The organism is Streptomyces marianii (genome assembly GCF_005795905.1).
Taxonomy (GTDB): Bacteria; Actinomycetota; Actinomycetes; order Streptomycetales; family Streptomycetaceae; genus Streptomyces; species Streptomyces marianii.
The window spans coordinates 2,826,790-2,884,460 of record NZ_VAWE01000001.1; the positions used below are offsets into that span (position 1 = coordinate 2,826,790).

A 57,671-nucleotide genomic window follows, 5' to 3' on the forward strand; every position below is an offset into this window, starting at 1 on the left:
GCCTCCTTGACGTCGGAGTCCGGCAGGTGGTCGAGTGCCTGGGACTCGGCCGAGCGCAGCCCGGTCGACATGTGCGACTCGGCGCGGGCGAGCTGCCAGTCCTCGATCTCCTCCGCGGCGCTGCGCTGCGGTTCGCGCTGCTTCTTGCGGTACGAGTTGATGAAGGTGTTCGTGAGGATGCGGTACATCCACGCCTTGAGGTTCGTGCCCTCACGGAACTGGTGGAACGAACCGTAGGCCTTCGCGTACGTCTCCTGTACGAGATCCTCGGCGTCGGCCGGATTGCGCGTCATGCGCAGGGCGGCCGAGTACATCTGGTCGAGATAGCCGAGAGCGTCCCGCTCGAATCGCGCGTTGCGCTCGGCGGCCGTCTCTTCCGTGTGGCCGTCGTCGGTCCCAGTGACCGGACCCACCTCCTCCAACGCTGTGACGGGACCGAGACCGGACCCGCTCGAATCGGAGGATAGACGACCAACCGCTCCGCCCGCCGCCCGAATCGTTGCCGCCTTCGGCGCAGGCAGCACGGTCCAGTCCAGGTCGGCGGCCCCTGACCGGTTCGGGCAGATGGTCGAACCCATGCGACGGACTCCCTCTCCACGCTTCTGTGCTGACGTGCTGCACAACAGGGAGCGCGCCCTCCGCTATTCCCGGCCGACGCACCGGCCCCGGCCGCGGTCCCGCACCCGGTCTCACATCCGGGCGGCGATCCACTTCCGGACGTCGTCCACGACGGTTCCCAGCGCCTCCTCCTGGGTCAGCGCGGCCCGCTTGGGCACCGAGAGCCCGTGGTCGGCGTCAGCCACCTCGACCAGCTCGTACGCACCGGCCGGGAACTCCTCCGGCCTGCCGAACGGATCGTTGCCGCCCTGGACGACCAGAACCGGCACCCCGGCCCCGAGGAGCTCGTCCGCGCGGGACTTCTCCGGCTTCCCCGGCGGATGCAGCGGGAAGCTCAGCGCGAGGACGGCGCGGGCTCCCAGCTCACGCGCGGTCCGGCAGGCCACGCGCGCACCGGCGCTGCGCCCGCCCGCGACGATCGGCAGGCCCCGCTTCTCCAGGGCCGGCCACAGCCCTCGCCAGCCGGCGTCCAGGGTCTTCGGCGCCGGCGCGACCTTCTTTCCAGCCACCCGCCACGGCTGCTCCACCAGGGCCACCGTGATCCCGTCGGGGGGCAGCCCGGCCGCCAGGGCCCGCAGGTCCTGTGCGCCGATGCCGCCGCCCGCGCCGTGGCTCACCGCCAGCACGACGCGGGCCCGGCCGGGAGCCGGATGCCAGGTGATACGGGCGTCCCCGGCGGGTGTCCCGACGATCTCGCTCTCTGTCACAGGAGCAGTGTCACACCGCGGGACCCGGAATGACTCTGCTGCTCAATTCGGCTGAGCAGCAGAGTCATGCCGGGAAGGCCGCAACGGTCACCGCGTTGTCGCAGGTCATGGTCCGCGTGTCGGAGTTGCCCCGGAATTGGGCAGCAGAGTCCGGAATCGCCGCAAAGCTCAGAAGAGCGTGCCGACCTCGGGGGCCTCCAGCTCCTCCAGCAGCTCCGGCCCGTTGTTGCGGACGTTGGAGACGGCCGTACCCACGGGGTAGGCGCGCATCAGCCCTGTGGGCGGCGGCGCCAGCAGCTCACGCAGCTCGTCCGGGTCGGAGCGGGCCGGGTCCAGCCAGGCGTCCCAGCGGTCCTCGGGGAGCATCAACGGCATCCGCGGGTGGATGTCGGACAGCGAGCGCGGGCCTTCGGCCGGCGCGACCCCCAGCGGTCCGGTCTCCGCCTCCGTGGTGATCACGGAGCAGGTCACCCACCAGGACTGGGGGTGGTCGTCCGGCAGGGTCCGGTCGCGCCAGAACTCGTACAGCCCGGCCATCGCGAAGACGGAGCCGTCGGCAGGAGTGACGAAGTAGGGCTGCTTGCGGGGCCGCTTCTTCTTCCCCTTCACCTCCAGCTCCCGCTCCTCGGTGCCGGTGACCCACTCGTAGTAGCCGTCCGCGGGCAGGATGCAGCGCCGGGCGACGAAGGGCCGGCGGAACGAGGGCTTCTCGTGGACGGTCTCGGCCCGGGCGTTGATCATCCGGGCCGCGCCCTCGGGGGTCTTGGCGAAGGACGGGACGAGTCCCCACCTGAGATTCCGCAGCTGACGAACCGGACGGCGGTCGTCCGCGTCCTTCAGAGGACGTTCGAGAACCGCGTAGACCTCTTTCGTGGGGGCCACGTTCCAGTCGGGGGCCAGGGTCTCCGTCGGCTCCCACTTCTCGATCTGGAAGAGTCCGGTGAGGTCCTCGGGCCTGCGACTCGCTGCATACCGTCCGCACATGAGTGCCACACTGCCACGACACCGAGCCTCCCGAGGAGCCACCCCGGAAATGGTCACACCCGAAATCTTCGGCACCCAGCCGTCCCCCGACCGCTGGCTGGTCATAGGCACGGCCGCGCTCGCCCTCCTCGCGGTCGTCCCGCACACGGCCTGGCGGCTGTCCCGCAACGCGATCACCATCGCCCACGAGGGCGGGCACGGCCTGATCGCCCTCGTCACCGGGCGGCGGCTGGAGGGCATCCGGCTGCACTCGGACACCAGCGGACTGACGGTCAGCCGCGGCAGACCGACCGGCCTCGGCATGATCCTCACGGCGGCCGCGGGCTACACCGCGCCGCCGCTGCTCGGCCTCGGCGGCGCCTGGCTGCTCGCGGCGCACCGCATCACGCTGCTGCTGTGGGTCGCCACGGCGCTGCTGATCGCGATGCTGGTGATGATCCGCAACGCGTACGGGGCGCTCACGGTGGTCCTCACCGGCGCGGCGTTCCTCCTGGTGTCCTGGCTGACCGAACCGGAGGTGCAGGCGGCGTTCGCCTACGCGGCCGTGTGGTTCCTGCTGCTCGGCGGGGTCCGCCCGGCCTTCGAACTCCAGGTGAAGCGCCGTCACGGGGGCGCGCCGGACTCGGACGCCGACCAGCTCGGGAGGCTGACGCACGTCCCGCCCGCCATGTGGCTGTTTCTCTTCCATGCCGTATCGCTATGCTCCCTGATCGGCGGCGGTCGCTGGCTGCTCGGTCTGTGACCGGTCGGGATGCCCGGTGACCGGTCGGCGAACGCCCGGCGCTCCGCGGGCCCACTAAAGTGAGGGCCATGACCGAGAGCCCCGTGCAGACCGTCCTCTGGCCCGCCCCCCACGCGAGTGGGCCCGTCGATGCGGCGGTCACCGTTCCCGGATCGAAATCGGTCACGAACCGTGCGCTGGTTCTCGCCTCCCTGGCCGCGGAGCCGGGCTGGCTGCGACGCCCCCTGCGGTCGCGCGACACCCTGCTGATGGCTGAGGCGCTGCGCGCCATGGGCGTCGGCATCGAGGAGCAGGTCTCCTCCAGCTCCACCGCGACCGGCGGCGCCGACAGCGGCGAGGCCTGGCGGATCATCCCGGCCGGGCTGCACGGCCCAGCGACGGTCGACGTCGGCAACGCCGGGACGGTGATGCGCTTCCTGCCGCCGGTCGCCGCGCTCGCCGACGGCCCCATCCGCTTCGACGGCGACCCCCGCTCGTACGAGCGTCCGCTCGGCGGGGTGATCGACGCCCTGCGCGTCCTGGGCGCCCGGATCGACGACGACGGCCGCGGGGCGCTCCCGATGACCGTGCACGGCGGCGGGGCGCTGGACGGCGGCGCGGTGGAGATCGACGCCTCCTCGTCATCCCAGTTCGTCTCGGCCCTGCTGCTCTCCGCGCCCCGCTTCAACCAGGGCGTGGAGGTACGGCACGTCGGCTCGCGGCTGCCGTCCATGCCGCACATCCGGATGACCGTCGACATGCTCCGCACGGTCGGCGCGCAGGTCGACGAGCCGGAGACCGGCGGCGAGCCGGACGTCTGGCGGGTCCGCAGCGGTGCGTTGCTGGGCCGGGACCTGACCGTGGAGCCGGACCTGTCCAACGCCCAGCCGTTCCTTGCGGCGGCACTGGTCACGGGCGGCCGGGTGACCGTCCCCGACTGGCCCGAGCGCACCACTCAGCCCGGTGACGCCCTGCGGCAGATCTTCACCGAAATGGGCGGTTCCTGCGAGCTCACCGGCGCCGGGCTGACCTTCACCGGCTCCGGCCGGATCCACGGCATCGACGTCGACCTCGGCGAGGTCGGCGAGCTGACCCCGGGCATCGCCGCGGTGGCCGCGCTGGCCGACTCCCCCTCGACCCTGCGCGGTGTCGCGCATCTGCGGCTCCACGAGACGGACCGCCTCGCGGCCCTGACCAAGGAGATCAACGAGCTCGGCGGCGACGTCACGGAGACGGAGGACGGGCTGCACATCCGGCCGCGCCCGCTGCACGGCGGGGTGTTCCACACGTACGACGACCACCGGATGGCCACCGCCGGTTCGGTCATCGGTCTGGCCGTCGAGGGCGTGGAGATCGAGAACGTGGCGACGACCGCCAAGACCCTCCCCGACTTTCCGAGGATGTGGACCGACATGCTTGCCGGGAACTGAGCGCGGGACGGCACGACATGCGCCGCTACGGCAAGCACACAGACGAGGACGACGTCCGGGTCCGCCCGAACCGCAAGGGCAACCGGCCCCGTACGAGCATCCGCCCGAAGCACGAGGACGCAGCCGAGGGCATGGTCCTGACCGTGGACCGGGGACGTCTCACCTGCCTCGTGGACAGCCGCACCGTCATGGCGATGAAGGCCCGCGAACTGGGCCGCAAGGCCGCCGTCGTCGGCGACCGGGTGGGTCTGGTCGGCGATCTGTCCGGCCGGAAGGACACGCTCGCCCGCATCGTGCGGATCGAGGAGCGCGCCTCCGTGCTGCGACGCACCGCCGACGACGACGATCCGTACGAGCGGGTGGTCGTCGCCAACGCCGACCAGCTGGCGATCGTGACGGCGCTCGCCGATCCCGAGCCCCGCCCCCGGCTGATCGACCGCTGCCTGGTCGCCGCGTACGACGGCGGCCTGGAGCCGCTGCTGGTGCTGACGAAGTCGGACCTGGCCCCGGCTTCGACGCTGCTGGACCTGTACGGCGCGTTGGACATCCCGTACGTCGTGACCTCGCGCGACGAGTTGTACGCCGGCGAGGCGGCGAACGTGGTGCGCGAACACCTCGACGGCCGGATCACCGCGTTCGTGGGTCACTCCGGCGTCGGGAAGACCACACTGGTCAACGCGCTGGTCCCGGAGGAGAAGCGCCGCACGACCGGGCATGTCAACGCGGTCACCGGCCGCGGCCGGCACACCACCACGTCCGCCCTGGCCCTGCCGCTGGCGGGCGCCGGCGGCTGGGTGATCGACACTCCGGGCGTACGGTCCTTCGGGCTGCACCACGTCGACCCGTCCCGGGTCATCCACGCCTTCCCCGACCTGGAGCCCGGCACGGAGAGCTGTCCGCGCGCGTGTTCGCACGACGAGCCGGACTGCGCCCTGGACGCGTGGGTGGGTGAGGGCCACGCCGATCCCGCACGCCTGTACTCCCTGAGGCGGCTGCTGGCGACCCGGGAGCGACGCGAGGGCGACTGACCCGGGCACGTTTGCGGGCGGCCGCTACCGGCAAGTGCATAATCGCACCAAGTGAGACGAAGCAGTCACTGGGCGCGGAACTGGGGACGCGGGAGGCACTGACCATGGCGTGGCTGCTCGTGATCGTCGCCGGATTCCTGGAGACGGGGTTCGCGATCTGCCTGAAGCTGTCCCACGGCTTCACCCGGCTCTGGCCGACGATCGCGTTCGCGGTCTTCGCGATGAGCAGCTTCGGACTGCTGACGCTCTCCCTGCGCAAACTCGACGTCGGCCCCGCCTACGCGGTGTGGACGGGGATCGGGGCCTCGGGCACGGCGATCTACGGGATGATCTTCCTCGGCGAGGTCGCCTCGACGCTGAAGATCGTCTCGATCGTGCTGGTGATCGCGGGCGTCATCGGCCTGCAGCTGTCCAGCCCGGCCCACTGAGAGCCGCACGGACCAGCCGCCCCGCCCCTTCGGCCGGGCCCGCGACCACGCAGGAGAGCGCCAGCCGCACCGCCAACTCGCAGCGCTCGGCGGCCTCCCCCTCGTCCGTCCGGTGGCCGAGGCCCGGCTCCAGCGCGGCGAGCGTGCGATCCCGTACCGCGGCGACCAGTTCGCCGGGGGCGGGGTGACCGGCGTCCGCGCGCCGCTGGGCGGGGACGCCCGAACCTCCGGCGGACCGGGCGACGGGCCTCGGCGCGGGGAGCCGCTCGTGCCAGAAGCCGGTGAGCAGGGCGCGCAGCAGGGGGCGGGCGCACGCCTCCGCCACCGTCCACTCGGCCAGGCGGACCAGCCGCTCCGCGTCCCCGGCCCGCTCCGCGAGCACCCGGTCCACACCCTTGAGGTAGGCGTCGGCCTCGCGCCGCACCAGCGCCCGCGCGAGGCCGTCCTTGCTGCCGAACTCGTTGTAGAGCGTCTGCCGGGAGACGCTCGCGGCCGAGGCGACGTCGACCATCCGGACGGCGGACCAGGGCCGGCCCGCGAGAGCGGTGAGAGCGGCGTTCAGCAGCGCCTCGCGCGCTGTGGGCATCGTGGGCCTCCCGGGCAGGGCGCCCCGGGGCCCCGCGGTTCTTCGCTCAGAGTTGACGCCCGGGTACCCGCTGTCAAGGGCACTTGCGGCGACCCCGGCGCCCTCCGGCCAGGACGGCCGGGACCGGACGGGCCGAACGGGCGGCGACGGCCCGGGGATAGAGTGCGGACATGGCCGACTACCACGATGATCTGCGTCTCGCCCATGTCCTCGCGGACGCCGCCGACGCGGCGACCATGGACCGGTTCAGGGCACTCGACCTCAAGGTCGAGACCAAGCCGGACATGACTCCGGTGAGCGAGGCCGACAAGGCGGCCGAGGAGCTGATCCGCTACCAGCTCCAGCGCGCCAGGCCGCGCGACGCGATCCTCGGCGAGGAGTTCGGCATCGAGGGCACCGGCCCCCGGCGCTGGGTCATCGACCCGATCGACGGCACGAAGAACTACGTCCGCGGAGTTCCCGTGTGGGCGACGCTGATCTCCCTGATGGAGGCCGGCGAAGGCGGCTACCAGCCGGTCGTGGGCGTGGTCTCGGCCCCCGCGCTGGGGCGCCGCTGGTGGGCGGCGAAGGGCGCGGGCGCTTACACCGGGCGGAGCCTGTCCTCCGCGTCACGGCTGCACGTCTCGAAGGTCGCACAGCTGTCCGACGCCTCGTTCGCCTACTCGTCGCTCGGCGGCTGGGAGGAGCGAGGGCGGCTCGACGGCTTCCTGGACCTGACCCGGGCGGTCTGGCGGACCCGCGGGTACGGCGATTTCTGGCCTTACATGATGGTCGCCGAGGGTTCGGTGGACATCTGCGCGGAGCCGGAGCTCTCCCTCTGGGACATGGCGGCGACGGCGGTCGTCGTACAGGAGGCGGGCGGCACGTTCACCGGCCTCGACGGGGTCCACGGGCCTCACAGCGGAAACGCGGCCGCCTCCAACGGCCTGCTGCACGGGGAGCTCCTGGAGTACCTCAACCGGGGCTGAACCGAGACCGTCCACAGCGGTTACCGGCCAGTACAACCCACGCACTCCCCCCCTCGGGCGCCGCGCCCCCTCTTGTTGCCCCGCCGAATCACTGCGACTCTGAGAGTCCCCCTATTTGTGAACTTGTGAATCCCTTCTCGTTGAAGGATTCATCAAGGAGGTGGATCCGTCCATGCTCGTCCGTGACGCCATGAGCACAGTGGTCCTCACCATCGGCCCCGCACACACCCTCAGGCAGGCCGCTCGACTGATGGCCGCACGACGCGTCGGGGCGGCCGTCGTCCTCGACCCCGACACCAGCGGCCTCGGCATCCTCACCGAACGCGACATCCTCATCTCGCTCGGCGCGGGCCAGGACCCCGACCACGAATCCGCCGCCGCCCACACCACCACCGACGTCGTCTTCGCCGCCCCCTCGTGGACCCTCGACGAGGCCGCGGACGCCATGACCCACGGCGGCTTCCGCCATCTCATCGTGCTCGACGCCGCAGGACCCGTCGGCATCGTCTCCGTACGCGACATCATCCGCTGCTGGGCACCGGCCCGGCACCGGGCCCAGGCTACGACCCTCGCCGGCTGAACGCGGACACGCGAGCCGGCCGGACCTTCCCCGGGGAAGGTCCGGCCGGCTCTCCCGCGACAAGCGGTCCAGTACTGGTCTCGTCAGCCGCGCAGGGCCTGGACCGCGGCCTCCAGCCGCTTGCCGAAGTCTCCGTCGGCCTGACGGAAGTTGCCGATCGCCCGCTCGGCGATGTCGTCCCGGGAGACCTTGGCGATGAAGCCCGCCAGGTTCTCGACCAGACGGCCCTTCTCGTCCTCGGACATCAGCCGGTAGAGGTTGCCGGCCTGGACGAAGTCGTCGTCCTCGGAGTGGGACGGGGCCTCGTGGTTGCCGGTGCGGCCCGAGACCGGGACCGGCTCCCAGAGCGGCCGGTCCGTCTGGAAGGGACCGCCGAAGCTGTTCGGCTCGTAGTTCTTGGCGCCCTTGTGGCGGCCGTCGTAGAGGAAGCCGTCACGGGAGTTCGTGCGCGCCTCGGTGGCGCGCGGGCGGTTCACCGGCAGGTGGTCGGCGTTGATGCCGACGCGGTAGCGGTGGGCGTCGCCGTACGCGAAGAGCCGGCCCTGCAGCATCCGGTCCGGGGACGGGCCGATACCCGGCACGAAGTGCGCCGGCGAGAAGACGGACTGCTCGACCTCGGCGAAGACGTTCTCCGGGTTGCGGTTGAGTTCCAGCCTGCCGATCTCGAGCGGCGGGTAGTCGTCGTGCGGCCACACCTTGGTGAGGTCGAACGGGTTGAACCGGTAGGCCGCCGCGTCGGCCGCGGGCATGATCTGGACCTGCACCGTCCACGACGGGAAGTCACCGCGCTCGATGGCCTCGCGCAGGTCGCGCTGGTGGTTGTCAGGGTCCTCGCCCGCGAGCCTGTTGGCCTCGGCCTGGGTGAGGTTCCTGATGCCCTGGTCCGTCTTGAAGTGGTACTTGACCCAGAAGACCTCGCCGGCCTCGTTGCTCCACTGGTAGGTGTGCGAGCCGTAGCCGTTCATGTGCCGGTACGAGGCAGGGATCCCGCGGTCACCGAACAGCCAGGTCACCTGGTGGGTCGACTCGGGCGACAGGCCCCAGAAGTCCCAGACGTTGTCCGCCTCCTGACTACCCGTGTACGGATCGCGCTTCTGCGTGTGGATGAAGTCCGGGAACTTGACGGCGTCCTTGATGAAGAACACCGGGGTGTTGTTGCCGACGAGGTCGTAGTTGCCCTCCTCGGTGTAGAACTTCAACGCGAAACCGCGGGGGTCCCGCACGGCGTCGGCGGCGCCGAGGTTGCCCGCCACGGTGGAGAAGCGCAGGAACGTCCCGGTCTGCCTGCCGACCTCGGAGAGGAACTTCGCCCGGGTGTAGCGGGTGACGTCCGCGGTCACCGTGAACGTGCCGTAGGCACCGGCGCCGCGGGCGTGGACCACCCGCTCGGGGATGCGCTCACGGTTGAAGTGCGCGAGCTTCTCGAGCAGCAGCTGGTCCTGCACCAGGACCGGTCCGCCGGGGCCCGCGGTCTCGCTGTTCTGGTTGTCGGCGACCGGCGCGCCGGCCTCCGTGGTGAGCGGTCCCTGCGTCACGTGCGCCTCCTGCGAAAACTGCGTCATTCCCGGCCAGTCCTGTCCTTGGCCAATGATGTTCCCGATCCTACAATGGACATTGTCTAAGTCAAGCAACCATCCAAACTCACATCCGTTCGGGACCAGCTCCCCCGACTGTTAGGCTGATACACATGAGCGACCTCTTGGAACGACTGCGCGGACGCGGCTGGCGTATGACCGCGCAGCGGCGCGTCGTGGCCGAGGTCCTCGACGGCGAGCACGTCCATCTGACCGCCGACGAGGTGCACGCACGTGCCGTCGAGCGGCTGCCGGAGATCTCCCGGGCCACGGTGTACAACACACTGGGTGAGCTCGTCTCACTGGGCGAGGTCCTGGAAGTGGCCACGGACCACCGCGCCAAGCGGTACGACCCGAACGCCCACCGTCCGCACCAGCACCTGGTCTGCGCGCGTTGCGGTGCGATCCGCGACGTTCACCCCGGCGGCAATCCGCTCTCGGACCTGCCCGACTCGCAGCGGTTCGGCTTCACGATCTCGGACGTCGAGGTCACGTACCGGGGCATCTGCCCGAACTGCGCGAGCGCCTAGCGCCGGCCCGCGGAGCTGATCACGCGGGGTTGATCACGAGGGCGGGTGCCCGAGACCCCCAGGGGCGGGCCGTCCCACGGTCCGCCCTTTGCTCTTCCCTCGACCCTCCGGGCGGTCCCGCTGTCCGGCCACCCCGCGCCGGGGCCCTTCAACTCCACCGCTTCCGCCCGTTGGCCGCGACCCTGCCGAGAAACCGCCCGGAAAACACCGATGGCCCGGATCCACTGGATCCGGGCCATCGGCCTTCAGTAGCGGGGACAGGATTTGAACCTGCGACCTCTGGGTTATGAGCCCAGCGAGCTACCGAGCTGCTCCACCCCGCGTCGGTGAACCCAACAGTACGTCACCCCGCGGACCAGAGCAAATCCATATCCGTCAGCCGTTCGGGCTGGTGAGCGGGGTGACGCGTCCTCCCTCAGGCCGTGAGCTCCTGGTGCAGTGCCTCACGCAGCGCAGCCGCCCGGTCGGCGACCTCGGCGGGCCCCAGCTCCACCGCGCGGGCACACCAGCGCTGCCCCTCGGCGAGCTCGCCCCGGCGCGCGGCCAGCAGGGCGAGACGGAGCGCGGCGCGTCCGTGCCCGGCGCGGGCGGCGCGGGCCCACCACAGGGCGGCCTCGCGCTCGTTGCCCTCGCGGGCGAGAAGCAGCCCCAGGTTGAACGCGCCGTTGCGGCTTCCGGCCTCCGCCGCCTCCCGGTACCAGCGGACGGCCTCGGCCACATCGCCACGGGCCGCGGCGAGCATGCCGATGCGCACCTGGGCCCGGCGGTGCCCCTGCTCGGCGGCGCGCTCGTACCACTCCTCGCACTCGGTCTTCTCGCTCATGGGCTCACCGAGCGCGGGCGCGCCCGGCGGCGGCTGGCGCGCGTCGAGCAGAGTCGCGAGCCGGAACGCCGCCTCGGCGCTTCCGCTGCCCGCGGCACAGCGCAGATGACGCTCGGCCGCCTGCTCGTCGCCGTCGCGCAGACAGGCGATCCCGACCTGCAGGGCTGCCTCGGTGTGCCCGGCCGCGGCAGCCCGCTCGTACCAGCGCAGCGCCGTACGGTCCTCGTCCCGGCCGGCGTACAGGATGCCGAGGTTGAACGCGGCGTCGACACTGCCCGCCTCCGCGGCCTTCGAGAACCAGGGCTCGGCACCCACCGGGTCCCCGGCCTGCAGCAGCAGGACGGCGAGCGCGTTGGCGGCCTCGCGGTGCCCGGCGTAGGCCGCGCGGCGGTACCACTGCTCGGCCTGGCCGGTGCGGCTCTGGGCCGCGCACAGCAGACCGAGGTTGTACGCCCCGTTCACATCGCCCGCGTCCATCGCTGCGCGGTACCAGCGCTCGGCGGACTGCTGCTCACCGCGTGCAGCGTGCAGCGCACCCAGCGCGTTGGCAGCGTTGCCGTCGCCTTCCTGGGCGGCCCGCAGCCACCACACGGCGGCGCTCTCCTCGTCGCCGGCGTCCTTCAGCAGGAATCCCAGCGCGCAGGCGGCACGCGCCTCCCCGTCCTTGGCTGACGTGAGGTACCAGCGCGCGGCCTCCTTCAGCTCGCCCCGACGCTCCAGGATGCCGCCGAGGTGCAGCGCGGCCCGGCGGTGCCCGCGGGCGGCCGCCTGCCGGTACCACTGCTCCGCCTCGTCCGGATGCCCGGACGCACCGGGTACCGCGTCCTCGGCGGTGCCGGACGGCACCACCGGCGCGGTCGCCGCGAAAGGCTCGGCGGCGCGGGCGGCGGGAACACGGACCGCCTCGGCGGCGCGGCCGCCCGCTTCCACGTGCTTGGACCTGTTCGCGTGCTTGGGCCGGTCAGCGCCCTTCGCCTTCTGCGCGTCCTGGGCCGCACCCGTGCGGCCGGCCGTGCCGGATTCCACGGCCTCCTCGACGGGGCCGCCCCTGTCCTTGACCGTCACGTCGCCGCGTTGGCAGGTCGGCGGGCCCGGGGAGGGGCCCCGTCCGGGGACCGCCGCTCCAGCACGCGCGCCAGCCGGTAGGCGGCGGGCCCCGTCCGGGGACCGCCGCTCCAGCACGCGCGCCAGCCGGTAGGCGGCCTCACGGTGCCCCTGCTCGGCGGCCGCGCGCAGCCAGCGCTCGGCGCCCTGCTCGCTGCGGTGTTCCAGCAGGTCGGCCAGGGCGTAGGCGCCGAGGGCGTGCCCCTGCTCGGCGGACTGACGCAGCCAGTACTCGGCGGCCGGCTCGTCGCCCCGCTCCCGGAAGTGCCGGCCGAGCGCATGTGCCGCCGCCGCGGAACCGGCGACCGCCGCGATCCGCCACCAGCCCGCCGCCTCGTCGGCGTAGCCGCGCTGGTGCAGCAGCACACCCAGGTTGTTCGCGGCGGCGCGGTCGCCCTCGGCGGTGGCAGCGCGCAGATGCGGCTCCGCCCCGTCCAGGTCACCCCGGCGCAGGAGCATCGCCCCGAGGACGCTCATGGACGCCGCGTCCCCCGCCTCGGCGGCACGGCGGTGCCGGGCCTCGGCCTCCGCCTCGATGTCCGTCACGGGCAGGGGTTCCACCGCGGTCAGGGACTCGAGCGGGTCGACGGCGTCGATCGCCATCGCATCGGCCGCGGCCACCGCGGCCACCGCGGTGGCGGCGTGCTCGTGCACAAACCGCCCCGTTTCCAACAGCGTTGTCCCGTCCCCCATAAATTCCATCGTCGCACCACCCGCAACCCGCGTACACCTGGTATACCGCAGCCAGTGAGGTCACTTCAGCGTTTTGTCGACATGCCCACAGAGAGACAAGTCAAACACCCGCCACCTCAGGACGCCGGACTCAACTCGCCCCAAACGGGACACACTTCGGGAACAACCGCCGTTGACACACGTCGAGGGCCCGGATCCTGATGGATCCGGGCCCTCGATCTCAGTAGCGGGGACAGGATTTGAACCTGCGACCTCTGGGTTATGAGCCCAGCGAGCTACCGAGCTGCTCCACCCCGCGTCGTTGTGTACCTACAGTACCACGGTGCGGGGTGGAGCCTGTCCGGCAAACCACCCGTTCGGTCAGCCTCCGGGTTTACCCGACGGTGCGCCGGGGGCCTGCGACTGTGCCGCCGCCGCCCGTTCGAGCGCCGCCTGGAGATCCGCCTGGGCCTTGCCGTACGCCGTCCAGTCGTTCTTCTTGAGCGCCTCCTGGCCCGCCTCGTACGCCTTCTGGGCGTCCGCGATGGCCTGCTTCAGCGCCGCGCTGCCCGTCGCCGGCGGCTGGGGTGTGGTGTCACCGGGCTCCGTCGGCGGCTGCGTCGTGGGCGGCGGCTCGGCGCCCTCCACTCCGAACACCGCGTTCAGCGCCTCCGCCAGGCTGTCCTTGAAGACCGGCTTGCCGCCGTAGGACACCGCCACCTTCTTCAGCAGCGGGTAGTTGGCGGCACCGCCTCGGGCGTACACCGGCTCGACGTACAGGAAGCCTCCGTCCAGCGGGACCGTGAGCAGGTTGCCGTAGTCGATCTCGGAGTCGGTGCCCCGCAGGTCACGGACGAACGTCGCGACCTCCGGAACACTGTTGAGCTCGCTCTGCACCTGCGAGGGGCCCTGCACGGTCGAGGTCACCCTCAACAGTCTGATCGAGCCGTACCCCTTGCTGTTCGCGTCGGCGTCGACGGCCATGAACGCGCCCAGGTTGGGGCGTCCGCTGGGCGTGAACGTCGTCGTCAGCGAGAACTTCTGCTCCTGCTCGCCCGGCATCTTCAGGCTCAGGTAGTACGGCGGGACCGCGCTGCCGTCCTTCTGCGTCGGGTCGTTCGGCACCTGCCAGGCGTCACTGCCCGTGTAGAACTGCTCGGGGTCGGTCACGTGGTACCGCGTGAGCAGCTCGCGCTGGACCTTGAACATGTCCTGCGGGTACCGGAGGTGGGCCAGCAGGTCCGGCGCGATCTCGTTCTTCGCCTTGACCGTGTCCGGGAAGGCCTTCATCCAGGTCTTCAGGACCGGGTCCTCGGTGTCCCACTGGTACAGGTCGACCGTGCCGTCGTAGGCGTCGACGGTGGCCTTCACCGAGTTGCGGATGTAGTTCACCTGGTTCTGCTGCGCGACGACGGCCCGCTGGCTGTCGGTCAGCGAGTCGGCCGTGGTGTCCCCGAGCGTCGTGCGCGACGCGTAGGGGTACCCGTTCGTCGTGGTGTAGGCGTCGACGACCCACTTGATACGGCCGTCGACCACCGCCGGATAGGCGTCCCCGTCGATGGTGAGCCACGGGGCCACCGCCTCGACGCGCTCCTTGGGCGTGCGGTTGTAGAGGATCCGCGAACCGTCGCCGATCGCCCCGGAGTAGAGGATCTGCGGCTCGCTGAACGCCACCGCGTACGCGGCCCGGTTGAACGGCCCGGAAAGGTCGACCCCGCTCTTGCCCTTGAAGCTGGTGGTCACCTCACCGTTCTTCTCGTAGTCCAGTTCCTTCTGCGGGCCGCCGACGATCGAGTACTGCTCGGTCTTCTCGCCGTAGTAGACCCGCTGCTCGTACGTGCCGAGCTGGCCCTCGGTGGGCAGGCCGGACTCGATGAAGTCCGGGGCGCCGACCGTGCCCTGGTCCTCGTTGGTGATCGTGTTCGTGCCCTTGGCCGCGATCGCGCCGTAGCCGTGGGTGTAGGTGAAGTGGTCGTTGATCCAGTTGCGCTTGGGAATGCCCTTGATGTTGAGCTCGCGCAGACCGATGACCGTGTCCTGCGGCTTGCCGTCGGGGCCGGTGTACCGGTCCACGTCGAGGGTCGCCGGGAACTGGTAGTACTTACGCTCCTGCTGGAGCTGCTGGAAGGCGGGCGAGACGATGTTCGAGTCGACGAGCCGGTAGCTTGCGGCCGTGGCGGCCTGCTCGCGCTGCTCGGCCTTCCGCTTCCGGTCGCCCTTGCCCCCGTAGTTCTCGGACTTCGCCGCGTCGATGCCGTAGGCCTTGCGCGTGGCATCGATGTTCTTCTTGATGTACGGGGATTCCTTGGCCTGCTCGTTCGGCTGGACCTGGAACTTCTGCACGATGGCCGGGTACAGGCCGCCGATGAGGATGGCCGAGAGCACCATCAGCCCGAAGCCGATCACCGGCAGCTGCCAGGTACGCCGCCACAGCGTCGCGAAGAACAGCACGGCGCAGATGACGGCGATGCAGAACAGGATCGTCTTCGCGGGCAGATACGCGTTCGCGTCCACGTACCGCAGGCCCGTCCAGTTGCCCGCGGCCTTGAAGTCACTGGACTTCACGGCCAGGCCGTAGCGGTCCAGCCAGTACGCCACGGCCTTGAGCGCGACGAAGAAGCCGAGCAGCACCGACAGATGGCCGGTGGCCGCTGCGGTGGCCCGCGCCCCGGGGCTGGTGACGCGCAGCCCGCCGTAGAGGTAGTGGGTGAGGACCGCGGCGATCAGGGAGAGCACGGCCGCGGCGAAGCCGAAGCCCAGCAGGAACCGGTACCAGGGGAGGTCGAAGGCGTAGAACGCCACGTCCATCCCGAACTGGGGGTCCTTCTGGCCGAACGGCACGCCGTTGACCCACATCAGCCACGTGCGCCACTGGGAGGACGCGGACGCTCCGGCGATCAGCCCGACGAGCGCGGTGACCCCGAGGAGCACCCACTTCTTGTACGGAGCGATGCCCATCCGGTACCGGTCGAGGCTCTGCTGCTCGAGCGACATCGCGCTCAGCGGCGGCCGCAGCCGGTGCGCCAGCCAGATGTTCAACCCGACCGCGGCGGCCATCAGCAGGCCGAAGACCGCGAACAGACCGATCTTGGTCCAGAGGGTCGTGGTGAACACCGACGAGTACTTCACCGAGCGGTACCAGAGCCAGTCGGTCCAGAACCCGGCGAACATGACAAAGGCCATGGCGAGCACGGCCAGCACGCCGAGCGTCATCAGCAGCGTCCGTACGCGCCGGGACGGCCGGCCCACTCTGATCCGTGGCCCTGTCGGGCCTCCGCCGCGGTCCGGCATCTGGAAAGCCAACGTGCGCCCCTCGAAGTTCGCGGTCGTGTTATGCGTTTTCCGGGTGCCGTCCCATGTGTCCGGCACCCTGTGCGGTAGGCCCACGCGATCGTAGAGCCCACTCATGCAACTTACTGAGGCTTTACCTAGTTCCCGACTCCGGGGCCGAAGGAGGCAGGATATTGAGCATGTCCAACGTTTCCCCCGGCGGCCCCCCGATGGCCGCGAGCCCGCTGACCCGCGCGGTGCTCGAAATCGACGAGTACGCGTCCGGCCTCGGCTGGGACCAGCCGGCCCGGCTCTTCGCCCTCGTCGACACCGCACAGCTGCGCACCCAGGAGCCGGGCCTCGCCGCCCAGCTCGGTCTCGACGACGGGGACGCGGCCGCTCCGCTGACCCCGGTCGAGCAGGACGAGATCCCCTCGGGCGCCCCGCTCGACGAGTTCCTCGGAACGATCGCCTGGCCCGACGCAGTGGCGGGATGCGCACTCACCGTGGAGCGACTGATGCTGCCGCCGTCGGCGGAGACCTCCGTCCCCGAGGGACTCGACGAGGCGGGCCTGGCCCAGTGGGTGGCCGCGCATCCGGACCGCCAGGAAGTCCGGATGACCGTGGCGGTGCTGCGGGACGGCGCCCGTGAGTCGGCACTGCGGCTGCGGGAGAAGGACTCCGCAACCGAGGTGCTGACCGGTGCGGACCTGGTGCCGGGGCTGGCGGACGCCCTCTCGGCCACGTTCGAGGCGTAGCAGCGCGGAGGGGGCGCGCCGCGGTCGCGGCACGTCCCCTCCGTCCTTCCCGTCCTTGCGCGTTCCGTCCCCGCGGAACCCGGTCCGCGGGGCCCCGTCCCCCGGGCGAGTTCCAGGGGCCCTTCTCAGCTCTTGGAGCAACTGGGCAGACCGGCGGTCCTCCCGCTGCGGATCTTCTCCAGGGACTTCGTCGCGTCGTCGATGGTCTTCACCCTGACCAGCGTCAGACCCTCGGGGATGTCAGAGGCGGCCGCGGCGCAGTTGTCGCTGGGCGTCAGGAAGTACTCCGCACCCGCGTTCCGCGCACCGACGAGCTTCATCTCGATGCCGCCGATGGGGCCGACCACGCCCCGGTCGTCGATCGTGCCCGTGCCGGCGATGAACTTGCCCCCCGTGAGGTCGGTCGGGGTGAGCTTGTCGACGATGCCGAGCGCGAACATCAGCCCGGCGCTCGGGCCGCCCACGTCCGCCAGCTTGATGTCGATGGCGAAGGGGAAGGTGTGGTCCGTACCGGCCGTGATGCCCACGATCGTGCGCTTGGCCTGCTTCGAACGCACCGTTCCGACCTGCACGTCCTGGGATCCCGTCGGCTCCTTGCCGGCCTTCTCGGCCGCGGCCGCCTCCTTGGCCGGGACGATCGTGAAGGTCACCTTGTCGCCGGGTTCGTGCTTGACGACGGCTTTGGAGACGTCGTCCGGCTTCTTCACCGGCGTGCCGTCGACGGCCTTGATCACATCGCCCGCGTGCAGCGTGCCCTGCGCCGGGCTGTCCTTGCGGACCGAGGAGACGACGACACGGGACTCCACCGGGATCCCCAGCTCGCGCAGGGCCGCGACCTTGGCGCTCTCCTGGGACTGGCTGAACTCCTCCGCGTTCTCCTGGTTCGACTGCTCCTCGGTCTTGCCGTCCGGATAGAGCGTCTCGTGCGGCACCACGACGTTGTCATGGGCCAGCCAGCCGTATACGACCTCGGCCAGGTTCATCCGGTAGTCCGCGCCCGTGACCCGGACCGTCGTCATGTTGAGGTGTCCGGAGGTCGGATGGGTCTTGCGGCCGGAGATCTGCAGCACCGGCTCGCCACCGGAGTCACCGAGGGTGTTCACGGTGGGACCGGGTGTCATCTCCGAGTAGGGCGGGGTCATGAGCACGCCTACGCAGAGCAGCACGATGAGGACCAGGGTGGAGGCGAGCATCGTCGCTGTGCGGCGTGGCATGGAACGACAGTACGGGACCGGTCCGTCAGTGCACCCGTCGGGCCGGTCCGTACGGGGCCCGTCGCGGACTCGCCACGGGGCGGCCGACGAGGCCCCCGAGGACCGGTGGCGTCAGACGGCGTCCGTCCCGGAACGGGACCTCTCCATCGCGTCCCGGAACCGTGCGTAGCCGGCGAGTTCCGCGACATCGCCGGTGGTCCGGTTCCTCGATGCCCAGCTTCCCCATATCGCCGCGCCGATGGCAGCGAAAAGCGGAATCAGCAACCAAGCGAGTGCCGCCATCACGACCTCCCTACCCCATGAGCTGGAACAACTGCCCGTACAGCCGACCGATCAGCAGATTAACCGTTTGCCGCTTCAACGCTCGTGCCAGGGGGGTGGTTACGCAAATCGGGCCCGGGGCCGCTGAACGGCGCGGTTACGCGCCGACCCACTCCTCCGTGCCGTCCGAGAACTGCTGGTGCTTCCAGATCGGGACCTCGTGCTTGAGGTCGTCGATCAGCTTCCGGCACGCCTCGAACGCCTCCCCCCGGTGCGGGCACGAGACGGCGACGACCACGGCCAGGTCCCCGATCTCCAGGTCGCCGACGCGGTGGACGGCCGCCAGGGCCCGGACGGGGTGTTCGGCGACGACCTTCTCCGCGACACGGCGCATCTCGGCCCCGGCGGTGGGGTGGCACGAATAGCCCAGCGCGTCGACGTCCGCGCCGCCGTCGTGGTTGCGCACCGTGCCCACGAAGAGCGCCGTGCCACCGGCAGCCGCGTCGCCCACGGCGCGGAACACCTCGTCGACGGAGAGCGGGGTGTCCCTGATCGCCAGCAGCCGGATCGGGTCCTCCGCCGCCTGCTCGCCCGGGTGATCGTTCGTGCGTCCCATGCAGCCATCGTGCCGTACACCGCCGACAAGGCGGAATAGCGCTTTCGACCGGCGGGCGGCGACGGGGGTTGGAGCCTTCTACAGGAGGAGCCCGTTACTCGGGAGACGCCCGGCCCGCGGGGCGGCACCGGCTAGGGCGTGTTGCGAAAGTCCCTCCTGGCCCGCGACGCCGGGCACGCACGCTCGCTGCGTTGTCGGAGTCATCCAAGTACGTCCAGTACGAGGTCGATCCGGCAACGCCGCGAGTCGCCGTGCCGGACGCCGCGACGGGGCGAACGTCGCCTGACGCGGCACTAGCTAGAGCCCCCGGCGCTTGCGGGCGCGGCGTACCAGGGCCGCCGTGCCCAGCAGGGCGACGGTCGCGCCCGCGGCGCCCGCCGCGGCGGTGGCGTCCTTGCGGCCGAGACGGCGGCCCGCGACGGTGTGCCTGCCCTGGACCTCCTCCAGCAGCGCGGCGAGCACCTCCTCGTTGGTCCACTGGGGACGCCAGCCGGCGTCGTGCAGCCTGCCGACGCTGACGACCCACGGATGCATGGTGTACGCGAGGTCGCCCGCCGGCGAGGGGGTGAGGCCGATCCGGTGCAGCCGCGCCGCGGCCCCGAGGGCGACCGCCGAGGGCAGCTCCATGCGCCGGATGCCGCTGAGCTCCTCGATCTCCTCCTGCTCCAGCCAGCCGTCGCAGCCGACCGCGAACTCCCCGTCGACCTTCTCCAGGGCGGCGTACTCCAGCGCGCTCACCAGGTCCTCGACATGGCAGAACTGCCAGGTGGGGCGGGATCCTGCGACGACGAGGAGCCTCGGCGACTCGAAGTAGCGGGTGAGCGCCGTGTCGGTGCCGCCGACCAGCACGGCGGGCCTGGCGACCGTGACGTTCAGGCCGGGATGCGCGCGGGGGGCGCGGCGGCCCAGGCGCTCGATCTCCAGGAGGTCGCCGACCCCCGTGGCCTCCGCCGTGGCGCGCAGCTCCGCGTCCTCCGAGAGCGGGACGTCGTTGTCGGGCAGCGCCCCGTAGACCATCGCCGAGGTGCACAGCACGACCCGGTGGACGCCCGCGGCCGCGGCGGCCGTGAGCACGGTCTGGGTACCGCGTACGTTGTACGCGGTCCGTGCCGCCGTGTCGGTCTCGAGGTCCAGGTCGAGCGCCAGGTGCACGACGACGTCGGCGCCGCGGAACTTCTCGGCGATCGCCGGATCACGCACGTCCAGGACGTGCCAGTGCGCCTCGGGCACGTCGCCCCGGCGCTCGTCGATCGCGATGACCCGGCCGATGTCGTCCGACGCGACGAGGCGCCTGGTCAGCAGGTCACCGACGCCGGAGGCGGCGCCGGTCACCGCGACCACGGGGCCGCGTCCCGTGACCGGGGTCGAGGGGTTTCGCGTAGCGCGAACCTGCGGATCTGGGGAACTCACCGGGCGTCTCCAGCGGTTGTCTTCAGTACGTGCGCGGACAGACGTGTACGTACGAGGTGGCGTCCATCCTGCCGCAGGCCGTGAGCCAGTGGAGCATCCAGTCCATGTCCGGCTTCACATGTCGACGCCTCCGCCGCCGGCCGGGCGCCGCTTAGGCTGGTGGTGATGTCGGGCATACGCCGCCGGCGGGAAGCCGGTGGCCCTACGAGCCGAGGAAACCCGTGAGTGACACCCCATTCGGATTCGGCCTTCCGCCGGAGGAGCCGGAGAACGGCGACGAGGGCAAGAAGAAGGACCCCGCCGGAGGTGGGCAGGGCTCCGGCGGCCAGGGCGGCCCGGCCAACCCCTTCGGGTTCGGGTTCCCGGGCGGCCCGGGCGGTGACAATCCGTTCGCCGCGATGTTCGGCTCGCTGAACCCGACCGACCTCGGAGCGGCCTTCCAGCAGCTCGGCCAGATGCTGAGCTACGAGGGCGGTCCGGTGAACTGGGACATGGCGAAGCAGATCGCCCGCCAGACGGTCTCCCAGGGCACGCAGGGGGGCACGAAGGACTCCAGCGTCGGCCCCGGTGAGCGTGCCGCGGTCGAGGAGGCCGTACGCCTCGCCGATCTGTGGCTCGACGGTGCGACGTCCCTGCCCTCCGGCGCCGGCAGCGCCGTGGCGTGGAGCCGCGCGGAGTGGGTCGAGGCGACGCTTCCGGCGTGGCAGCAGCTCGTCGACCCCGTCGCCGAGCGCGTCGGCGTCGCCATGGGCGATGTGCTGCCCGAGGAGATGCAGGCCATGGCCGGACCGCTGATCGGCATGATGCGCTCCATGGGCGGCGCCATGTTCGGCCAGCAGATCGGCCAGGCCATCGGCGTGCTGGCGGGCGAGGTCGTGGGCTCGACGGACATCGGCCTGCCGCTGGGTCCGGCCGGGAAGGCCGCGCTCCTCCCGCTGAACATCGAGGCGTTCGGCAGGGACCTGGGCGTCCCCAAGGACGAGATCCGGCTGTACCTGGCGCTGCGCGAGGCCGCCCACCAGCGGCTCTTCGCCCACGTTCCGTGGCTGCGCTCGCACCTCTTCGGCGCGGTCGAGGGGTACGCACGCGGGATCAAGGTCGACACGTCCAAGCTCGAGGACGTGGTGGGGCAGTTCGACCCCGCGCACCCCGAGCAGGTGCAGGAGGCCCTCCAGCAGGGCATGTTCCAGCCGGAGGAGACCCCCGAGCAGAAGGCCGCGCTGGCCCGTCTCGAGACCGCGCTCGCTCTGGTGGAGGGGTGGGTGGACGCCGTGGTGCACGACGCGGCCAAGAACAGGCTGACGTCGGCGGGCGCCCTGCGCGAGACCCTTCGCCGGCGCCGCGCCTCGGGCGGCCCCGCCGAGCAGACGTTCGCCACGCTCATCGGGCTCCAGCTGCGTCCGCGCCGGCTGCGGGACGCCTCCCGGCTGTGGGCTTCGCTCACCGACGCCCGCGGCATGGACGGCCGCGACGGCCTCTGGGCGCACCCGGACATGCTGCCGACGGCCACCGACCTCGATGATCCGGACGGGTTCGTCCACCGTGAGCAGCTCGACTTCTCGGAGCTCGACAAGATGCTCGGCGAGGCGGCCGAGGGCCGGGACGGGGACGACACCGACAAGTGAGCCTGTACCACGACGCCGTCCGTGTACTCGAGGAGTACGACGGCGGGGAAGCGCTGCGCCGGACGTACCTGGACCATCTGGCGAACCATCCCGACGGCATGTGGAAGGCGTGCGACGCCGGCCATCTCACGGCCAGCGCTCTGGTCGTGGACCCGGCGCAGGAGCGGGTGCTGCTGACCCTGCACAGGAAGCTGGGCATGTGGCTCCAGATGGGCGGCCACTGCGAGCCGGGGGACGCCACGCTCGCGGACGCGGCACTGCGCGAGGCGACCGAGGAGTCGGGCATCCCCGGGCTGACCCTGCTGCCGGGCGGCCCCGTGACGCTGGACCGGCATGCGATCCCGGCGCCGTGCCACTGGCACCTGGACGTGCAGTACGCGGCGCTGGCGGCGCCCGGCGCGGCTCCGGCGATCAGTGACGAGTCGCTCGATCTGCGGTGGTTCGGCTACGAGGAGGTGGCGAGCGTCGCCGACGCGTCGGTCGTACGCCTCCTGGAGCGGACCCGGGCCCGGCTCTGACCAGGGCCCGGCCTCCGGAGACCGTCTGCCCGCCGTACCGCTCCCCCGGGGCCGGGGAGCGGGACGGCGCGGTACCGGTCCGCGAGCGCGCCGCGGCCCGGGCAGGTCGGGATACGACCGGCAGCCACGGGACCGAGACGGGACGGACCGAGACCGGACGGATCGATGTCCGACCGGCCGGGGCCGTCGCCCTCGCGGACCGCTCCGGCCGGTCGCCGTGCTCAGTTCCAGACGTTGTTCTGGTTCTGGCTGTGGGACCCGTGCTGGCCCATACCGAACTGGGCCCGAGCACCCTGACCGACCTGGGCGTGCTGCGGCGGCAGGACCTCACTGGGCTGGACGAGGGCGAACCCCTGGCCGAGGAAGCTCAGTTCCCAGCCCTCCCCCGTGCTGCCCCGCCGCCGCCAGACGCCGGTGGAGTGGGTCTGAGCCTGCATCTGCACCCGCAGCGAGGACGACCAGGCGACGATCGCGTCGGCGTCCACGTTGACGTACTTGTCCGGGGTGACCTGCATCATGAGCGGCTGTCCCGAGGTCATCAGCGCGACCTTGCCCCGCCCCGAGATGTTGAGCTGGTACTTCCCGGAACCGGAGATGCCGTACTGGCTGTCCACGGCGATGACCTCCGTGTGCAGCGTGGAGTCCAGCGCCAGCACGTAGGCGCTGTCGACCGTCATGCCGTCCTGATCGACGTCCACCACGTGGACGTACTGGGCGAGGTTGGCGAAGTAGACCGTGCCCTGCCCCGAGCAGCGCATCAGGTCGAGGCCCTCGCCGGTGCGCGTACGGGCGTCGCGCTGGTTCCTCGACTCGTACTCGCCGTCGAAGTCGATCAGTCCCTGGTAGGCGACCATCGCGCCCTTGCGGGCGAGGATGTCGTCGTGTCCGGTGAGCGCGACCCGCAGGAGCTGCGGGTTCTGGACGACGTAGCGCTCCTGGGACTGCTGTTCCGCGTGGCTGAAAAGCGGGCTCTGCATGATGTGTTCTCGCTCCCCCTCAGCCCCGGACCCGCAGTCGGTCGGTGCTGTCCTCACTCGGCTGTACGACGACCATGCCCTGGCCCGAGAAGGCCATCTGGTAGGCCTCCCCGCTGCCCCGCCCGATGAGGGAGGAGGCCTTGAAGCTGCGCTTGCCCTTCACCTTCAGGTTCGGCGACCAGGCGACGAGGGCGTCCGGGTCGACGTAGGTCTCGTCCTCGCCGCGGCCGCAGTCGACGACGATCGGTGTGCCGCGCGAGGTGATCGCGACCCATCCGGTGCCCGCGACCGTGACGTTCCACAGCCCCTGGCCTGCGAACTTGGCGAGGCCCTTGACCCGCTCGACGCCCCACTGCAGATGCGCGTCGAAGGCGAGCAGGTTGGTGCCGTTGACCGAGATCGAGTCGTTGTCGAGGTTGACGACCACGACGTCCGCGCCGTAGTCGGCGAGGTAGAGCAGCCCGTCACCGGAACACTTCATGATGGGCGTGCCCTCGCCGGTGACCCACTGGCCGGCGACCTGCCGTACGGCGGCCGGGTTCGGCTCGTACTGGACGAAGCCCTCGTAGGCGACCATCGAGCCGGCACGCGCGAACAGGTCCTGGCCCGAGGCCATCGCGACCTTGAGCATCGTGCTGCCGTGGTTCTCCATCCGGGCCACCACGGGTGTCGGGGCAAAGCCCGCGAGTTGCTGGTTCATTCTCCGGGCTCCCTCAGACCTCGTAGGGCTGGACGACGATGAAGTTGCCGGGGGCGCCCCGGAACTGGAGGTTCACGGTCTCCCCGCTGTGGCCCGGGTAGGCGTTGCGACGCAGTCGCACCTGGCTGGAGAGGATCACCTGGGAGGTCGCCGACCAGGCCACGACGGCGTTGGAGTCGGCGAACGTGGTGGGCGTGACCGGGAGGACCACCGGGATGCCGTGGGTCTTGACGACGACCGTGCCGGTGCCCTGGAACTGCATCGTGAACAGCGCCCCGCCGGGGATGCCGTGTCCCTCGATGCGGCGGACCTCGTACTGCAGCGACTCGTCGAAGGCGAGCACGTTCTCCGCGGAGACGCAGATCGCGTCCCCCTGCAGCTCGATGGGGTGCAGATGCGCGCCCTCCTCGGCGAGGAAGACCTGGCCGCGGCCGCTGCAGCGCATCAGCTGCATCTCCTGGCCCGTGGCGTTGCCGACGATCCGGCCGGAGAAGCCGGCGCCCTTGTAGCCGAAGTCGACCTTGCCCTGGTACATGACCATGCTGCCCTGGCGGGCGAGCACGGGCGTGCCGCCCATGCCCAGGTCGACGCGCATGAGCTGCTGGTTCTGCGGGGTCCACCGCTGACCGGTGGGCAGTTCCTTGTAGGGCTGGAGGGCCGCCTGGAGGCCCGCGCCGGTCTGCGGGACGCCCTGGGGCGCCCCGGGCTGACCGTACGGAGCTGCGGGCTGCTGCCCGTAGGGGGCCGGCGCTCCGGGCATCTGGACCGGCGACGGGCCCGGAACCTGCCCGAACTGCGGCTGCTGCGGGGGCTGTCCGTACGGGGACGGTGGCGCCTGGGGCGGTACCGTGCCGGCGGGCGGCGTCATCGGGGCCGCGATCGTCGGCGCCGCGTGCATCTGCGGGTTCACCGCGGTGGGTGCGGGAGCCGCCGGCGCGCCGAACGCGGGCCCGGGCTGCGGCGTCTGGGGAGCCTGCGGGGCCGGGGGACCTGCGGGGACACCGAACGACGGGACGGGAGCGGGAGCGGCCGGCGGGGCGAACCCGGGCACGCCCTGCTGCGGCTGCTGCACAGCCGGCTCCTCCTCGGCCACCTCACCGCCGAAGTTCTTCAGCAGCGCGTCGAGGCCGCCGTCGAAGCCCTGGCCGACGGCCGCGAACCGCCATACGTCCTTGAGGTAGAAGTCGCCCAGCATCACGGCGCGCTCGGTGGAGAACTCCGAGCCGGTGAAGGAGTACCGGACGACCTCCTCCCCGCCCGCCACGATCCGGAGGTAACCGGGGCCGATCTGCGACATCTGGCCGGCGCCGTCGACCGTCGCGGTGAACGACAGCTTGTGGATGTGCGCCGGAACCCGGTCCAGCGTGACGCGGAACGACTCCGTGTCGCCGGCCTGCGAGCCGAGCAGTTGGACGGACTCCTCGGGTGTTTTCGGCTGGTTGAAGAAGACGAAGTAACGGTCGTCCGAGAGCTGCTCGTTGGCGTCGAGACCGAAGCAGCTGATGTCGAAGGACAGTCCGGGAGCGGAGATCTGCACACCCACGTACAGATCGGTCCCCGGTGTCAGGTCACTGATCTTGGCCTTGTGGCCGCGTTGGAATTCCCTGGCCATGCGTAACGACCGTCCCCCATCCCGACGAAATGCGATTGCGTCGCGCCAGGCTAACCGCTTGCGGCGACATTGAGCCAAGCCGGGACGGGTTCGGTACAGGATCGGCGGGACTCACTCGTCGCGGGCGGCAGGGAGATGGGGCAGACGGTCCGCGGCGACCACGCCCTCCAGGTAACCGCGCGCCCGCTCGGTGCGCGGGTACGACTCCAGGAGCCGCCAGAAGCGGGGCCCGTGGCCGGGCACGAGGAGGTGGGCCAGTTCGTGGAGGAGCACGTAGTCCACGACGTACTCCGGCATGCCCTTGAGCCGGTGCGAGAGGCGGATGCTGCCCTCCGCGGGGGTGCAGGATCCCCAGCGGGTGTTCTGGTTGGTGACCCAGCGCACCGACGCCGGGCGAGCGCGGCCGTCCAGGTACTGCTCGGACAGCCGCCGGGCGCGTTCGGCGAGCTCCCCGTCGCCGAGTGTCCGCTTGCTCTCCTGGGCGGCGAGCTTGTCCAGCATCAGCGTCACCCAGCGCTGCTCCTCCGCCTCGGACATCCGGGCCGGGATGAGCACCACGGTCCGGTCGCCGTCCCGGTAAGCGGAGACCGTTCTGCGGCGCCTGGCGCTGCGGCGGACCTCGACCGCGCTCGTCGCGGAGTGGTGGGGCGGCTGGGCGGTCGTGCTGCGCTGCTGGCTCCCGGCACGGAGCGGTCGGTCGGCGGACACGCCCCGACGTTACCCGCTGGAGCAGGGGAAGTCCCGCCCCCGGTCGGTTCGGGGACGGCCGTCCGAACGGCCCTGGCCTGATCGACAATATGGGGCGCCTCATTTGGACGACTAATACCCCACACCTGTGGACAACCTTTTCCGCCGCACGACGCGGACGTGCATTCTGATGCCGTACGAGATGGATCCCGCCGGACTCGGCACCGGCGGGACGGACGAACGAACGGAGCGCGCACGGAGCGTGAACCGAGCGCGTATGGAACGGCGTACGAACGGGGGCGGATGTGCATCCGGTGGTGAAGCCTGCGCTGCGGCAGGCATGGCGGGACCTGCGTTATGTGCAGTTCGGAGTGACGGCGGCGCATGCCGTGGTGCTGGGGCCGGTGGACACGGCGACCGGAAGTCTGCTGTCGCTGTTCGACGGCACGCGGGGGCTGGCCCGGCTGCGTGAGGAGGCCCGGGCGATAGGACTTCCCGACGGCCATGTCGACGCCCTGCTGGAGCGGCTGGCGAAGGCGGGCCTGGTGGACGACGTGACGGGCGGCGGACCGGCGGCCGCAGCACTGCGGAAACGGACGGGAGCCTACGACCGGCTGCGCCCCGACCTGGCGTCGCTCTCGGTGGTCCATCCCGAACCGGGCGGCGGCGCGGCCCGGTTGGCTGCCCGGGACGCCGTGCGGGTGCAGGTGCGGGGCGCGGGCCGGGTGGGCGCGACGGTGGCGGCCGTGCTGTCCGCCGCCGGGGTGGGGCAGGTGGATGTGCTGGACGGGGGCCGCGTGGAGCCGTGGGACGTGGCGCCGGGCGGGGTGCCCGCGGAGGCGGTGGGCGAGCGCAGGGCCGTGTCCGCTCAACAGGTCGTGCGCCGGTCCGCCCCGGGCAGAGCGCGGCGCGCTCCCCGTCGGTCCGACGGCGGGCCGGTGGAGCCACCGCCGCTCTCCCTGGTGATCGTCGCACCGCGCGACGGCCTCGCGGCGTATGTGCCGGATCCGGCGACCGCCGAAGACTGGCTGGCCACCGGGACTCCCCATCTGTACGCGGGTGTTGCCGAGGCATCCGGCGTGGTGGGTCCACTGGTGCTGCCCGGGGGCTCGGCGTGCGCCGGATGCCTGGCGCTGCGCCGAGCCGACCGGGATCCGGTGTGGCCGCGGATGGCGGCCCAGTGGCGCACGCCCCGCCACCGGGAGACGGGCCCGGGGCCGTGTGACCTCGGACTCGCCACGACGGTCGCGGGTATGGCCGCCTCACATGCCCTGTCGTTCCTGGACGGTGAACTGCCCGCCAGCACGGGGACCCGGTGGGAGGTGTCGCTGCCGCTGCTCGAGTGGCGGTCGAGACGTATCGAGGCCCACCGTGACTGCCCCTGCGGGGCGGCTGGGCAGACTGAGGGGGAGCGCGCCTCGGGGGCGGGGACGACGCACGACACAATGGCCGGGGTAGCGGCGTCGACGGAGTGCCAGATGGCTGACGCGGCACGGCAGCTGGGAATTGGAGGGGCACATGTCTGATCTTCCCCGGAAGGCGGTCACCCGTACGGCCAAGCTGGCTGCTCTGCCGCTGAGTTTCGCCGGCCGTGCCACCTGGGGTTTGGGCAAGCGGATCGGCGGCAAGTCCGCGGAGATCGTGGCTCGCGAGCTGCAACAGCGCACGGCGGAACAATTGTTCAAGGTGCTCGGCGAACTGAAGGGCGGCGCGATGAAGTTCGGGCAGGCCCTGTCCGTCTTCGAGTCGGCCCTGCCCGAGGAGGTGGCCGGGCCCTACCGGGTCGCACTGACCAAGCTCCAGGACGCCGCTCCTCCGATGCCGACGCGCACGGTCCACGAGGCGCTGGCCGAGCGGCTGGGCGAGGACTGGCGTGAACTCTTCCTGGAGTTCGAGGACAAGCCGGCTGCGGCCGCGTCCATCGGCCAGGTCCACCGCGCCGTCTGGCACGACGGGCGCGAGGTCGCGGTGAAGGTGCAGTACCCCGGGGCCGGAGAGGCCCTGCTTTCGGACCTGTCCCAGTTGAGCCGGTTCGCCCGCCTGCTGGGACCGCTGATCCCGGGAATGGACCTCAAGCCGCTGATCTCCGAGCTGCACGACCGGGTCGCGGAGGAGCTGGACTACGATCTGGAGGCCCGGGCCCAGCGGGAGCACGCGGCTGAGTTCGCGGGCGACCCGGACGTGGTGGTGCCCGATGTGGTGCACCAGGCAGACCAGGTGCTGGTCACGGAGTGGATCGACGGGACACCGCTGGCAGAGGTGATCAGCGACGGCACCCAGGAGCAGCGCGACCGCGCCGGCCAGTTGCTGGCCCGGTTCCTGTTCTCCGGCCCCGCCCGGACGGGGCTGCTGCACGCCGACCCTCATCCGGGGAACTTCCGGCTGCTCCCTGCGGCCGGTGCTTCCGAGGGCGAAGGGGATCCGGCCGAGTGGCGGCTCGGTGTCCTGGACTTCGGCACGGTGGACCGGCTGCCAGGTGGACTGCCCAGGACCATCGGCGACTCCCTCCGGATGACGCTGGAAGGAGAGGCCGACGCGGTCTACGGGGTGTTGTGCGAGGAGGGTTTCGTCAAGGAGTCGATCGACCTCGACCCGGACGCCGTGCTGGAGTACCTGCTGCCGATCATCGAACCCGCGGAGGCGGACCGGTTCACCTTCACCCGCGGCTGGATGCGGACCCAGGCGGCGCGGATAGCCGATCCGCGCTCTCCCGCACACCAGTTGGGCAAGCAGCTCAATCTCCCGCCGGCCTATCTACTGATCCACCGTGTGACGCTGAGCACGATAGGCGTGCTGTGCCAGTTGAACGCGACCGTACGGCTGCGGCACGAACTGGAGTCCTGGCTGCCCGGTTTCCTGGCCGGCCCCGAGGCCGGCACCGGCCTGGAGACCGTCACCGACGCGGACACCGAGGCCGGCGACGTGGCAGCGGAGGTCTGACCTTCCGGGCCCCGGTCGGGCGCGCCACGGGCTCCCGTCTCCCGGTCAGGACCGGGAGAGTGGGTCCGGCCCGGGGCAAGGGCCCGGCCCGAGGGCCGCTCACCACCAGGACGAGTCGAGCCGTCCCTCGATGGCCCTGATATTGGCCCGGGCGCACTCCTCGCAGAAGTAGTGCCGTCGGCCGTTCTCCACGGAGCAGATCCAGGTGGGAGGAGTGCCCTCGGCGACCGCGCCGCACCGGGAACACACGACGTTCTCGGCACCCGGCTGGGCAGGGCGATGAGTCTGTTCGTCCACCACGTGACGATAACCCCGCAGGGCGCGCCGGAGAGGACAACGCACCGCGGGGGCCGGTCCTCGGACCGGCCCCCGCGGGAGGCACTGATTCATCGGACGGTCGGGCCACCGTCGGGGACGGCGGCCCGGCTCCGGACTACTGCATGACGGCCATGGCCAGCGCACGGCGGGCGCGCAGGGACGCGCGCTCGGCACGCCGGTGCATCCGCCGAGCGGCCGCCAGGCGCACGGCCCCGCGCTCCGCCTCGGCTTCCCGCAGGCGCTCCTGCATATGCGCACGGGCCAGAGCTTCTGGGATGAGTTGCATCTCACGGGTCCTGTTCTGACGCGAGGCGTTCGCGCCGATGGTGGTGACGTACGGGGTCGCGGAGCCGGACGGCTCGCTGGTGGAAGAGGTCATCGGGGCCTGCTTCTGGGGATCGTGCTTGAGGGGACGGTCGACGGTGCCTGGGTGCGCGTTCATGCCGCGACCGGGTTCTTGCGCGGACGGCCACGCGGCCGCTTGCGGGCGACGACCACACCCTGGACGAAGAGCTCCCCGCCCCAGACGCCCCAGGGCTCACGCCGCTCCTTGGCGCCGGCGAGGCAGGCCTCGACCAGGGGGCAGGTGCGGCAGAGGGACTTGGCGTACTCGACGTCCGCCGGCGACTCGGCGAAGAAGACCTCCGGGTCGTAGGAACGGCAGGGGACGGGAACGCCGAGGTTCTCGATCGCGTCGTCGAGCGCGGTGAGCGCAGTGAGGGGGGTCAAGGTGGAGTCCTCCGTGAGGCCGGGCGGGGGGATCGTTTCGGAAGGCGGTACGGACGGGGCGTGCGCTTCGAGTTGCACGGTGGTGTTTTTCCTCGTCTGTTCTGTCCGGTCTGTGGACCGGGCTTCGGCTGGTACCGGGTCTTGCTGGTCCCGAGGCCCCTTCGCTCTGTTTCCTCATCGGGGAAAACAGAAGGGCCGCGGATCCCGGGTGGGGTTCCGCGGCCCTGAAGGCGCCGGCCTGATCCTGGATCAGGCTGGATCACTCCAGGGTTCGAGCCCACGGAAGGCCCACATCGTGTGGTGCTGCGTCGTCTGCTTCTGGGTTCCGGCACTGGCCGCCGCGAGGGCGCAGGCCTTGGCCTCCGCCGCCACTGCTCCTGCTTCCAGTGCCTTGGTCGGTCGCTCATTGCGCTCCCGGACGGGCAGACCCGCGCCGAGGGCGACCGGGCGGCCGGCCGCGAAGCCGGACAGACCGGTGGCAATGAACGCCGAGCCGGAGAGGCCGAGCGAGCAGGCGGAGACGACCGAGCGATCGGTCATTTTGACGGTCGTGCGGATGGAGCTGGTGTAGATGCTGATCACTGGAATCGCCTCCTCTCGGCGTCTCGGGACCGGCCGGGGCCGATCACATGTATTCGGATAAGTACAGCACGGCAACAGGGCTTCGGAGAAGCCGCCGTTCCCGTGGTTAAGAACCTATGGGGATGACTGGCACGCGCGCAAACTATTTTCTCGACGAGTTTTCATCAGTCGTCCTCGTCGCTCCCACCGACCTCCTGGCCTGCGCAGATGGCCAGGACATCGGCACCGAAGCGGCCCAGCTTGCGCCCGCCAACGCCCGAGATCCCCGCGAGCTCACCCTCGCTGCCGGGCACGGCCTCGGCGATCGCCATCAGGGTCTTGTCGGTGAAGACGCAGTACGCCGGCTGGCCCAGCTCCCTGGCCTGCTCCGACCGCCACTCGCGCAGCCGATCGTACAGCGCCTCGTCCATGTCGGAGGGGCAGTCCTCACAGCGCATCAGCTTCATCTCACCGGCGTCGGTGAGCGTCTTGCCGCACACCCGGCACAGCACAGGTCCGCGGCGCTTCCGCCGTCCTCCGGCGCCGCGCTCGATTCCTCCGGCACCACCGGCCGTTCGGGTACCGGGGGCCGCGGAACCCGGCCTGAGCCCGCTCAGGAAACGGGTGGGGCGGCGGGAGGCGCGGCCCCCGGGCGAGCGGGACAGCGCCCAGGAGAGCGACAGATGGAGCCGGGCGCGGGTGACGCCGACGTACAGGAGCCGGCGCTCCTCCTCGACCTGCTCGTCGGTCTTGGCGTAGGTGATCGGCATCATCCCCTCGGTGAGTCCGACCAGGAACACGGCATCCCACTCCAGGCCCTTGGCCGAGTGGAGCGAGGCCAGGGTGACGCCCTGGACGGTCGGGGCGTGCTGGGCGGCGGCGCGCTCGTCGAGCTCGGCGACGAGGTCGGCTAGTCCGGCCCCTGGCCTGGCACGGGCGAAGTCCTCGGCCAGCCTGACGAGCGCGGCCAGCGACTCCCAGCGGTCGCGCACCGCGCCCGAGCCGGCGGGGGGCTCGGTGCTCCAGCCCTTGGTGGACAGCACGGCCCGGACCTGCGAGGGCAGGTCCTCCGCGTCGTCCAGCAGGGCGTCGTTCCCTCCGGCGCGAGCCGCTCCCCTGAGCGCGACCCCGGCCTCCCGGACCTCGGCGCGCTCGAAGAACCGCTCCGCGCCGCGCAGCTGGTACGGCACACCCGCGTCCGCGAGGGCCTGCTCGTAGACCTCGGACTGGGCGTTGACCCGGAACAGCACGGCGATCTCACCGGCCGGGACGCCCGCGGCGATCAGGTCGCGGATCCGGCGGGCGGTGCCCTCGGCCTCGGCGGGCTCGTCCGCGTACTCCGTGTAGGAAGGATCCGGGCCGGGGTCGCGCTGCGAGACCAGTTCCAGCCGGTGCTCGGCGGCGCGGCCGCGCGCCTGCCCCAGCAGACCGTTGGCCAGATGGACGACCTGAGGGGTCGACCGGTAGTCGCGCACGAGCTTCACCACCGTCGCCCCGGGGTGACGGGTGCGGAAGTCCAGCAGATGGTCGGGGGTGGCGCCAGTGAAGGAGTAGATGGTCTGGCTGGCGTCGCCCACGACGCACAGGCTGTCCCGATCGCCGAGCCACAGCTCCAGCAGCCGCTGCTGGAGCGGCGACACGTCTTGGTACTCGTCGACCACGAAGTGCTGGTACTGGCGGCGGATCTGGTCGGCGATGTCGTGGCGGTCCTGGAGGATACCGACCGTGAGCAGCAGGACGTCCTCGAAGTCGATCACCGAGCGATCGCGCTTCAGCTGCTCGTACAACGCATAGATCTGGCCGATCTCCGCCGGGTCACGAGGCGCGTCCCTGAGGGACTTGGCTACCGCGGCTGGATAGTCGGCGGGGACGGTCTGGGTGACCTTGGCCCATTCGATCTCGCTGGTCACGTCCCTGAGCTCGTTGCGGTCGAGCCTCACACGGCAGCGGGCAGCCGCCTCGGCGACGAGCTGGATCTTGCGCTCCAGCAGCCTCGGCAGCTCCCCGCCGACGACTTTCGGCCAGAAGTACTGAAGCTGGCGGAGGGCCGCCGAGTGGAACGTGCGGGCCTGCACTCCGCCCGCGCCGAGCTGCCGCAGCCGGCCTCGCATCTCCCCCGCGGCGCGGTTGGTGAACGTGACGGCCAGCACACTCGCGGGCTGGAGTATCCCCGCACGCACTCCGTAGGCGATGCGATGGGTGATCGCCCGCGTCTTGCCCGTACCTGCGCCGGCCAGGACGCACACCGGGCCGCTCAGGGCGGTTGCCACCGCCCGCTGCTCGGGGTCGAGCCCGTCGAGCACCGCGTCGGCGGACTCGGGGACCTGAGGGAAGTGGGAGGAGTGCGTTGCTGCTGTCACCCCGCCATGCTGCCAGGTCCGGCGAGATCACCGGGACGGTTGTCCACAGGGGGACGGGATCGTCGTACCGGTAGTACCGGTACGGGAACGGGGAATGGCGGCGGGGTCGCGTACGTTCAATCCCCGGAAACCCCCGTGGGGCACCCACCCCCACCGGCCCAGAGGAGCGGGAGAAGGACATGCAGGGAACTCTGACGATGTACAGCACCACCTGGTGCGGCTACTGCCGGCGGCTGAAGAGCCAGCTGGACCGCGAGGGGATCTCGTACGTCGAGATCAACATCGAGCAGGACCCGCAGTCGGCCGCGTTCGTCGAGAAGGCGAACAACGGCAACCAGACCGTGCCGACCGTCCTCGTGGTGCCGCCGAACGGCGGCGAGGACATCGTCATGACGAACCCCAGCCTGGCCCAGGTGAAGCAGGCCCTCGCGATCTGACGCACCGGCCCCGCACCGACGAGACGCCCCCTTCGGGTGGAGACCACCGGAGGGGGCGTCGTCGTGCCGGAACGAATGGCCCGGGCAGCACCGGGCACGGGCGGCGCGGCCCGGCGGTGGCACGGAAGCCGGGGCGGCCTCAGGTGAGCGAGCCCGGCTTGGGCAGCGGCTTTCCGTACCAGAGCTCGATCAGCCACGAGGCGATCGAGATCCCGTAGGGGGGCAGGACTTCCCCGGACTCGAAGGCGGCGCACAGGTCTTCCCGGGAGAACCAGCGGGCCTCGTGGATCTCCTCGCCGTCCACGGAGATCTCCGACGAGGTGGCACGGGCCGTGAATCCGAGCATCAGGCTGTACGGGAAGGGCCACGGCTGGCTGGCGACGTACTCGACCTCGCCGACGGTGACGCCCGCTTCCTCGTACGCCTCCCGGATCACCGACTGCTCGATGGACTCGCCGGGCTCGACGAAGCCGGCGAGGGTGGAGAAGCGGCCCTCCGGCCAGTGGACCTGGCGGCCGAGCAGCGCGCGGTCGTCCTCGTCCGTGACCAGCATGATCACGGCGGGGTCCGTGCGCGGGTAGTGCTCGGCGCCGCAGGCCGGGCAGCGGCGGACGTGCCCGGCGGCCGCGATGACGGTCCGCTCGCCGCAGCGTGAGCAGAAGCGGTGGAGCCGCTGCCAGTTCTCCAGGGCCACCGCCTGCACCATCAGTCCCGCGTCCCTCGGGGACAGCAGCAGACCGGCCTCGCGCAGCCCGGCCGGGCGGGCGGACTGATCCATGCGGCCGGGGAGCGAGTCCTTCTGGAGGGCGAAGTAGCTGACGCCGTCCCCGTCGGTGCCGAGGAAGTAGCGGTGGGTCTCGGTGGGAGGCGCCTCGAAGGCCGGGGTCGTCACCAGTTCGGTGCGGCCGTCGGCGGTGTCGTCGATCAGCACCTGGCCGCCGGAGACGACGAACACCCGTGTCGTCGGGTGACTCCAGGCAGCCGCCAGCCAGGCCTCGTCGAGTCGGTGGTGTGCGGCGCGGTCGATGCCGCTGGGCGCCGTCAGGCCGATGGAACGGCCGTCGCCTACGTGATCGAAGGTGCTCACAGGTGCTTCCCACTCCCCCGGGTTGACCGGCTTTCTGCGGATGACCGGTTGTCTGTCACTGGAGGGCGCCGGCCAGGTCGCCCCACAGGTACGCGGCGGTTTCGACGCCCTTCAGCAGCAGGGCCAGTTCGACCTTCTCATTGGGCGCGTGCCAGCCGTCGGACGGCACGGAAACACCCAGGAACAGCACCGGTGCACCGAGCACGTCCTGGATGTCGGCGGCGGGCCCCGAACCGCCCTCCCGCGTGAAGCGGATCTTCTGCCCGTCGAAGGCACGGCTCATCGACCGGGCGAGCGACCGCAGGGCCGGGTGGTCCAGCGGTGTGAGGCAGGGCCGGGTCGCCGCACCGAAAGCGATCTCGTGGCGGATGCCGGCGGGCACCCGGGACGCGACCCAGGTGCGGACCGCTTCCTCCACCCGGTCCGGATCCTGACCGGCGACGAGCCGGAAGGAGAGCTTCAGCCGCGCCGAGGCCGGGATGATCGTCTTGCCCCCGGGCCCCTGGTAACCGCCGCCGATACCGTTGACCTCGGCGGTCGGGCGGGTCCAGATCCGCTCCAGGGTGGTGTGGCCCGCCTCGCCCAACGTCCCGTACGACTTGGCCGTACGCAGCCACTCGGACTCGTCGAACGGCAGCTCGGCGAGGAGTTCGCGTTCCGTGGCGGTCGGCTCGCGAACACCCTCGTAGAACCCGGGGACCGCCACCCGCTCGTGCTCGTCGTGCAGGGCCGCGACGATCCGGGCGGCGACGGTGGCCGGGTTGGGCACGGCGCCGCCGAAGGAACCGGAATGGATGTCCTGGTCCGGTCCGTACAGCGCGATCTCGCAGTCCGCGAGGCCGCGCATGCCGGTGCACACGGTGGGGGTCGTCTCCGACCACATGCCCGTGTCGGAGACGATCACGACGTCGGCGGCGAGCCGACTCCGGCGCTGCTCGACCAGGGCGCGGAAGTGCGGCGATCCGGACTCCTCCTCGCCCTCGACGAGGAGCTTGAGGTTGACGGCCGGGCTCGTACGGCCCGTGGCGGCGAGGTGGGCGCGCACGCCGAGGGTGTGGAAGAAGACCTGGCCCTTGTCGTCGGCGGCGCCGCGGCCGTACATCCGGCCGTCCCTGACGACCGGTTCGAACGGATCGGTGTCCCAGCCGTCCTCCCGGGCGGCGGGCTGAACGTCGTGGTGTCCGTAGACGAGCACGGTGGGAGCGTCCGGGTCGGTGGACGACCATTCGGCGAAGACCGCCGGGGCTCCCTGGGCCTCGCCCGGCGCGGCCGGGGGGACCTCCCAGACCTCGGCGGTCGGGAAGCCGGTCTCCGTGAGCTTCGCCGCCAGCCACTCCGCGCTGCGCCGTACGTCCTTGTCGTGCTCCGGCTGCGCGGAGACGGACGGGATGCGCAGCCACTCGGCGAGGTCGTCGAGGAAGGCGGCGCGATGCTCCGCTATGTACGTACGGACGGCGTTGTCCGGGGTGTCGCTCATGGCGTCGAGCCTATCCGGCGCCGGGGGCCGTCTCGCCGACCGCCCGGTCGGGCCCGGGCCGGGGCACGCTGCCGGCGGGCCCGGGACCGCCGGGCCGAGGGGCGCCGGGCCGAGGGGCGCCGGGCCGAGGGGCGCCCGGGGCGGGAAGGCCTTCCCCGGCCTCTCCGACCGCCCTGTCATCCGTGTCGTCCATGTCGTCCCCGGCATCCGTACCGTCCGTGCCGGGTGCGCCGTCCATCTCGGGCCCGTCCATGCCGGGCGCACCGTCCGTGTCATCCGTGTCGTCCGTGTCGTCCCCGGCATCCGTACCGTCCGTGCCGGGTGCGCCGTCCATCTCGGGCCCGTCCATGCCGGGCGCACCGTCCGTGTCATCCGTGCCGCTCATGAGGATCCGTTCGAGGCCGGCCCGGCCGGGCAGTCCGCCGGGGCGGACGACCTCCCCGGTGCGCACGTAGACGAACGCGGCGCCGACCGACTCGGGAGGGAGGCCGTGCTGCTCGGCCCAGGCCAGGCGGTAGACGGCGAGCTGAAGCGGATCCGCGTCGCGGCCACGGCCGGTCTTCCAGTCCACGATCTCGAACGCGCCCGTCGCCGCGTCGCGGTAGACGGCGTCGATCCGGCCCCTGACGACCCTGCCCGCCAGGGTGACCTGGACGGGCGCCTCCAGCCGGTACGGGACACGGCCTGCGTACGGCGTGCGCTCGAACGCCTCCTTCAGCACGGCGAGCTCCCGCTCGTCCTCGATGCCCGCCTCGTCCCGGTCGCCGCCCGGCAGTTCGTCGGGCCCGAGCATGGGCAGCGGCAGTTCCTCGAAGCGCGATTCCACCCATGCGTGGAATCGCGTGCCCCGGCGGGCTGCGCGCTGGGGCGGACGGGGCATGGGCCGCGCCAGCTCCCGTGCGAAGCCGTCCGGGTCCGCGGCCAGCCACAGCAGCTGGGACGCGGACAGCGCTGCCGGGAGGGAAACCTCGCGCACGGATTCACGGGCGCGGCGGAGCTCCCCGGTGAGCGCTTCGAGATCGCGGTCCCAGGAGGCGATCACCCTGGCGTCCTCGGGAGCGAGGGGTTCGGCGCGCTGAGCGGGCAGCCTGGGGTGGCGCAGCGAGCGGGCGTCCGGAACGGGACCGGCCCCGTCGTGTGGGACGGGGGCGGACGCGGCGGGGCCGGACGCCGGGTGGACGGGGGCGACGTCGCCGGAGGCGGGCGCGCGAGGCACCGGAGGCCCGTCGTCCTGTCCGGGGCCTTCGGCGAGTGCGAGGTCCCCCCGGGGCACGGTGCCGGCGGACTGCTCGTCCTCGCCGGGCGCGACGTCCACCGGGTCGCCCAGCGTCTCCGGCCACGGCTCGTCCGGCCACGGTTCGTCGGCGGGGTCGTGGAGTTCCTCGGGCCAGAGGTCCTCGCCGGACGGACCGTCGGCGAGGGAACCGGTCGCTTCGGCCGGGCCCGACCCGTCGCAGGAAACGCCCTCGCGGTCGTGCGGTCCGGTACGGGCACCGTAGGGCACGGCCCCGGGGCGCCCCGGTGCCGTCGCGGTCCCGGGGCCGGTGATCAGCGACAGATGGGCCAGCACCGTGTCCGCGGCCTCCCTACGGCGCGCGGTCGCCGTGGGATCCAGCGGGAGCGGCCACGCCTGCACCGGCGTCGCGGCGTGGAGCGCCGGGTTCTCCGCGTCCTCCTCCGGCTCCTCGGCCCATGCCTCGATCTCGCCGAAGCCCGCGGCACAGTGGTCGTACAGCGCCTCCAGGAACGCGGAAGGGCCGCGGCGGCGCTTCTGGGTGGGGCCCCACCAGTGGGCCGAGCCGAGGAGCAGCGAGCGGGGGCGGGTGAACGTCACGTAGCCCAGCCGGAGCTCCTCCGTGTGCTGATGCTCCTTCATCTCCTCCTTGAATGCCTTGAGTCCCTTCGCGTCCCAGGATGTGATGCCGGGCAGGGTCGCGGAGTCGCCCCGCAGCGCATGGGGCAGGACCTTCGCCTGGGAGGTCCACGACTCACGCGAGCGGGTGCTGGGGAACTGGTCGGCGACCAGGCCGGGGACCACGACGACGTCCCACTCCAGTCCCTTGGACTTGTGGGCGGTGAGCACCTTCACCGTGTTCTCGCCCCCGGGTAGCGCGTTGTCGAGGCCCTTCTCGTACTGCTCGGCGGTCCGCAGGAAGCCGAGGAAGGCCAGCAGCGTCGCCTCGCCGTCGAGTGAGGCGAAGGACGCCGCGACGTCGAGGAAGCCCGCGAGGGTCTCGCGGCGCCGGGCGGCGAGGGCGTGCGGCGAGGCGGAGAGCTCCACCTCCAGGCCGGTGGTGGCGAGGACGCGGTGGAGGACGTCCATCAGCGGGTCGGCCAGGGAACGCCGCAGGTCCCGCAGCTCGGTGGCAAGGCGGGCGAAGCGGACCCGGGCCTCGGCGGAGAACGGCAGGCCGTCGTCCGTCTCCCTCCGTTCCAGGAACGTGTCGAGGGCGTCGGCGAGCGAGACGACCTCGGCCGGGTCGGTGCCCTCGACGGCGGCGGCGAGCCGCTGGTCGGCGTCCGTGTCGTCGTCCCCGGCGCGGTGGACCAGCAGGCGCGCCCGGCGCCCGAGCAGGGCCAGGTCGCGGGCGCCGATGCGCCAGCGCGGCCCGGTGAGGAGCCGGACCAGCGGGGCGTTCGCGCCCGGGTCCTGGAGGACTTCGCAGACCGCGACGAGGTCGGCGACCTCCGGAAGGTGCAGCAACCCGGAAAGGCCGACGACCTCCACGGGGACGTCACGGGCGACGAGCGCGCCCTGGATCGCCGCGAAGTCGCCCGCCGTGCGGCACAGCACCGCGATCTCGCCCGGTTCCTTGCCCGTGCGGACGAGATGGGCGATCGAGTCGGCGAGCCAGTCGATCTCCTCGGCGTGGGTGGGCAGCAGCGCGATGCGCACGGATCCGTCGCGCTCCGCCCCGGGCGCGGGCCGCAGTGCCTCGACGCCTTCGTGGCGGGCGCGCAGCGGCTCGGCGAGGCCGTTGGCGAGGTCGAGGAGGCGGCCGCCGCTGCGGCGGTTCTCGCTCAGGGAGAAGCGGGTGGCGGGGCGGCCGTCCGCGTGGGGGAAGTGCTCGGGGAAGTCGTCGAGGTTGGCGACGGACGCGCCGCGCCAGCCGTAGATCGCCTGGCAGGGGTCGCCCACCGCGGTCACGGGATGGCCCGTGCCCTCTCCCGGCGTGCCGTCCGGGGCGGCGACCCTGCCGAACAGACCGGAGAGCAGCAGGCGCTGGGCCACGGACGTGTCCTGGTACTCGTCCAGCAGGACCACCCGGTACTCGTCGCGCAGGATGCGGCCCACCTCGGGGCGGGTGAGCGCGAGCCGCGCGGACAGGGCGATCTGGTCGCCGAAGTCGAGGAGATCGCGGGAACGCTTGGCGTCGCGATAGCGGACGACGAGGTCGAGCAGTTCCCGCCGGGCCGCAGCCGCGTCCGGAACCTTGCGCAGGTCGGCGTTGCCGAGCCTGACGCCCGCCAGGTCGCTCAGCAGCGCGGAGTCATGGGCCCGGAGCTCCTCGGGCGCCACAAGGTGCTCCGCCAGCTCCGCGTCGAGCGCGAGCAGATCGCTGACGAGTGCCGGGAAGGACTTGGTGAGCGCGGGGTACGGGCCCGGGGCCTCGCGCAGCACGCGTGCGGCGAGCTGGTAGCGCGTGGCGTCGGCGAGCAGCCGGGAGGTCGGCTCCAGGCCGAGTCGGAGGCCGTGGTCCGTGAGGAGCCGTCCGGCGAAGGCGTGGTAGGTCGAGATGCCGGGCTCGCCCGGCGGGTCGTCCGGGTCGATCACATCAGGGTCGGTGACCCCGGCCCGGACGAGGGCGGTTCGGACGCGGTCGGCGAGCTCAGCGGCGGCCTTGTTGGTGAAGGTCAGCCCGAGGACCTGCTCGGGGGCCACCTGCCCCGTGCCCACCAGCCACACCACCCGGGCGGCCATCACCGTCGTCTTCCCGGAGCCCGCTCCGGCCACGATGACCTGCGGCGCGGGCGGCGCGGTGATGCAGGCCGTCTGCTCCGGGGTGAACGGGATGCCGAGCAGCTCCTTGAGCTGCTCGGGGTCGGTGATGCGTGCGGACACCTCAGAGAGGCTAACGGCGACCGCCGACAGCGCCCGCCACGGGTGCTCGCGTGCGGGCGAGCGGGCGGCCGTCCCCGCTCACCCGCCGCGCCTGCGGGCCGTGGCTCGCGCCGGGCGCCGAGGCCGCCGGCGCCTGAGCGGATGCGGCGCTCCGGCGCGGAGCCTCCGGCGTAGGGCGTCGTCCGGCGGTGTGACGTCGGGGAGCTCCCGGCCGTCATTCGACGATGTGACGTCCTTCGGGCCTGGCACTGCACGAGGAACGGAAGGCGCAGTGCTCGCACTGCGAGCCGGTGCTCGGGGTGAAGCGTTCGTCGAGGACCCGCCCCGCCGCGGTGGCGAGCAGGTCGCCGACCCATGCGCCGGAGAGCGGTTCCTGGGACTGGACGCGCGGGAGTGCGTCTCCGCCCTCCTTCTTCGGGGCGGCCTGGCGCAGGTGCACGAGTTCGGCGCCACCGGGGGCGGGGCGCCGGGCGTCGAAGACCTCGTCGACGGCGCCCTCGCGGACGGCGAGCTGGTAGACCGCGAGCTGGGGGTGTCGCGCGACCTCGTCCTTCGTCGGCGTCTGCCTGCCGGTCTTGAAGTCGACGACGTACGCCCTGCCTTGTTCGTCCTGTTCGACACGGTCCATGGATCCGCGGATACGTACCTCGTACGGGCCGGCTTCCAGGGTGACGTCGAAGTCGTGCTCGGTGGCGACGGGGGTACGGCCCCCGCGGTCCATGACGTGCCAGCGGAGGAAGCGTTCGAGCGCCGCGCGCGCGTGTTCCTTCTCCTGGACGGACTTCCACGGTGCGTCGAAGACGAGGCCGTCCCACACGGAGTCCAGACGTTCCATCAGGACGGCCAGGTCCGCGGGGGTGCGGCCCGAGGCGACCTCGTCGGCGAGGACGTGGACGACGTTGCCGAAGCCCTGGGCGACGGTGGCCGGGGCGTCCGCCCTGACCTCGCGCCCCAGGAACCACTGCAGGGCGCAGGAGTTCGCGAGCTGGTCGAGGGCGCTTCCGGACAGGGCGACGGGGTGGTCGCGGTCGCGGAGGGGAACCCCGCTGTGCGTCGGGTCCTGCAGTCCCCACCAGCGGTAGGGATGCGCTGCGGGCACGAGCGGCTGGCCCTCGTCGTCGGTGAGAGCGGCGAGCCGGGCGAGCCGTCGCGCGGCGGCGTCGCGGAGCGCGTCGGATGCCTCGGGGTCGACGGTGGTGGCCCTGAGCTCGGCCACCAGCGGGGCGACGGCGAGCGGGCGGCGCGGCCGGCCTGTGATGTCGCGCGGTTCGGCTCCGAGTTCGGTGAGGAAGCGCGAGGGCTGATCGCCGTCGTCGGAGGGCGCCTTGACTGCGGTGACCACGAGGCGGTCCCTGGCGCGCGTGGCGGCGACGTAGAACAGCCGGCGTTCCTCGGCGAGCAGGGCGCCGGGCGTGAGGGGCTCGGCGAGACCGTCACGGCCGATCCGGTCGGCCTCCAGCAGGGAACCGCGGCGGCGCAGGTCCGGCCAGAGGCCCTCCTGTACGCCGGCGACGACGACGAGGCCCCATTCGAGGCCCTTGGCCCGGTGGGCGGTCATGAGGCGGACGGCCGCGGGGCGTTCGGGCCGGCGCGCGAGCGTGTCGGCGGCGATGTCCTGGGCCTCCAGCTCGTCCAGGAAGTTCAGCGCGCCGCGGCCGCCGGTGCGCTCCTCGGCGCGCGCTGCGGTCTCGAACAGCGCGCAGACGGCGTCGAGGTCGCGATCCGCGTTGCGGCCGGCCGGGCCGCCGCGGAGGGCAGCCCGCTCCAGGCGCTGAGGCCAGGGCGTGCCGGTCCACAGCTCCCACAGCGCCTCCTCGGCGGTGCCCCCGCCGTCGAGGAGCTCACGGGCCTTGCGCAGCAGGGCGCCGAGCCGCTGGGCGGCACGGGCGTAGGCGGGGTCGTGGGCGGTGAGCCGCTCGGGCTCGGCGAGGGCACGGGCGATGAGGACGTCGGAGGGGGGCGGCAGGCGGTTGCCCGCCGCCCGTTCCTCGTCGCGGAGGGCGCGGCCGAGCCGCCGGAGATCGGCGGTGTCCATACCGCCGAGGGGTGAGGTGAGGAGGGTGGCGGCGGTGTCGGCGTCGATGGGGGGTTCCTCCCGGAACGGCACACCGGGGCCGGTGCCCGGCCCGCTGCCCGTGCCCGCGTCCGATCCCCTGCCGGGAGCGGAGCCGGCGTCCCCGCCGGGGCCGGAGGCGGCGTCCGGGCCGTGACCCGCAACAGTGCCGGCGGTGGGGGCAGCGCCCGGACCGGATCCCGCGACCGCGCCGGAACCCGGGGCAGCGGGGGGCCGTACTGCCGTGTCCCCGCCGTCCGCTTCCCGGGCGCGGGCATTCCGGCCGTGGTCGTGCCGCCCGCCGGTGCCTCGGCCGCTCTCCTCCCGGTCTCCGTCCACGGACCCGTCGCCGTCGGCCTCGCCGCCCTCGGCGCCGCCCCGGCCTCCGTCCCTGTCGCCGCCCCCGGCCCGACCGCCCTCGCCCGGCCCGGAACCACTCGTGACGAGCGGTCTCGCGGCGGTGCGCAGGGCGGTCAGAAGGGGCGTGACCGCGGACTCGTGGCGCAGGGGGATGTCGTCGCCGTCCGTCTCCACCGGCACACCGGCCACGGTGAGCGCGCGCCGCGTCGCCGGGAGGCTGCGGTTGCCCGCGCGGACGAGGACCGCCATGTCGTTCCACGGCACGCCCTCCTCCAGGTGGGCGCGCCGCAGGATGTCGGCGACGTTGTCGAGTTCCGTGGAGGCGGTCGGGTACGTGTACACCTCGACCCGGCCGCCGGAGCGGGCGGCGGTGAGCTCGCGATGGGCACGGACCCTGTCCGCGGGCAGCCGGGGCAGCGGCATCCGCTGGGTGAGCAGACGGGTCGCCGACAGCGGGACGGCGCCGGAGCGACGGGACGACCTCAGCACCGCGACGGGGGCCCGGCGGCCGTCGCGACGCCGGAAGGCCGCGGGGAAGTCGAGGATGCCGTTCACGTCCGCACCCCGGAAGGCGTAGATGGACTGGTCGGGATCGCCGAACGCGACCAGGGTGCGGCCGTCCCCCGCCAGCGCCCTCAGCAGCCGGACCTGGGCGGGGTCGGTGTCCTGGTACTCGTCGACGAACACGGCGTCGTACCGCTGGGCGATGTGCTCGCCCGTCCCCGGCCGCTCGGCGAGGAGGGACGCCCGGTGGACGAGTTCGGCGTAGTCGAGGACCCCCTGGAGGTCCAGCACGTCCAGGTACTCGGCGAGGAAGGCCGCTGCCGCGCCCCAGTCGGGTCGTCCCGTCCGGCGGGCGAAGGCCGACAGCGCGTCCGGGCCGAGGCCGAGCTCCCGGCTGCGGGCGAGCACCGCACGCACCTCGTCGGCGAAGCCGCGGGTGGTGAGGCATGCCCGCAGCTCGGCGGGCCAGCGCACGCCGGCCCGCCCCTCCCGTTCCAGGTCGAGCTGTCCGGCCAGCAGATCGCGGACGGTCACGTCCTGCTCGGGACCGGACAGCAGGCGCAGCGGTTCGGCGAACAGGTCCGCCTCCTGGTGGGCCCGCACCAGCGCGTAGCAGTAGGAGTGGAAGGTGGTGGCCTGCGGCGCCCGTGCGCCGCCGAGGCGCACGGCCATCCGGTCGCGCAGTTCGACCGCCGCCTTCCGGCTGAAGGTGAGCACCAGCAGCCGCTCCGGGTCGGCCCCCCGCTCGATCCTGGCGGCGACCGCCTCGACGAGGGTCGTCGTCTTTCCGGTGCCCGGCCCGGCGAGTACCAGCAGCGGCCCGCGCTCGTGGTCAACCACCGCGCGCTGGGCGGCGTCCAGGAGAGGGGGATCCACCGGGCCCGGCGAGGTACGCACCAGTCGGTACGCGCCCGGGGTCCGCCCCCTGTGCCCTTGCGGGCCATGGGGGAACCCCTGCCGTACCCGACGGTGCGGTGTACGCCCGGTGGAGGAGGAGGAACTCACGTGGATCGCCGGTCCTGGTGGGTGTGCTGACGGTGGTGACGACGGGCCCGATGCGGGTGCGCGGGCGGGGCGGGCGGGCCTGGGGGCCGCTGGAGGACGTGGCCTGCGGCGCGGGCGCCACCGGCGGTGGGGAAGACGCTACGCCCACGGGTGCCCCCGCCGCGGACGGACCGCTCGGGACCACCGCGGACAGGGCCCCCGGACTCCGGACATCCCATCGCACCGCCGAATGGCGGAAGCTGTCAGATGTGAGCTCCTCCGCCCGCCCCGTCGGCCGGGTCGGCCCCGCCGTCCCAGCGCGCCCGCCGTATGTCCAGGCGCGGCACATGACCTTCCGCGCCCGGCGGCGCCTGCCGCAGCGGGGTGCCCTCGGCGCGGTAGTACCGCAGTGCCCGCAGCTCGTGGCCGGCCAGCAGGGCACCGTCGGAGCGCACCACACGCCACCAGGGCACCGACCCTCCGTAGAGTGCCATCACCCGGCCGACCTGGCGTGGCCCTCCCTCAGCGAGCCATTCGGCGACGTCCCCGTACGTCATGACCCGGCCGGGCGGGATGCGCTCGGCGACCTCGAGCACCCGCTCCGCGTACTCCGGCAGTTCCGGCACCTCATCGCTCATCCGGCCCATCTTGCCCCATGCCACCGACAGCGGGCCGGGAGCGCCGTTGATCGCATATACCAAGACAAAGAAGGGCAAGCAGTGCAGCGCGCATCTCCGCGGCGCACCCTGATGCCATGCTCTGTCGGCTCACCGTGCCACCATCGTCCGGGCGGTGACTGGTGATACGAGATCAAGAAGAGACCGACACGACGAAGGAGCTGGGCGTGCAGCCTCCCGCGGCGGCGAGCACCTCCGGTTCCGAGTCGCGCTCCGGAACCGCCGGACCGCACCAGGAGCCCGCCAGAAACCGGGAGATCCCGCCGGCCGACCCGGCCACGGCGTCCTCCCCGGCCCCTTCCGAGGCCTCCCCCGCGGCCGGCGACGCCGAGGAGCGCACCCGGCCGGCCGGCTCCCCGCGCCCCGCGGCCGACTCCGGGCGCCGCGAGGCGGAGCGCGAACGGCAGCGCCCGGACGGGGCCTGCGGTGACGGCGGCGACGTGGCCCACATCGACCGGCTCTCCGGCGACGAGCCCCTGCTGCCGGCCCGCGTCCACCGCCCCTCCGATCTGACGCGTCTGCTCGCGGGCATCCTGGCGATCGCCGTCGTCCTGGGTCTCGCCGCCTTCGCCCACGGCACGACCAGCGGCCTCGAGTCGGACATCTCCAAGGGCACCGGCCAAGCCCCCGACCTGCTGGTGAAGCTCGCCGGACTGATGTCGAGCATCGCCGTGCTCCTCGTCCCGGTCGCCTTCGCCATCGAACGGCTGATCAAGCGGGACGGACTGCGCATCGCCGACGGCGTACTCGCGGCCGTACTCGCCCACGGGGTGACGCTCGCCACCGATCTCTGGGTCGCCAAGGCCGCACCCAGCCAGATCCAGGACGCACTGACCCAGCCCGCCTCGGGCGGCGGGCTCACCGACCCGGTCCACGGTTACCTGGCGCCCGTGATCGCCTATATGACGGCGGTCGGCATGGCACGCAGGCCTCGCTGGCGGGTCGCGCTGTGGGGCGTGCTCCTGCTCGACGCCTTCGCGATGCTCGTCGCCGGCTACACCACACCGTTCTCGATCATCCTGACCGTGCTGATCGGCTGGACCGTCGCGTACGGCACGCTCTACACGGTCGGCTCCCCGAACGTACGACCGACCGGTCAGACCCTCCTCGCCGGACTGCGGCACGTCGGATTCCGCCCCGTCACGGCCATGCGGGCCGAGGACGTACCGGACTCCGCCGACCAGGGCGACAGGGGGCGGCGGTACCTCGTCACCCTGGAGGACGGCCCACCGCTCGACGTCACCGTCGTCGACCGCGAGCAGCAGGCGCACGGCTACTTCTACCGGGTGTGGCGCCGACTGACGCTGCGGAGCATCACCACCCGCCGTTCCACCCAGTCGCTGCGGCAGGCGCTGGAGCAGGAGGCCCTGCTCGCCTACGCCGCCATCGCCGCCGGCGCCAACGCGCCCAAGCTGATCGCCACGTCCGAGCTGGGCCCGGACGCCGTCATGCTCGTGTACGAGCACCTCGGCGGCCGCTCGCTCGACTCCATGCCCGACGAGGAGATCACCGACGAGGTGGTCCACGGCGCGTTCAGGCAGGTGCGGGCACTGCAGTCACGCCGTATCGCGCACCGCAGGCTCACCGGCGACGCGATCCTGGTGGATCGTTCCGGCAGGGTCGTGCTGACCGATCTGCGCGGCGGTGAGATCGCGGCCGGCGACGTGGTGCTGCGCATGGACATCGCGCAGTTGCTGACCACGGTGGGCCTGCGCGTGGGCGCCGGGCGCGCGGTCGCCGCGGCCGTCGAGGTGCTGGGCTCCGACACGGTCGCGGCCTGTCTGCCGCTACTGCAGCCGATCGCGCTCAGCCGCTCCACCCGCGCGACACTGCGGCGGCTCGCCAGGGAACGGGCGCAGCGCGAGCGCGAGGCGGTGCTCGCGGCGGCGGAGTCGGCGCGGCAGGCCAGGGCGGAGCAGGGCCCCGACGGCGCCGAGGACGACCGCAGGGCAGCCCGCAAGTCGCTGCGCGCCGAGAAGCAGGCCGAGAAGCGGGCCATGGACGAGGCGCTCGACGAGGCGCGCGAGGAGGACCTCCTCGCCCAGATCCGCCACCAGGTGCTGCTGATCCGGCCGCAGGCACCGGTGGAACCGGCCCGGCTGGAGCGGATCAGGCCGCGCACGCTGGTCAGTCTGATCGCCGGAGCCATCGCCGCCTACTTCCTGCTGTCACAGCTCACGCGGACCGATCTCGGGGTGGTCGGCCGGGCCGACTGGGCCTGGGTCGCCGCCGCGGTCCTGTTCTCGGCACTGAGCTATGTCGCGGCGGCGATGAGCCTGCTGGGATTCGTGCCCGAGCGGGTTCCGTTCCTGCGGACCGTCGTCGCGCAGGTCGCGGGCTCGTTCGTGAAGATCGTGGCCCCGGCCGCCGTCGGCGGAGTCGCCCTGAACACCCGCTTCCTCCAGCGCTCCGGCGTCCGCCCCGGACTGGCGGTGGCGAGCGTGGGCGCCTCGCAGCTCTTCGGCCTCGGCGCCCACATCCTGCTGCTACTGGCCTTCGGGTACCTCACCGGCACGGAGAAGACGTCGTCGTTCACACCGTCGAGGACGGTCATCGCGGGACTGCTGACGGTGGCCGTGCTCGTGCTCGTGGTGACCGCCATCCCGTTCCTGCGGAAGTTCGTCGCCACACGACTGCGGTCCCTGTTCGCCGGGGTCGTCCCGCGCATGCTGGACGTGCTCCAGCGGCCGGGCAAGCTCCTCACGGGCATCGGCGGCATGCTGCTGCTCACCGGCTCCTTCGTCATGTGCCTGGACGCCTCCATCCGGGCCTTCGGCAACGGCGACCAGCAACTCAGCTACGCCAGCATCGCCGTCGTCTTCCTGGCCGGCAACGCGCTGGGGTCCGCCGCTCCCACCCCGGGCGGTGTGGGAGCGGTGGAGGGTGCGCTGACCTTCGGCCTCATCGCGGTGGGGCTGCCCGCCGAGGTCGCGGCCCCGGCGGTGCTGCTCTACCGGCTGCTGACGCTGTGGCTGCCGGTGCTGCCGGGATGGCTGTCCTTCAACCACCTCACCCGCAAGGGCGCACTCTAGGCGTACGCGCCGGGCGCTCCGGCCGCCGGGCCTCGCCCGGCGGCCGCCGACAGGCGGCGCGGCGCGCGGGACCGCAGGATGGGGTCATGCCGACCTCCCCCACCGGCCGCCACGCCGCCGGCCCCAACCCCGGCGGAGACGGCCGGGACACCGACGCCCCCGGCCCGCCGGAGGGGCACGGCCCGCACGGGGACACCCCGGCCATTCGTACGGACGACGCGGCAGGGGACGACGCCGGCCCCGGCGTCGTCACCGCCGACCGCCCCGGGCGTCGCGGCGGCATCGCCGCACGGCGCGCCGGGACCCTGCTCGCCGCCGCGACCGCCACCATGCTCCTCGTCACCGCCGGCTGCTCCGACGGCGGAGGCGGAAACGGAAACGGGGAGCAGCGCGACCGCGACCTCGGCAGCCAGAACCTCGACTGGAAGCCGTGCCCGGCTCCCTCGGAGGCCGAGGGCGGCGGCACCGCGCCCTCTCCGCTGCCCGGCGGCACGAAGTGGGAGTGCTCCTTCATGGAGGTCCCGCGTGACTGGGCGGAGCCCGACGGCGAGACCATCGAGCTGGCCCTGATCCGGGCGAAGGCCCGTGACCAGGCCGACCGGATCGGTTCGCTGATCTTCAACTTCGGCGGCCCCGGCGGCTCCGGGGTCAGCACGCTGCCGGCGGCGGCACAGGACTTCGAGCGGCTGCGCGCCCGCTACGACCTGGTGAGCTTCGACCCGAGGGGCGTCGGCCGCAGCCAGCCCGTCGAGTGCCTCGACGACCCGGAGCTGGACCAGTACTACGCCCAGGACGCCACCCCGGACGACAGTGCCGAGGAGAAGACGTACAGCGACAACCTGAGCAGGTACGACGCGGCCTGCGAGGAGAACTCGGGCCCGGACCTGCCCCACGTAGGCACCACCAACGCAGCACGGGACATGGATCTGATGCGCCAGGTCCTCGGCGACGACAAGCTGCACTACTTCGGCATCTCCTACGGGACGGAGCTCGGCGGCGTCTACGCACACCTCTTCCCGGAGAACGTCGGACGGGCGGTCTTCGACGCCGTCGTCGACCCGACCAGCACCGCGGTGGAGGGCTCGCTCGGCCAGGCCAGGGGCTTCCAGCTGGCGTTCACCAACTTCGCGGAGGACTGCGTCGCGCGGGGTGACGCCTGCCAGCTGCCGGGCAGCACGCCTGAGGAGATCCAGCAGTTCGTCATCGACCTCCAGAACCGGCTGGAGAAGAAGCCGATCCCCGGCATCGGCGACCGCGAGCTCACCCAGACCCAGGCGACCAACGGCATCGCCCAGGCCCTCTACTCCAAGGAGTACTGGCCGCTGCTGGAGCAGGGACTCGACGAGGCGGACGGCGGTGACGGCTCGCTGCTGCTCGCACTGTCCGACGCGATGAACGGCCGCAACAGAGAGGGGCAGTACAGCAACCTCCAGGCGGCCAACGCGGCCATCAACTGCGTGGACTTCAAGGAGCGGTACTCGATGGAGCAGACGAAGGCCAGGCTCCCCGAGTTCCGCGAGGCCTCGCCGATCTTCGGCGACTACCTCGGGTGGGGTCTGATGGGCTGCAAGCACTGGCCGGTGCCCGGGCAGTGGGAGACGCCCGACGTCAGTGCGCCCGGCGCGGCCCCCATCCTCGTCATCGGCAACACCGGCGACCCGGCGACGCCGTACGAGGGCGCCCGGGCCATGGTCCAGGCGCTCGGCAAGGGCGTGGGGGTCGAGCTGACATACGAAGGCGAGGGCCACGGCGCCTACAACAGCGGCAGCAAGTGCGTGGCGGCCGCGGTGGACCAGTACCTGCTGAACGGGAAGGTCCCGGCTTCCGGAACCGTCTGCCAGTGACGGACGGGCCGCACGGTGCGCGGGTCGCCCGGCGAGCGGCCCGGCACCGGCCGGGCTTGCCCGGGCTCCCTCGTCACTGTCAGTGACGGCACCTAGGATGGCTCAGCAGTGGAGCGGACAGGCGATGCACGGGGGCAGGAATGTCTTTGCTGACGAGGCCGGCCGCGGCGGCCGTGGCGCTGGCGCTGGCCGGCGGGGCGCTGGCGGCCTGTGACACGGGCGGTGGTCCGGGGGCGGACGGCGGGGGCCGCCCCGCGGCATCCCTCCCGGTGAGGCAGGGCGACGCCGCCCACGGTCTTCCCGACGCGCTCACGAAGCAGCGTCCGCGATGGGAGCCCTGCGCGGGCGCGGAGGGCTGGACCTGCGCGTCGGTGAAGGTCCCGCTCGACTACGGCGCCCCGGAAGGCGAGACGATCTCCATCGCGCTCATCCGCCGCCCGGCGCGGGACGAGGACCGACGCCTCGGCTCGCTGCTGTTCAACTTCGGTGGCCCCGGAGTCTCCGGCGTCGATCTGCTGCCCCGTGCGTCGGCGGAGTACGAGAAGCTCAACTCGCGCTACGACCTGGTGGGTTTCGACCCGCGCGGGGTGTCGGGGAGTGCGGGCGTGGTGTGCCGCGACGACGCGGGCACGGAGGAGGCCGCCGAGCGCGTCGACCTCACCCCCGACACGACCGCCGAAGAGGCGGCCTACTTCGCGGACGCCAGGGACTTCGGCGAGGGCTGCGCGCGCCGCGCCGGAAAGCTCCTCGCCCATGTGGGCACGGCGAACGCCGCACGCGACATGGACGTCGTCCGCCATGTCCTGGGCGACCTCAAGCTCAACTACTTCGGCATCTCGTACGGCACCCAGCTCGGCGGCACGTACGCCCATCTCTTCCCGGAGAACGTGGGACGGACGGTGCTGGACGCGGCGGTCGACCCGACGGCGGACACCGTGGGGCACGCCCGCAACCAGACCACCGGCTTCCAGCGCGCCCTGGACAACTACCTCACGAGCAGGGGCGAGGACCCGAAGCGGGGCACGGCCCGGATAGCGGCGCTGCTTGAGCGGATCGACCGGAAGCCGCTTCCGGCCGGCGACGACCGTGAGCTGAACCAGGGCCTCGCGCTCACGGGAATCGTGCTGCCCCTCTACTCGCAGACCATGTGGCCCGCTCTCACGGCGGCCCTCGAGGAGGCGGAGCGGGGGCGCGGAACGAAACTGCTGGCCCTGGCCGACTCGTACAACGACCGTGAACGGGACGGCAGTTACGGTACGCAGTCCCACTCGCAGCGGGCGATATCGTGCGCGGACGCAGAACAGCGCCCGACCCCTGCCGAGGCGAAGGCCCTGCTGCCGGAGTTCGAGCGGATATCCCCGGTGTTCGGTCCGTTCCTGGCGTGGGACACGGCGGGATGGTGCGCGGACTGGCCGGTCCCCGGGGAGCACGAGACGCCCGAGACCAGTGCGAAGGGCGCGGGCCCGATCCTGGTCGTGGGCACGACCGGTGACCCGGCGACACCGTACGAGGGCGCCCGGCGGATGGCGGACGAGCTGGGCGAGGGTGTCGGCATCCTGCTCACCAACAAAGGCGAGGGCCATGGCGGCTACACCCCGTCGAACGGATGCGTGACGGGGATCGTGGACGGCTATCTGCTGGACGGCGAGGTGCCGGAGGACGGCAGGACCTGCGGCTAGGGCCGCATCAGGGCGACCACCGCCCTCGCCCCCCGCACGCGAAGGAGAGCGGGCATCTTCCCACCCGCCGGCGCAGGCGGCGAAGGCCGGCACCATCCACACGCCGGCAGCCGCACGCGAAAGGGGCCGGCCCGATGCGGGCCGACCCCTTTGCTCCGGAGCGCGGGTCTAGTAGACCGGCTTGTCCGGCTCGATCTGGTTGACCCAGCCGATCACGCCTCCACCGACGTGCACGGCGTCGGCGAAGCCGGCCGACTTGAGCACCGCCAGGACTTCCGCACTGCGGACACCCGTCTTGCAGTGCAGGACGATCTTCCTGTCCTGCGGCAGGTCCTGGAGGGCATTGCCCATCAGGAACTCGTTCTTGGGGATCAGACGCGCGCCGGGGATCGCGACGATCTCGTACTCGTTCGGCTCGCGGACGTCGATGATGTCGATGCTCTCGCCGTCGTCGATCCACTCCTTGAGCTGCTTCGGAGTGATCGTGGAGCCGAGCGCCGCCTCCTGGGCCTCCTCGGACACGACACCGCAGAAGGCCTCGTAGTCGATGAGTTCGGTGACGGTCGGGTTCTCACCGCAGACCGCGCAGTTCGGGTCCCTGCGAACCTTCACCTGGCGGTACTGCATCTCCAGGGCGTCGTAGATCATCAGTCGGCCGACCAGCGGCTCGCCGATGCCGGCCAGCAGCTTGATGGCCTCGTTGACCTGGATGGACCCGATGGACGCGCAGAGCACGCCCAGCACGCCGCCCTCGGCGCAGGAGGGCACCATGCCGGGCGGCGGGGGCTCCGGGTACAGGCAGCGGTAGCAGGGGCCGTGCTCGGACCAGAACACCGAGGCCTGGCCGTCGAAGCGGTAGATCGACCCCCACACGTACGGCTTGTTGAGCAGCACGCACGCGTCGTTGACCAGGTAGCGGGTGGCGAAGTTGTCCGTGCCGTCGACGATGAGGTCGTACTGGCTGAAGATGTCCATCACGTTCTCGGCCTCGAGCCGCTCCTCGTGAAGGACCACGTTCACGTACGGGTTGATGCCCTTGACGCTGTCACGCGCGGATTCGGCCTTGGAACGACCGATGTCCGACTGGCTGTGGATGATCTGACGCTGCAGGTTCGACTCGTCGACCTCGTCGAACTCCACGATGCCGAGCGTGCCGACACCCGCCGCCGCCAGGTACATCAGCGCCGGCGAGCCCAGGCCACCGGCGCCCACACAGAGCACCTTGGCGTTCTTCAGCCGCTTCTGCCCGTCCATCCCGACATCGGGGATGATCAGGTGGCGGGAGTACCTGCGGACCTCGTCTACGGTGAGCTCGGCGGCCGGCTCGACCAGGGGTGGCAGCGACACGGGGACTCCGTCGTTGGTGGTTGCGTCAGTACGGTTGCTCTGGCTGTAACAGTGCCACGCGCCTTCTCATTCCGAGACACCCGGTCCAATCCGCGAGACGATTTCGTCCCAGTAGCCGGGCAACGAGTCGAATGCCCCGCTCTGTCCCTGATCCGGGCCCGAACGATCGGTGAAGAAGATCGTCCCGGCGCCCTGCCAGCGGGCGATCCTCATCGCCTCGTCCAGGTGCGTCCGGGGAACCCCGTGGACGAAGTGCACGAAGCGCTCCGGAGGGTGGTCCGCGGTCCACTCCGCCACCTGCGACCATCGGTAGTCGGTCCAGGCTCCGGAGAAGGTGACGAGTTGGTCGGCCGCCTCCGCGTAACCGGGATGGGGGTGCTCGCCGTGGCCCAGAACGATGTGCCCGCCGTCGAGAACCGCCTCCAGCGTGGCCGTCGCGCGGCGCACCTGGGGCAGGTCCGCCCGCTCGACCGGACAGCGGCCCAGCAGGAAGCCGCCGACCTTGTACCAGTCGAGGTAGCGATGGGCGTCGGAGACGATCTCGGCGAAGGTCCGCGTGCCGTGGGCGAGGTCGATGCGGCCCAGCACCCGGACTCCGGCGTTGGTGAGCTTGCCCGCCGCCTCCAGGCAGTGCGGGTCGGGTCTGCTGCCCGGGCCGTCCGAGACGTCGAGGACGGCCCAGTGCAGCGGGGTGCCCGGTCTGGTCAGCTCGGCCCATTCGACCGGGGCGACCAGGGGGTGGGCATAGCCCGGGACACCGAAACCGAGCCGGTCGGCGCCCGTGGCGGAGAGTGCGCGGTCCGTGCTGATCAGATGCGGCATGCCGCCTCCATCCAGATGTCCGCGAGGGACTCCTCAAGGTTGATCCGCGGCCGCCAGCCCAGCCGGTCGCGGGCGGTTCGTACGTCCGCCTGCTGCCAGCCGCCGCAACCGTCGGGGTAGGGGTAGGGCGTGGCGCCCAGTTGCTCCGGGACGGACTCGGGGCCCCGGGGCGCGCCGATGACCGGGTGCCCGGGGCGGTGGGGCGGGCCGTCCAGCTCGTGCAGTGCCCCCGCGTATCCGGCGACCCGGGCCAGCACGGCGGCGGCGTCGCGTAGCCGCACGGCTCGGCCGGTTCCGATGTTGACGACGCCCTGCGCGGCGGAGAGCGACGCGGCGTGCACGGCGCGCGCCACGTCCCGCACGTCGACGAAGTCGCGCTGGACGCCCAGTCCGCTCAGCTTCAGCTCGCCGTCCCCGGCCTGCATGGCACGGCGCATGGCCTCGGCCAGCCGGCCCAGTGGTGAGCCGGCCGGGGTGCCGGGGCCGACGGGCGAGAAGACCCGCAGGACGACGGCGTCCAGCCCGGACCCGAGGACCAGCTCGGTCGCGGCGAGCTTGGACACCCCGTACGGCCCGCCGGGTCGCGGCACGGCGTCCTCGGCGGTCGAGGAACCGGGCTGCGAGGGCCCGTACTCGGAGGCGCAGCCGAGCTGGACGAGCCGGGCGTCGCATCCGCTGCGGCGCATCGCCTCGCAGACGGTGGCGACGGCCACCGTGTTGTGCCGGGTGAGGTCGCGTGCGCCTCCTCGGGTGGCACCGGCGCAGTTGATCACGACCCCCGGGTGGACGGCGTCCAGGAACCGGGTGAGCGCCCCCGGGCTGCCGCCCGCGAGGTCGAACCGTACGTCGGCGTCGTCGCCGCGCCCGAGCGCGGTCAGATGCACGGCCGGGTCGGCCAGCAACCGGTCGGCGACGAACCGGCCGAGGAATCCGTTTGCTCCGAGCAGCAGCACCCTCATCGCGCGGCTCCTTGGGGCCGACGGGCCGGTGCTGGGTGGTGCGGGGTCATCGTCTTCTGTCTCCTCGGGGGATGGGTGGAGTGGTGGGTTACGCCCGCGGCGTCGGCTCCGCGGGAGCGCGTGGGGGGCTGGAGTGCGTGGGGGTGTGAGGGGTCATGTGGTGTGGGCCGAGGCCCGCGAGAGCACGGCGGTCGCGTGGACGAGCAGTCCGAGGGCCGCGGCGCCGCACACGAGTGCGGGCACGGCGGCGGCACCCCAGGTGTCCACTGCGGCCTCTACGGGCCGGGCGAGGACGTCGCAGCCGGGGAGGCGGCCGACGAGGACCGCGGTCAGGGCGAGCGCCTCGCCTGTGCAGGCGAAGCCGAGGCCGGCGGCGGCCGCGTGCGGGAAGCCGTGCACGGTCAGCAGCCGGGCGAGGAAGAGCAGCAGCCCGAGGGCGACGGCCGGGGGGAGCGCCACGGGCAGGACCAGGGACGTCAGCACGAGCAGGGCGATGAGGCAGCCTGTGTGCAGGGCGATGCCGCCGAGCAGCAGAGGCCGTGTGCCCGCCGCGAACTCCTCGAGCGCCCTGCTGCCTCCCAGCCTGCGCCGCGCCCTGGCCGCGAACAGCCGCGCGGTCCAGGCGGCGGGGGCCACGGCGAGGGCGAGGCCCACGAGCGGGCCGGGCGCGAGCGGCCACGGTCCGTCGGGTCCACCGGCGACGAGTCCGGCGAGCAGCCCGTCGCCGAGGAGGGAGTACGCCGCGAGCCAGCACACCAGGAGGCGCGCGACGGGCGCGGTGCGCCCGGGGGCGCACAACGGTCCGCGCCGCAGGCTCCAGGCGAGCGCGACGGCCAGCCCGGCGGTCCCGGCCGCGCCCACGCCGAGCCGGGCTCCGTCCTCGGTGAGGCGGAGGCCGGCCGCCGTGAGGACGGCGACCGCGCCCGGTGCCATCGCGGACAACAGGTGCGCGGGGCGGGCGACGGCGTCCTCGTCCCCGGTGGGCGGTGCGCTCTCCTCGCCACGCGGGACCCGGGCGTACAGCTCCTCGGCGAGGGAGAAGACGTCGCGGTGCCGGAAGCGTGCGGCGGTTCGGTCGGTGACGCCGTGCGCCTCCAGACCGGCGGCGATCTCCAGCGGGTCGACGGCCCGTTCGCACAGTTCGCGGTGGCGGTGCATGAGCGCCTTCACCGGGTCGGCGGGCCCGCGCCGGCCGGTCCCGGTGCGAGCGGCTCCGCCGGTCCCCCCTGCGGCCCGCTCGCTCGCCGCCGGCTGCGAGCGGGCGCCCGGGGCCGCGACGACGGCGGCCCCCCGGGGGACGACGCCCACGGCGACCGGGCTGCGCGCGGCATCGGGCTGCCGAGCGGTGATGGTTCTGCCTGCGGGGGTGGGGTCGGTGGGTTCAGACATCGGGCCCTCCTGGTGCGGCCGCGGCGTTGACGGATGCGGGTTCCGCCCAGCGGGGGCGGGTGCGGCCGCCGGTCCAGTGACCGGGGACATGGGCCTCCGCCGGGGTGGCGAAGGGCACGGGCTCACCGTCGCCGTCGACGGCGTCCGAGTCGCGGCGGACCGGACTGTGGGAGATGAGCTCCAGGTAGATGTCGCGGAACGCGGCGAGGTTCTGTTCGACGGTGAAGAGTTCGAGCGCCCGGGCCCGAGCCGCCGCGCCGAGCCGTTCACGGCGTTCGGGGTCGCGCAGCAGTGCCAGACAGGCGTCCGCGAGCGCCCGGGGATTGCGCGGGGGGACGACGAGCCCCGTGCCGCCGATGACCTCGACGACAGCGCCGACGTCGGTGGACACGGTCGCCCGGCCACACAGCATCGCCTCGACCAGGCTGATCGGGAAACCCTCGACGACGCTGGACAGGACGATCACCGCCCCGGCGGCATAGGCGTCTGCGAGGTCCGGGGCCTCCGGGCCGCCTATCTCCTCGAACGAGACGGGGTTGTCGCCGACCGCGTGCGCGTCCGCGGCCTCGTCGGGGAAGAGCTGTGCGGCCAGGGCCCTGCAGTGCGCGAGGTAGGCGCCGGACCCGGGTGCCGTCACGGGTGCGCCGAGAATCCTCAGCCGCGCCTCGGGCTCCTCCTTGCGCACCTCCGCGAAGGCGTGGAGCAGTGCGATGAGGTCCTTGGCCGGCTCGATCCGGCCGACCCAGACGAGGGTGTGCGGATCGCCGGAGTCGTCCCCCTCCCCGACCGCGGTGAAGCGCTCGGCGTCCATGCCGGGGTAGACCGTACGCAGCCGGGCCGGGTCGGCACCGCACTTCTCCTGCCAGCGCCGGGCGTGGGTGTTCCCGGGCGTGATGACGGACGCCTGCCGGTAGACCTCGGAGGCGAGGCACCCGTGGAAGGCGGCCAGCAGCGCGCGGACCGGGGCGGCGAGGGGCGCGTCGTAGGCCGCGAGGTAGTGGGCACGCAGCTGCACACCGTACTCGGTGACCAGAAGCGGAACCCCGAAGAAGCGTTTGGCCAGAAGCCCGGGCAGGGCCGCCGTGCCGCCGGAGGCCGCATGGCAGAGGTCGACCGCGCCGAGGGAGTCGTCCCCGTACCAGTCGAGTGAGAGCGGTCGCAGCGCGCGCTCGAGCTCGTCGGTGAAGGCGAGGTAGTCCGGAACCGCGGCGGTGTGCACGGCCCGGCGTGCGCCTGGGGCCCGGCAGGCGGACTCCAGGGTGCGTACGGCGAGTTCGGAACGCAGGGCCGCGTACAGTCCGCCGCGCTCCCGGGCGAGTCCGGCGAGGCCGTACAGCCCTTCGGCGAACGCCTCCGGGGCGCCGTCGGAGCAGACTGCGGAGGCGAGCGAGGCGAAGTGGGAGGCGAACACGCGTCGTTCACGGCGCCCGTAGGTGCGCCCGTCGTCCTCGGGCGCCCAGAGGGGCGCCGTCCGCACCCGCTGGACGTGGTGCGGCAGTTCCACCCAGCCCTGGTCCTCCTGGTGGGCGGAGCGGCTGAGGGCGTAGACGTCGAAGTCGTGCTGGGTGAGCCCGCGCACGAGCCGGTCGCACCAGAGCCTGGACTGACCCGCCGCATACGGGTAACCACCGTCCGTGAGCAGTCCGAT

The 57,671-nt window shown here is 72.3% G+C and carries 46 protein-coding genes and 2 tRNA genes (2 of these 48 only partly in view); 16 read left to right on the forward strand and 32 right to left on the reverse strand.

Features of this window, described 5'->3' with window-relative positions:
• From FEF34_RS12610 to FEF34_RS12620, 3 genes are all read right to left on the reverse strand, one after another.
• A protein-coding gene (locus FEF34_RS12610) for a sigma-70 family RNA polymerase sigma factor (protein ID WP_384076183.1) crosses the window boundary here: on the reverse strand, positions 1-413 show its 5' portion. Its footprint begins 235 nt before the window's first position; the window shows 413 of its 648 coding nt (coding positions 1-413); it begins with the start codon at positions 411-413; its stop codon lies off the left edge, out of view.
• A gap of 276 nt (positions 414-689) precedes the next feature.
• The gene (locus FEF34_RS12615) at positions 690-1,325 is read right to left on the reverse strand and encodes an alpha/beta hydrolase family protein (RefSeq protein ID WP_138053269.1); all 636 of its coding nucleotides are present in this window, start codon (positions 1,323-1,325) and stop codon (positions 690-692) included.
• A gap of 168 nt (positions 1,326-1,493) precedes the next feature.
• Positions 1,494-2,309: an SOS response-associated peptidase gene (locus FEF34_RS12620; RefSeq protein WP_138053270.1), complete on the reverse strand. Its 816-nt coding sequence runs from the start codon at positions 2,307-2,309 to the stop codon at positions 1,494-1,496.
• A gap of 49 nt (positions 2,310-2,358) precedes the next feature.
• Between FEF34_RS12620 and FEF34_RS12625 the strand changes: the two genes are divergently transcribed.
• The 4 genes from FEF34_RS12625 to FEF34_RS12640 all read left to right on the forward strand — a co-directional run bounded on the left by FEF34_RS12625 (position 2,359) and on the right by FEF34_RS12640 (position 5,916).
• Positions 2,359-3,051 (forward strand): M50 family metallopeptidase, encoded by a 693-nt coding sequence (locus FEF34_RS12625; protein ID WP_138053271.1) that lies wholly within the window; start codon positions 2,359-2,361, stop codon positions 3,049-3,051.
• Between the two features lie 68 nt (positions 3,052-3,119).
• Positions 3,120-4,460 carry a 3-phosphoshikimate 1-carboxyvinyltransferase gene (gene aroA, locus FEF34_RS12630; protein WP_138053272.1) on the forward strand — a complete coding sequence of 447 codons (1,341 nt, stop codon included), beginning with the start codon at positions 3,120-3,122 and terminating at the stop codon, positions 4,458-4,460.
• A 17-nt stretch (positions 4,461-4,477) separates the two neighbouring features.
• Positions 4,478-5,488, forward strand: a complete 1,011-nt coding sequence (rsgA, locus tag FEF34_RS12635) for a ribosome small subunit-dependent GTPase A (protein ID WP_138057444.1) — start codon at positions 4,478-4,480, stop codon at positions 5,486-5,488.
• 104 nt (positions 5,489-5,592) lie between these two features.
• Positions 5,593-5,916, forward strand: a complete 324-nt coding sequence (locus FEF34_RS12640; protein ID WP_138053273.1) for a DMT family transporter — start codon at positions 5,593-5,595, stop codon at positions 5,914-5,916.
• Here the strand turns inward: FEF34_RS12640 and FEF34_RS12645 are convergent.
• The gene (locus FEF34_RS12645; RefSeq protein WP_138053274.1) at positions 5,882-6,502 is read right to left on the reverse strand and encodes a TetR/AcrR family transcriptional regulator; all 621 of its coding nucleotides are present in this window, start codon (positions 6,500-6,502) and stop codon (positions 5,882-5,884) included. The genes FEF34_RS12640 and FEF34_RS12645 overlap by 35 nt on opposite strands.
• A gap of 170 nt (positions 6,503-6,672) precedes the next feature.
• Between FEF34_RS12645 and hisN the strand changes: the two genes are divergently transcribed.
• Both hisN and FEF34_RS12655 read left to right on the forward strand, forming a co-directional pair.
• Complete coding sequence (gene hisN / locus FEF34_RS12650) at positions 6,673-7,470, forward strand: histidinol-phosphatase (RefSeq protein WP_138053275.1); 798 nt, start codon at positions 6,673-6,675, stop codon at positions 7,468-7,470.
• 172 nt (positions 7,471-7,642) lie between these two features.
• A complete protein-coding gene (locus FEF34_RS12655; RefSeq protein ID WP_138053277.1) occupies positions 7,643-8,050 on the forward strand; it encodes a CBS domain-containing protein in 408 nt (135 codons plus the stop codon).
• Between the two features lie 83 nt (positions 8,051-8,133).
• On the opposite strand, the gene FEF34_RS12660 is transcribed toward FEF34_RS12655, so the two are convergent.
• Entirely contained in the window at positions 8,134-9,612 is a 1,479-nt protein-coding gene (locus FEF34_RS12660; protein WP_138053278.1) for a catalase, read from the reverse strand.
• Between the two features lie 125 nt (positions 9,613-9,737).
• Here FEF34_RS12660 and FEF34_RS12665 point away from each other — a divergent pair, with 125 nt between their 5' ends.
• Positions 9,738-10,154: a Fur family transcriptional regulator gene (locus FEF34_RS12665; RefSeq protein WP_138053279.1), complete on the forward strand. Its 417-nt coding sequence runs from the start codon at positions 9,738-9,740 to the stop codon at positions 10,152-10,154.
• Positions 10,155-10,403: 249 nt separating this feature from the next.
• Here the strand turns inward: FEF34_RS12665 and FEF34_RS12670 are convergent.
• The 4 genes from FEF34_RS12670 to FEF34_RS12685 all read right to left on the reverse strand — a co-directional run bounded on the left by FEF34_RS12670 (position 10,404) and on the right by FEF34_RS12685 (position 16,044).
• Positions 10,404-10,477, reverse strand: a tRNA-Met gene (locus tag FEF34_RS12670).
• 92 nt (positions 10,478-10,569) lie between these two features.
• On the reverse strand, positions 10,570-12,783 hold the full coding sequence (locus FEF34_RS12675; protein WP_138053280.1) for a tetratricopeptide repeat protein: 2,214 nt from the start codon (positions 12,781-12,783) through the stop codon (positions 10,570-10,572).
• A gap of 215 nt (positions 12,784-12,998) precedes the next feature.
• A tRNA-Met gene (locus FEF34_RS12680) sits at positions 12,999-13,072 on the reverse strand.
• A 62-nt stretch (positions 13,073-13,134) separates the two neighbouring features.
• Positions 13,135-16,044 carry a UPF0182 family membrane protein gene (locus tag FEF34_RS12685; RefSeq protein WP_171053288.1) on the reverse strand — a complete coding sequence of 970 codons (2,910 nt, stop codon included), beginning with the start codon at positions 16,042-16,044 and terminating at the stop codon, positions 13,135-13,137.
• Between the two features lie 179 nt (positions 16,045-16,223).
• Between FEF34_RS12685 and FEF34_RS12690 the strand changes: the two genes are divergently transcribed.
• Positions 16,224-16,781 carry a PPA1309 family protein gene (locus FEF34_RS12690; RefSeq protein ID WP_138053282.1) on the forward strand — a complete coding sequence of 186 codons (558 nt, stop codon included), beginning with the start codon at positions 16,224-16,226 and terminating at the stop codon, positions 16,779-16,781.
• A gap of 125 nt (positions 16,782-16,906) precedes the next feature.
• Here FEF34_RS12690 and FEF34_RS12695 read toward each other — a convergent pair whose 3' ends face one another.
• The 4 genes from FEF34_RS12695 to FEF34_RS12710 form a co-directional block, all read right to left on the reverse strand.
• Complete coding sequence (locus FEF34_RS12695) at positions 16,907-17,995, reverse strand: YlbL family protein (protein WP_138053283.1); 1,089 nt, start codon at positions 17,993-17,995, stop codon at positions 16,907-16,909.
• A gap of 111 nt (positions 17,996-18,106) precedes the next feature.
• A complete protein-coding gene (locus FEF34_RS41210; RefSeq protein ID WP_171052930.1) occupies positions 18,107-18,277 on the reverse strand; it encodes a hypothetical protein in 171 nt (56 codons plus the stop codon).
• A 136-nt stretch (positions 18,278-18,413) separates the two neighbouring features.
• A complete protein-coding gene (locus FEF34_RS12700; RefSeq protein WP_138053285.1) occupies positions 18,414-18,872 on the reverse strand; it encodes a molybdenum cofactor biosynthesis protein MoaE in 459 nt (152 codons plus the stop codon).
• Positions 18,873-19,169: 297 nt separating this feature from the next.
• On the reverse strand, positions 19,170-20,282 hold the full coding sequence (locus tag FEF34_RS12710) for an SDR family oxidoreductase (RefSeq protein ID WP_138053289.1): 1,113 nt from the start codon (positions 20,280-20,282) through the stop codon (positions 19,170-19,172).
• Between the two features lie 221 nt (positions 20,283-20,503).
• Between FEF34_RS12710 and FEF34_RS12715 the strand changes: the two genes are divergently transcribed.
• Positions 20,504-21,907: a zinc-dependent metalloprotease gene (locus tag FEF34_RS12715; protein ID WP_138053291.1), complete on the forward strand. Its 1,404-nt coding sequence runs from the start codon at positions 20,504-20,506 to the stop codon at positions 21,905-21,907.
• On the forward strand, positions 21,904-22,425 hold the full coding sequence (locus FEF34_RS12720; protein WP_138053292.1) for an NUDIX hydrolase: 522 nt from the start codon (positions 21,904-21,906) through the stop codon (positions 22,423-22,425). Before FEF34_RS12715 ends, FEF34_RS12720 begins: the two co-directional genes overlap by 4 nt.
• Before the next feature lie 221 nt (positions 22,426-22,646).
• Here the strand turns inward: FEF34_RS12720 and FEF34_RS12725 are convergent, their stop codons facing one another.
• The 4 genes from FEF34_RS12725 to FEF34_RS12740 all read right to left on the reverse strand — a co-directional run bounded on the left by FEF34_RS12725 (position 22,647) and on the right by FEF34_RS12740 (position 26,422).
• Positions 22,647-23,402, reverse strand: a complete 756-nt coding sequence (locus tag FEF34_RS12725) for an AIM24 family protein (protein WP_138053293.1) — start codon at positions 23,400-23,402, stop codon at positions 22,647-22,649.
• A gap of 19 nt (positions 23,403-23,421) precedes the next feature.
• Positions 23,422-24,102: an AIM24 family protein gene (locus FEF34_RS12730; protein ID WP_138053294.1), complete on the reverse strand. Its 681-nt coding sequence runs from the start codon at positions 24,100-24,102 to the stop codon at positions 23,422-23,424.
• Positions 24,103-24,115: 13 nt separating this feature from the next.
• Entirely contained in the window at positions 24,116-25,714 is a 1,599-nt protein-coding gene (locus tag FEF34_RS12735) for a TerD family protein (RefSeq protein ID WP_138053295.1), read from the reverse strand.
• Positions 25,715-25,825: 111 nt separating this feature from the next.
• A complete protein-coding gene (locus FEF34_RS12740) occupies positions 25,826-26,422 on the reverse strand; it encodes a M48 metallopeptidase family protein (RefSeq protein WP_138053296.1) in 597 nt (198 codons plus the stop codon).
• Positions 26,423-26,706: 284 nt separating this feature from the next.
• Here FEF34_RS12740 and FEF34_RS12745 point away from each other — a divergent pair, with 284 nt between their 5' ends.
• Both FEF34_RS12745 and FEF34_RS12750 read left to right on the forward strand, forming a co-directional pair.
• The gene (locus FEF34_RS12745; protein WP_138053297.1) at positions 26,707-27,927 is read left to right on the forward strand and encodes a TOMM precursor leader peptide-binding protein; all 1,221 of its coding nucleotides are present in this window, start codon (positions 26,707-26,709) and stop codon (positions 27,925-27,927) included.
• Positions 27,920-29,341, forward strand: a complete 1,422-nt coding sequence (locus FEF34_RS12750) for an ABC1 kinase family protein (RefSeq protein ID WP_138053298.1) — start codon at positions 27,920-27,922, stop codon at positions 29,339-29,341. Before FEF34_RS12745 ends, FEF34_RS12750 begins: the two co-directional genes overlap by 8 nt.
• A gap of 99 nt (positions 29,342-29,440) precedes the next feature.
• Here the strand turns inward: FEF34_RS12750 and FEF34_RS12755 are convergent, their stop codons facing one another.
• The 5 genes from FEF34_RS12755 to FEF34_RS12775 all read right to left on the reverse strand — a co-directional run bounded on the left by FEF34_RS12755 (position 29,441) and on the right by FEF34_RS12775 (position 33,309).
• Positions 29,441-29,638, reverse strand: a complete 198-nt coding sequence (locus tag FEF34_RS12755; RefSeq protein ID WP_138053299.1) for a hypothetical protein — start codon at positions 29,636-29,638, stop codon at positions 29,441-29,443.
• A 136-nt stretch (positions 29,639-29,774) separates the two neighbouring features.
• The gene (locus tag FEF34_RS12760; RefSeq protein ID WP_138053300.1) at positions 29,775-30,101 is read right to left on the reverse strand and encodes a hypothetical protein; all 327 of its coding nucleotides are present in this window, start codon (positions 30,099-30,101) and stop codon (positions 29,775-29,777) included.
• A complete protein-coding gene (locus FEF34_RS12765) occupies positions 30,098-30,466 on the reverse strand; it encodes a WhiB family transcriptional regulator (RefSeq protein WP_093652527.1) in 369 nt (122 codons plus the stop codon). The genes FEF34_RS12760 and FEF34_RS12765 overlap by 4 nt, the downstream gene beginning before the upstream one ends.
• Before the next feature lie 171 nt (positions 30,467-30,637).
• Complete coding sequence (locus FEF34_RS12770) at positions 30,638-30,970, reverse strand: hypothetical protein (protein ID WP_138053301.1); 333 nt, start codon at positions 30,968-30,970, stop codon at positions 30,638-30,640.
• 164 nt (positions 30,971-31,134) lie between these two features.
• Complete coding sequence (locus FEF34_RS12775; RefSeq protein WP_138053302.1) at positions 31,135-33,309, reverse strand: ATP-dependent DNA helicase UvrD2; 2,175 nt, start codon at positions 33,307-33,309, stop codon at positions 31,135-31,137.
• A 179-nt stretch (positions 33,310-33,488) separates the two neighbouring features.
• Between FEF34_RS12775 and FEF34_RS12780 the strand changes: the two genes are divergently transcribed.
• Positions 33,489-33,746, forward strand: coding sequence for a mycoredoxin (locus tag FEF34_RS12780; RefSeq protein WP_138053303.1), 258 nt, complete (start codon positions 33,489-33,491; stop codon positions 33,744-33,746).
• Between the two features lie 139 nt (positions 33,747-33,885).
• On the opposite strand, the gene nudC is transcribed toward FEF34_RS12780, so the two are convergent.
• From nudC to FEF34_RS12805, 5 genes are all read right to left on the reverse strand, one after another.
• Positions 33,886-34,833, reverse strand: a complete 948-nt coding sequence (gene nudC / locus FEF34_RS12785) for an NAD(+) diphosphatase (RefSeq protein WP_171052931.1) — start codon at positions 34,831-34,833, stop codon at positions 33,886-33,888.
• A gap of 55 nt (positions 34,834-34,888) precedes the next feature.
• Positions 34,889-36,310, reverse strand: coding sequence for a dipeptidase (locus FEF34_RS12790; RefSeq protein ID WP_138053304.1), 1,422 nt, complete (start codon positions 36,308-36,310; stop codon positions 34,889-34,891).
• Between the two features lie 10 nt (positions 36,311-36,320).
• A complete protein-coding gene (locus tag FEF34_RS12795; protein ID WP_234042372.1) occupies positions 36,321-40,373 on the reverse strand; it encodes an ATP-dependent DNA helicase in 4,053 nt (1,350 codons plus the stop codon).
• A gap of 214 nt (positions 40,374-40,587) precedes the next feature.
• Entirely contained in the window at positions 40,588-44,295 is a 3,708-nt protein-coding gene (locus FEF34_RS12800) for an ATP-dependent DNA helicase (RefSeq protein ID WP_138053305.1), read from the reverse strand.
• Positions 44,296-44,537: 242 nt separating this feature from the next.
• Positions 44,538-44,912 (reverse strand): MGMT family protein, encoded by a 375-nt coding sequence (locus FEF34_RS12805; RefSeq protein WP_138053306.1) that lies wholly within the window; start codon positions 44,910-44,912, stop codon positions 44,538-44,540.
• A 206-nt stretch (positions 44,913-45,118) separates the two neighbouring features.
• On the opposite strand from FEF34_RS12805, the gene FEF34_RS12810 reads away from it, so the two are divergent.
• The 3 genes from FEF34_RS12810 (at position 45,119) to FEF34_RS12820 (ending at position 51,506) form a co-directional block, all read left to right on the forward strand.
• On the forward strand, positions 45,119-47,983 hold the full coding sequence (locus FEF34_RS12810; RefSeq protein ID WP_138053307.1) for a lysylphosphatidylglycerol synthase domain-containing protein: 2,865 nt from the start codon (positions 45,119-45,121) through the stop codon (positions 47,981-47,983).
• A gap of 86 nt (positions 47,984-48,069) precedes the next feature.
• Complete coding sequence (locus FEF34_RS12815) at positions 48,070-49,827, forward strand: alpha/beta hydrolase (protein ID WP_138053308.1); 1,758 nt, start codon at positions 48,070-48,072, stop codon at positions 49,825-49,827.
• A 140-nt stretch (positions 49,828-49,967) separates the two neighbouring features.
• Entirely contained in the window at positions 49,968-51,506 is a 1,539-nt protein-coding gene (locus FEF34_RS12820; protein ID WP_171052932.1) for an alpha/beta hydrolase, read from the forward strand.
• Between the two features lie 168 nt (positions 51,507-51,674).
• On the opposite strand, the gene moeZ is transcribed toward FEF34_RS12820, so the two are convergent.
• The 5 genes from moeZ to FEF34_RS12845 all read right to left on the reverse strand — a co-directional run.
• Positions 51,675-52,853: an adenylyltransferase/sulfurtransferase MoeZ gene (moeZ, locus tag FEF34_RS12825; protein WP_138053309.1), complete on the reverse strand. Its 1,179-nt coding sequence runs from the start codon at positions 52,851-52,853 to the stop codon at positions 51,675-51,677.
• A 66-nt stretch (positions 52,854-52,919) separates the two neighbouring features.
• A complete protein-coding gene (locus FEF34_RS12830) occupies positions 52,920-53,675 on the reverse strand; it encodes a spherulation-specific family 4 protein (protein WP_138053310.1) in 756 nt (251 codons plus the stop codon).
• The gene (locus tag FEF34_RS12835) at positions 53,663-54,634 is read right to left on the reverse strand and encodes an NAD-dependent epimerase/dehydratase (protein ID WP_138053311.1); all 972 of its coding nucleotides are present in this window, start codon (positions 54,632-54,634) and stop codon (positions 53,663-53,665) included. The genes FEF34_RS12830 and FEF34_RS12835 overlap by 13 nt, the downstream gene beginning before the upstream one ends.
• Positions 54,635-54,787: 153 nt before the next feature.
• Complete coding sequence (locus FEF34_RS12840) at positions 54,788-56,023, reverse strand: hypothetical protein (protein ID WP_138053312.1); 1,236 nt, start codon at positions 56,021-56,023, stop codon at positions 54,788-54,790.
• On the reverse strand, positions 56,016-57,671 hold the 3' portion of the coding sequence (locus FEF34_RS12845; RefSeq protein ID WP_138053313.1) for a DUF3492 domain-containing protein. Its footprint extends 6 nt past the window's final position; 1,656 of the gene's 1,662 nt are visible here — the last part of the coding sequence; its start codon lies beyond the right edge, outside the window; its stop codon occupies positions 56,016-56,018. Before FEF34_RS12845 ends, FEF34_RS12840 begins: the two co-directional genes overlap by 8 nt.

Coding starts and splice junctions, on each gene's coding strand:
- FEF34_RS12620 (WP_138053270.1), bottom strand. CDS start 2,309: ATGTGCGGACGGTATGCAGCGAGTCGCAGGCCCGAGGACCTCACCGGA.
- FEF34_RS12625 (WP_138053271.1), top strand. CDS start 2,359: ATGGTCACACCCGAAATCTTCGGCACCCAGCCGTCCCCCGACCGCTGG.
- aroA (WP_138053272.1), top strand. CDS start 3,120: ATGACCGAGAGCCCCGTGCAGACCGTCCTCTGGCCCGCCCCCCACGCG.
- rsgA (WP_138057444.1), top strand. CDS start 4,478: ATGCGCCGCTACGGCAAGCACACAGACGAGGACGACGTCCGGGTCCGC.
- FEF34_RS12640 (WP_138053273.1), top strand. CDS start 5,593: ATGGCGTGGCTGCTCGTGATCGTCGCCGGATTCCTGGAGACGGGGTTC.
- FEF34_RS12645 (WP_138053274.1), bottom strand. CDS start 6,502: ATGCCCACAGCGCGCGAGGCGCTGCTGAACGCCGCTCTCACCGCTCTC.
- hisN (WP_138053275.1), top strand. CDS start 6,673: ATGGCCGACTACCACGATGATCTGCGTCTCGCCCATGTCCTCGCGGAC.
- FEF34_RS12655 (WP_138053277.1), top strand. CDS start 7,643: ATGCTCGTCCGTGACGCCATGAGCACAGTGGTCCTCACCATCGGCCCC.
- FEF34_RS12660 (WP_138053278.1), bottom strand. CDS start 9,612: ATGACGCAGTTTTCGCAGGAGGCGCACGTGACGCAGGGACCGCTCACC.
- FEF34_RS12665 (WP_138053279.1), top strand. CDS start 9,738: ATGAGCGACCTCTTGGAACGACTGCGCGGACGCGGCTGGCGTATGACC.
- FEF34_RS12675 (WP_138053280.1), bottom strand. CDS start 12,783: ATGGAATTTATGGGGGACGGGACAACGCTGTTGGAAACGGGGCGGTTT.
- FEF34_RS12685 (WP_171053288.1), bottom strand. CDS start 16,044: ATGCCGGACCGCGGCGGAGGCCCGACAGGGCCACGGATCAGAGTGGGC.
- FEF34_RS12690 (WP_138053282.1), top strand. CDS start 16,224: ATGTCCAACGTTTCCCCCGGCGGCCCCCCGATGGCCGCGAGCCCGCTG.
- FEF34_RS12695 (WP_138053283.1), bottom strand. CDS start 17,995: ATGCCACGCCGCACAGCGACGATGCTCGCCTCCACCCTGGTCCTCATC.
- FEF34_RS41210 (WP_171052930.1), bottom strand. CDS start 18,277: ATGGCGGCACTCGCTTGGTTGCTGATTCCGCTTTTCGCTGCCATCGGC.
- FEF34_RS12700 (WP_138053285.1), bottom strand. CDS start 18,872: ATGGGACGCACGAACGATCACCCGGGCGAGCAGGCGGCGGAGGACCCG.
- FEF34_RS12725 (WP_138053293.1), bottom strand. CDS start 23,402: ATGCAGAGCCCGCTTTTCAGCCACGCGGAACAGCAGTCCCAGGAGCGC.
- FEF34_RS12730 (WP_138053294.1), bottom strand. CDS start 24,102: ATGAACCAGCAACTCGCGGGCTTTGCCCCGACACCCGTGGTGGCCCGG.
- FEF34_RS12735 (WP_138053295.1), bottom strand. CDS start 25,714: ATGGCCAGGGAATTCCAACGCGGCCACAAGGCCAAGATCAGTGACCTG.
- FEF34_RS12750 (WP_138053298.1), top strand. CDS start 27,920: ATGTCTGATCTTCCCCGGAAGGCGGTCACCCGTACGGCCAAGCTGGCT.
- FEF34_RS12760 (WP_138053300.1), bottom strand. CDS start 30,101: ATGAACGCGCACCCAGGCACCGTCGACCGTCCCCTCAAGCACGATCCC.
- FEF34_RS12780 (WP_138053303.1), top strand. CDS start 33,489: ATGCAGGGAACTCTGACGATGTACAGCACCACCTGGTGCGGCTACTGC.
- FEF34_RS12790 (WP_138053304.1), bottom strand. CDS start 36,310: ATGAGCGACACCCCGGACAACGCCGTCCGTACGTACATAGCGGAGCAT.
- FEF34_RS12805 (WP_138053306.1), bottom strand. CDS start 44,912: ATGAGCGATGAGGTGCCGGAACTGCCGGAGTACGCGGAGCGGGTGCTC.
- FEF34_RS12815 (WP_138053308.1), top strand. CDS start 48,070: ATGCCGACCTCCCCCACCGGCCGCCACGCCGCCGGCCCCAACCCCGGC.
- FEF34_RS12820 (WP_171052932.1), top strand. CDS start 49,968: ATGTCTTTGCTGACGAGGCCGGCCGCGGCGGCCGTGGCGCTGGCGCTG.
- FEF34_RS12830 (WP_138053310.1), bottom strand. CDS start 53,675: ATGCCGCATCTGATCAGCACGGACCGCGCACTCTCCGCCACGGGCGCC.
- FEF34_RS12835 (WP_138053311.1), bottom strand. CDS start 54,634: ATGAGGGTGCTGCTGCTCGGAGCAAACGGATTCCTCGGCCGGTTCGTC.
- FEF34_RS12840 (WP_138053312.1), bottom strand. CDS start 56,023: ATGTCTGAACCCACCGACCCCACCCCCGCAGGCAGAACCATCACCGCT.